Here is a 56,208-nt window from a genome sequence, read left to right as displayed (position 1 = left end):
CGAACCGCCCGGACCCTCGCGCCGAGGCGGTCGCCCGCGTCGGCGCGGTGATCGACGAGCTGGTGGCCCGCCGGGTACGACAACGAGCCGTCGGGCGGCGCGGATGAGCGCCCCCGATCCGGCGCCGCCGCGGGTCCTCTTCGTCGGCGGCCTCGGCCGCAGCGGTTCCACGCTGCTGGAACTGCTGCTGGCGCAGAGCGCCGACGTGTGTGCCGTCGGTGAGGTGGTGCACCTGTGGGAGCGGGCGCTCGGCGCCGACGAGCGGTGCGGCTGCGGTGAGCGGTTCACCGCCTGCCCGTTCTGGCGGCAGGTCGGCGACCAGGCGTTCGGCGGCTGGGCCGCTGTCGACCGGGACGACGTGCTGGCGCTCAAGGACCGGGTCGACCGGACCCGGCACATCCCCCGGCTCGCGAAGGACACGCTCCCGCCGGAGCAGCTGGCCGACGTACGCCGCTACGCCGACCTGTACACCCGGATCTACCGGGCCGCGCTGTCGGTGACCGGCGCCCAGGTGGTGGTGGACTCCAGCAAGCACGCCTCGCTCGCCTTCGCGTTGCGCTGGGCCGAAGGGCTGGACCTGCGGGTGCTGCACCTGGTCCGGGACAGCCGGGCGGTGGCGTACTCGTGGGGCAAGCAGGTGCGCCGCCCCGAGGTGGTCGACGGCGAGGACTTCATGCCGACCTTCTCGCCGTTCGAGGTGAGCAAGCTGTGGACCGCGCAGAACGCCGCGTTCCACCTGCTCGCCTCCCGGGCGAAGGTGCTGCGGCTGCGGTACGAGGACTTCACCGCCGACCCGGCCGGCACCGTCAGCCGGGTACGGGACTTCGCCGGCCTGCCGGACGACCCGGCCGCGCTGCGCATCCTGTCCGGGGCCGACGAGGCCGGCGCGGCGCCCGAGCCGGCCGCGCCGTTCCGGGCGCACAGCGTCGCCGGCAACCCGCTGCGGTTCAGCGGCGGGCCGCTGACGGTGCGCCGGGACGAGGCGTGGCGGGACCGCCTGCCGCGCCGCAGCCGTGCCGTGGTCAGCCTGGCCACGCTTCCCCTGCGGGTCCGCTACGGCTATCTGGGCCAGCGGGGATCCGACGAGTCCGTGGAGAGAGCATGAGTGGGCCGAGCATCTCGGTCGTCGTACCGACGCGGGACCGTCCGGAGCTGCTGCGTGCGGCGCTCGACGCGATCCTCAGCCAGGCGCATCCGGGCCTGATCGAGGCGATCGTCGTCTACGACCAGTCCGAGCCGGACCGGACGCTGGAGACCGACCGGGGTGACCGCCGGATCCGGGTGATCACGAATACCCGTACCGCAGGGCTGGCCGGCGCGCGCAACACCGGCATCGAGGCGGCCGTCGGCGACTGGGTGGCGTTCTGCGACGACGACGACGAGTGGCTGCCCGGCAAGCTGGCCGCCCAGTTCGGGGCGCTCGACGCGCATCCGGACGGCGCGCTGGTGAGCTGCGGCATCCGGGTCAGCTACGACGACCGTACGGTGGACCGTTCGCTGGACCGCGCCCGGATCTCGCTGGAGGCGCTGCTGCGTGACCGGCTCACCGAGCTGCACCCGTCCACGTTCCTGATCCGGCGGGCCGCGCTGCTCGATGCGATCGGCCTGGTGGACGAGCAGATCCCGGGCAGCTACGCGGAGGACTACGAGTTCCTGCTCCGCGCCGCCCGCTACGCCCCGCTGGTGAACGTGGAGAGCCCGTACGTGCTGGTCCGCTGGCACAAGCGGTCCTACTTCGCGCAGCGGTGGGAGACCATCTCGACCGCGTTGCAGTGGCTGCTGCGCCGCTACCCGGAGTTCGCCACCGTGCCGCACGGCGAGGCGCGGGTGGCCGGGCAGATCGCCTTCGCGCAGGCGGCCATGGGCAACCGGCGGGACGCGGTCCGCTGGGCCCGGCGCACGCTGGCCCGCAACCCGAAGGAGCCGCGCGCCTACCTGGCGCTGGCGGTGGCGAGCCGGGCGGTGCAGGCCGACCGGGTGCTGCGCACGCTGCACAAGCGCGGCCGGGGCATCTGAGCCGTACGCGAAACGGGCGGGCGACCGAGGTCGCCCGCCCGTTGCCGTCCGCTCGCCGGGGTCACGCCGTGCAGAAGGACTTCCACGCCTGGATGCTCGGCTGGTCGAGCAGCCGGAAGTCGCCCTGGCTGACCGTCTGGTTGTAGTACGCCACGAACTCCGGCCGCTGGCCGTTGAGGAAGCCGGTCATCGACCGGATCCAGTTCGCCCGGCCGGTGCCCGGGTCACCCGGGACCAGGTCACTGCCGGTCTCCGCGACGCCCCACGGCTTGCCGAGCGCCTTGGACTTGCTGATCTACGCGCCGTAGATCTCCTGCGGCGGGGCGTACCGCTTCCACTTGGCACCCCAGTTGTAGCAGTCCCAGCCGAGCGCCTCGATCACGTCGCCGCCCGGGTAGAAGGCGTCGAAGCTGCGCCCGGACTTCGGGTCGAGCGTCCAGCACATCAGGATCAGCGTGTTGATCAGCTTGGGGTTGCCGGTCCGGTCGGCCAGGCCGGCGATCCGCTTCCACGCCGTCCGGTACGCCGTCGTGCTGAACGCGCCGCGCTCGACGTCGTCCTCCGGCTCGTGGAAGTACGACCAGTAGACGTTGTGCTCGCGCGGGATCGAGGCGAACCAGGAGGTCAGGCGGGAGTCGAACTTGCCGGTGTTGACCTCCTGCGGCGACGCCTTGAACGACACCACCACTGTCCGGTCCACCACGTCGGCCCGGCTGCCGGACCAGGCCGGCGGCAGGCCGGGGAAGAAGATCCGGGCCATCCGCAGCTTGCCGAAGGTGCGGTCGGACCGGGCCAGCGCCTGGCCGAACGTCTCCCCGTTCTGCACACCGATCGAGGCGCCTGGCAGCGTCAGTCGCGTACCGGTGAAGCCCGGCACGGCCTCCGCGGAGGCCGACGGACGCGCCGAGGGTTTGCTGCCGAGGCCCTGGTCTGCGCCCGGGGACGCGCCGGGGGTGGCCGGCGTGCCCGGGCCCATCGAGGTCGCCGGCCCGACCGAGCCCGGCGTTCCGCCCGCCTGCCGGTCGGTCGAGTCGGGCCGCAGCGTGGCCACCGCGACCCCGCTGCCGGCCACGGCCAGGACCACGGCCGCGGCGATGGCGACGCGCCAGCGCCGCCGGGAGCCGCCGGGTGGCGGCGCGGGCTCCGGGGCGAGCGGCGGCGCTGGTGGCCGGCCGGGCCCACCGGTGGCCGGTCCGTGGGGAACGTCCACCGGGGGCGGTCCGGTCAGGGTGGCGGTCGCCGTGGTGCCCGCACCCCAGCCCGCCTCGCCGCCCGGCCCGGCCGCGCCGGGCTCGTCGTGCGTCGTCCAGCCGGTGTGGCCGTCCGCCGCCGGGCCGGCCTGCGTCGTCCAGCTGGTGTGGCCGTCCGCCGCCGGGCCGGCCTGCGTGGCCCAGGCGTCGTCGTGCGGCTCGGCCTGCGGCCGGGCGGCGTCGCCGTGGCCCGCCGGCCCGTGCGGCGGCCAGGCGCCGTCCTGCTGCGGCGCCCAGCCGTTCGTCGTGCCGGTCGCGGCGTCCCAGCCGGCCGGGTCGTGCCCGTCGTGGTGACCGGCGTCGTGCCGGTCGTGCTCGGGCCAGGGCAGGTCACCGCCCGGCCGGGCCGGTGGTGGCGGTGGCGCGCTCTCGGCCTCCGGCCAGGGCAGCGAAGGGCTGCCCACCTGGCGCGGAATGTCCTGACCCGGCCACAGGCCGGTCGGCTGCCCGAAGGCATTGTGCGGCTCTCGGTCGGCCGGCATGACCCTCCCTGGCTGTCGGCGGCCCGTGGTCGGGGCTCAGATCGCCACGCATACCTGCCCGACGATAACCCTCATCCACCTGGCCGTACGTACCGTGACACTCAGCCGAACGCCTCACCCTGGTCACCGGTGACGGTCGAAGCGGGCATCTCGACCCCGGTCCGGGCGATCGCGTCGAGCAACTGGTCGGCCAGTTCGGGCCGGCAGACCAGCAGATCGGGCAGTCGCGGGTCGGCCCGGTTGTAGCGCAGCGGCGAACCGTCGATCCGGGACGCGTGCATGCCCGCGCCCAGCGCCACGGCGACCGGGGCGGCACTGTCCCACTCGTACTGACCGCCCGCGTGGACGTACGCGTCGACCTCGCCGGTCACCACCGCACAGACCTTCACACCGGCCGAGCCCATCGGCACCGCCTTGGCGCCGAGCATCTCGACCAGCTCGCCCACGAACGCGGGCGGGCGGCTGCGGCTCACCGCGATCCGGATCGGGCCGTCGGACGCCTTCGGCTGCGGGCAGGTGGTGCCGAGCACGAGCGGCGTACCGTCCACCGTGGTCCGGGCCGGCATGCCGACCGCGCCGGCGACCAGGGCACCGTCGGGGGCGGCGGATCGCTGCCAGAGCGCCACGTGCACCGCCCAGTCGTCCCGCCCCTCCTCGGAGAACTCGCGCGTGCCGTCCAGTGGGTCGATGATCCAGACCCGGTCGGCCTCGTGCCGGGGCGCGCGCTCGCCGTCCGCCCACGCGCGGCGCGCGTCGGCCTCCTCCTCGGAGAGCACCACGTCGGCCGGCCGCAGCCGGGCCAGCGCCGCCGTCATCAGCTCGTGCGACGCGCGGTCGCCGGCGTCCTTGAGCGCCTTCGGGTCGGCGAAGCCCTGCCGGTCCCGCAGCGCGGTGAGCGCCCTGCCGGCCTCGGTCGCCAGCCACTGCGCGAACCGCTGGTCGTCGAGCCGTCCCGCCTCGTCCTCGGTCACGAGCCCCATCCCTTGTTCTCCCGGGTCTGCCGCGACCCGTCATCCTTCGGCGTCCGGTCGGACCGGCGCCAGCGTCCGTCGGATCGTAGACAGTCGCGACGCGGTCTCGGATCCCCCGGACGCACCGGTGACCCGGCCGCCCGCCCGCATGTTGAACTTCGCGTGTATCGCGGTCGGACCCGCGGGGCCAGGCCCTAGGCTCTGCGCATGACCGCCGAGCAGCTGATCTCGTTTGCCCGTGGCGCGCCCTCGCTGGACATCGTCGATGTCGAGGGGCTCAAGGCCGCCGCCGTCCGCGCCTTCGACGCCGACCCCGCCGGGGTCACCGCGTACGGCACCTCCGTCGGCTACCCGCCCCTGCGGAAGTGGATCGCCGAGAAGCACGGTGTCGAGGCCGACCAGGTGCTGATCACCAACGGCTCGTTGCAGGCCGACGCGTTCCTCTTCGACCACCTGGTCCGCCGGGGCGACGCGGTGGTGGTCGAGCGCCCGACGTACGACCGCACGCTGCTCAACCTGAAGCAGATGGGCGGCGAGGTGCACGGCGTGACGATCCAGCCGGACGGCCTGGACACCGCCGAGCTGCGCAAGCTGCTGGAGTCCGGGGTGCGGCCGCGGCTGGCGCACGTGATCCCGAACTACCAGAACCCGGCCGGGGTGACCCTCTCCCTGGAGAAGCGCCGTGAGCTGCTGGACCTGGCCGCCGAGTACGAGTTCACGATCTTCGAGGACGACCCGTACGCGGACATCCGGTTCCGGGGCGAGCCGTTGCCCTCGATGCTGTCGATGGACACCCGGGGCGTGGTCGTGCACGCCTCCAGCTTCACCAAGACGGTCTGCCCGGGCGTACGGGTCGGCTATCTGGTCGGGCCGGCCGAGCTGATCGCGGCGATCGCGAAGCGGGCCACCAACCTCTACATCTCGCCCGGCATGGTGGCCCAGGCGATCGTGCACCAGTTCTGCGTCTCCGGCGCGATCGACGAGTCGATCCGGACGGTCCGGTCGGCGCTCGGCGAGCGGTCGGCCGTGCTGGCCGAGTCGCTGCGCCGGCACATTCCGGAGGCCCGGTTCGTGGAGCCGGACGGCGGTTACTTCCTCTGGGTGGAGCTGCCGGAGGACGTCGACGTCGACCGGCTCGCTCCGGCCGCCGCCGAGCGGGGCGTGGCGGTGGTGAAGGGCAGCGACTTCATGGTCGACGGCGGCCGGCACGCGCTGCGCCTGGCGTACTCGGCGGTGACCGCGGACCGGATCGACGAGGGCGTGCGGCGTCTCGCCGAGGCGATGGCCGCCGTACGTGGCTGATTTTCTGTCGGGTTTCTGACAAAAAGGCCCCGCTGGCCGGTTCGGCTCTCCCGCTGGACCGGCCGGCAGCCCACAATGCTGCGAGTGCCGCTCACCTTCTGCCGGTGACCTGCCCGCACGCCGGAAGACCGGCCGGGCCGGCGGCACGCCCAGCATCACTCCCGCCCCCAAGGGGTGCCGGGTGGGCCGTGTCGCCCCTCACCCCCCTGACGCGGCCCGGCCCGCCCGGCGCCGCCGCGTGACGCCCGTCGCAACCGTCCGTCCCCCGCGCCCGCGCCCGCGCTGCGCTTCCCGCCGGTCGGCGTAACCTGCAAGCCGCAGCTCTAGGGGAAGGGGGCGAGAAATGACGGACCGGGTGGCACGCGACCGAACCGCCGGCACCGACGGCAGCCGGGCACTGCGCCCCCGCGCCTGGTCGGCCCCGGTACGCGCGATGTCCCGCATCCTCAACGCCGACGGCTCCCCGCGTACGCCCCAGCCGGCCGGCCCGGAGCGCAGCGGCATCGTCGACTGCGGGCTGTACGTCGACGGCGAGCGCCGCCCCGGCCACCCCCAGTACGCCGAGGCCCTGGCCGCCGCCCGGCAGGAGCAGGACGGCTTCGTCTGGCTCGGCCTGCACGAGCCGGACCTGGGCGAGATGACCGAGATCGCCGCCACGTTCGGCCTGCACGAGCTGGCCGTGGAGGACGCGGTCAAGGCGCAGCAGCGCCCGAAGCTGGAGCATTTCGGCGAGATCGTCTTCCTGGTGCTGCGCACCGCCCGCTACTGCGAGCACGCCGAGCTGACCGAGAACTCCGAGGTGGTGGAGACCGGCCAGGTGATGCTCTTCATCGGGCCGCACTTCGTGATCAGCGTCCGGCACGGTGACGCCTGCCGGCTGGCGCCGGTGCGCGCCGACCTGGAGGCGAAGCGGGACCTGCTCCGGCAGGGCCCCTGGGCGGTCGCGTACGCGATCACCGACCGCGTCGTGGACCTCTACCTGGAGGTGGCCGACCGGCTGGAGGACGACCTCGACGTGCTGGAGGCGGACGTCTTCGACCGGCAGAGCAGCGGCCGGATCCAGCGGATCTACCAGATGAAGCGGGAGCTGGTCGAGTTCAAGCGGGCGGTGGCGCCGTTGCAGCGCCCGCTGATGACGCTCACCTCGCAGGTCAACCGCGCGGTGCCGCAGGAGGTGCGGCGCTACTTCCGCGACGTGCAGGATCACCTGAGCCGCACGGTCGAGCAGGTCAACTCCTACGACGACCTGCTCAACTCGATCCTCCAGGCCCGGCTGGCCCAGGTCACCGTCGACCAGAACAACGACATGCGCAAGATCGCCGCCTGGGCCGCGATCGGTGCCGTGTGGACGGCGATCGCCGGCATCTACGGCATGAACTTCGACAACATGCCCGAGCTGAAGTGGACGTACGGCTATCCGGGCGTCTGGGCGCTGATGCTCGCGGCGTCCTTCACGCTCTACCGCCTGTTCCGCCGCAACGGCTGGCTGTAACCGTCACGGCACGGGGAGTCGCCGCGGACCCGCGCCTCCCCGTACATGCGGAAGCGCCGGCCACGCGGGGTGTCCCGCGTGCCGGCGCTGATCCGACGGTACGAGGTCAGCGGCGACCGCCGGCCTTCGCGGCGTTCTTGCCGGCCTGCACGGCCTTGGTGATGTCGTCGGCCGGGCGGCCGGAGACGTCCCGGGCGCCCTCGGCGACGGAGGGGACCTGGTCGTTCGGGTGGATCACCGGCTGGCTGCCGGAGGTGGCGGTCGACGCGCTGCTGCCCTTGGCCACCGCCGAGGAACCGGCGCCGGTCGGGCCGGCCTGCGTCACCTTCGCGCTCGCGTCCGGGGTCTCCACCACGATCGTGTCCACGTCCTCCCGCATCGGCTCCAGCTTGTCCCGACCCGTCGCGCCGAGCGTGTCCGTCGCGCCGAGCGTGCCGGTCGGGTCGTACTCGGCCCACTCCTGCTGCTCGCGGCGGCGGCGCACGGCCATCGCACCGGCCAGGCCGGCGACGGTGCCGGCCACCAGCAGGCCCGCGGTCATGCCCCGCGACCTGCGCTGCTTCTTCTTTCCGGCCTTCATGTTCTTCGCCTTCTTCGTCATCGCGGACTGCTTCGCGGCCATCACCTTGCGGCCGCTCGACGCCTTGCCGGCGGCCTCGACCCGGGCGTTGCGCACGGCCAGCAGCACCGGCGCGAGCGCCGCGGCGGTCGACGCGAACCCGCTGGAGGCCCGGTCCCGGACCAGGACCGCGGTCGGCGCGACGGCGACCCGGGCTGCCTGGACCCGCGGGCCGACAGTGGCGCCGGCACCCTTCGCCGCGTGCGTCGCGGCCTGCCTCAGGTGACCGATGCCCTGGTTCAGCTCGACCTTGGCGAGCTGGCCCTGGGTCTTTCGCCGCCCGATTCCAAACACGGTCCCACCTCCTGGGAGTTGTTCCTTCGTCATCCTCCACCTTCGAATGCCTCCGCATGGCCAGATCGGGCACATGGGAGGATCCGCAAGGAACTGAACTACGAGTGAGGAGTACCCGTGGCCGAGGCTGTCTACGCCACCTTGCACACCAACGCCGGCCCGATCCGGCTGGAGCTCTTCCCGAACCACGCGCCGAAGACCGTCCGCAACTTCGTGGAGCTGGCCGAGGGCACCCGGGAGTACATCGACCCGCGTACCGGTCAGCCGGGCAGCGGGCCGTACTACGACGGCACCGTCTCGCACCGCGTGATCAGCGGTTTCATGATTCAGATGGGCGACCCGACCGGCACCGGCCGCGGTGGCCCGGGCTACAAGTTCGCCGACGAGTTCCACCCCGAGCTGCGCTTCGACCGGCCGTACCTGCTGGCGATGGCGAACGCCGGGCCGGGCACCAACGGCTCGCAGTTCTTCATCACGGTGTCGCCCACGCCACACCTGAACAACCGGCACACCATCTTCGGTCAGGTGGCCGACGAGCAGTCCGCGAAGGTGGTCGACTCGATCGCCAACACCCCGACCGGCCCGAGCGACCGGCCGATCCAGGACGTGGTGATCGAGCGGGTCGAGATCGAGCACAAGCAGTCCTGAGCGGCACGCGGGTACCTTTGCTCGCATGACTGAGCGCTCCGGCCAGCCAGGCGACGCCACCGGGGGTCCGGTGCCGACCACTCCGGTCTGCTACCGGCACCCCGGCCGGGAGACGTACATCCGGTGCACCCGGTGCGACCGGCCGATCTGCACCGAGTGCATGCGGGACGCCTCCGTCGGCCACCAGTGCCCGGAGTGCGTCGCCGAGGGCCGCCGCAGCGTGCGGCCGGCGCGTACCGCCTTCGGTGGCGGTGCCGCCGGCCGCCAGGGCAACGTCACCAAGGCGCTGATCGCGCTGAACGTGGTGATGATGCTGCTGTCCATCCTCTCGGCCCGCAGCGGGACCGCCGTGGCCGGCGGCGGCCTGGGCGGCCTGATGGGCAACGGCACGCCGCTCACCGAGTGGGGAGCGGTGCTCGGCCTGGCGCGCTTCCCCGACGGGCACGTCGGCGGGGTGGCCGACGGCGAGTGGTACCGGCTGGTCACCGCCATGTTCCTGCACTACGGCGTGCTGCACCTGCTGCTGAACATGTGGGCGCTCTGGGTGCTCGGCCGGACGCTGGAGGCGGTGCTCGGGCCGCTGCGCTTCCTGGCGCTCTATCTGCTCGCCGGGCTGGGCGGCAACGTCGCCGCGTACGTCTTCACCGAGCCGAACCGGTTCACGGCCGGCGCCTCCACCGCCGTCTTCGGCCTGTTCGCCGCCGTCTTCGTGATCATGCGGCGGCTCGGCCGGGACACCTCGGCGATCGTGCCGATCCTGGTGATCAACCTGATCTTCACGTTCACCGTGCCGAGCATCTCGGTGGCCGGGCACCTCGGCGGGCTGGTCGCCGGCGCCCTGGTGGCGCTGGTCCTGGCGTACGCCCCACGGTCGCGGCGGACCGTGTTCCAGGTGGCGGGCTGCGCGATCGTGCTGGTCGCGCTGATCGGCCTGACGCTCGTCCGGACCGCCGCCCTGCTCGGCTGAGCCGAGCGGTCTCAGCGCGCGGGGCGGGCCTCGGTCAGCGCCGCGGCCACCTCGTCCAGCGGTGCGTCCAGGTCGCGACGGCCGAACAGGTGCAGCGACTCCCCGGCGTCGATCTCCAGCGTCTCGGCGGTGATCCCGCGCCGGCTGCGCCGATCCAGGCGGATCGCCTCCACCGCGTCCCACGGCAGCCGGCGCCGCCCGGCGAACCCGCGCAGCACGGTGAGCCCGTCCGGGTCGACGGCGAGGCGGACCGGTGCGACCACGTCGCGCAGCGCCCAGCCGAGCAGACCGGCGGCGGCCAGCCCGGCGAGCGCCGGACGGACCGGATCACCGGCGGCGAAGACCAGACCCAGGGCGACGAGCGCGAGCGCGCCGAGCGCCTTGATCACCGGCACCTCCCGCGGCACCCGCCACTGCCGGACCGGCGGCGACTGTGGATCCATCCGCCCAGCATGCCAGCCGCGACTGCCGCACGCCGGGGGAGGACGACCGGTCCGGTCAGCACGTAGGATCGGGGCAAGCGAGGTTACCGGGGAGTAGACATGAGTGACGCGGTCATCGTCGGCGCGGTACGGACCCCGGTCGGGCGGCGCAAGGGCAGCCTCGCCGGAGTGCACCCGGTCGACCTCTCGGCGCACGTGCTGCGCGCGCTCGCCGAGCGCACCGGCATCGACCCGGGCCAGGTCGACGACGTGGTGTGGGGCTGCGTGTCGCAGGTCGGCGAGCAGTCCTGGAACGTGGCCCGCAACGCCGTGCTCGCGGCCGGCTGGCCGGAGTCGGTCCCGGGCACCACGCTCGACCGCCAGTGCGGGTCGAGCCAGCAGGCGCTGCACTTCGCCGCCGCGACGGTCCTCTCCGGCCAGGCCGACCTGGTCGTGGCCGGTGGCGTCGAGTCGATGACCCGGGTGCCGATGGGTTCCAGCGTCGCCGGTGGCATGCCGTTCAGCACGGCGATCCTGGAGCGCTACCGCGGCGTCGAGGGCGTCGCGGAGGATTCGCCACTGCCGTTCAACCAGGGCGTCGGGGCCGAGCTGATCGCGCAGCGGTGGCGCTTCTCGCGTACTCAGCTCGACGAGTTCGCGCTGGCCAGCCACGAGAAGGCGGCCGCCGCACAGGACGCGGGCGCGTTCGAGGCCGAGCTGGCGCCGGTGGCGCTCGCCGACGGCGGCAAGTTCTCCGCCGACGAGGGCATCCGCCGCGACACCTCGCTGGCCAAGCTCGGCGAGCTGGCCACCCCGTTCCGCGCCGACGGCGTGGTCACCGCCGGGTCCGCGTCGCAGATCTCCGACGGCGCCGCCGCGCTCGCGGTCACCACAGCCGAGTGGGCCAGCCGGCACGGCCTGCGCCCGCTGGCCCGGGTGCACACCGCGGTGGTCGCCGCCGACGACCCGGTCACCATGCTCACCGCGCCGATCCCGGCCACGGCGAAGGCGCTGCGCCGCGCGGGGCTGGGCATCGAGGAGATCGGGGTGTACGAGGTGAACGAGGCGTTCGCGCCGGTGCCGCTGGCGTGGCTGGCCGAGACCGAGGCGGACCCGGAGCGGCTCAACCCGCGGGGCGGGGCGATCGCGCTCGGTCATCCGCTCGGCGGGTCCGGCGCGCGGATCATGACCACGATGCTCCAGCACATGCGGGACAACGGCATCCGCTACGGCCTCCAGACCATGTGCGAGGGCGGCGGAATGGCCAACGCCACGATCGTCGAGCTGCTCTGACCCGACGGCCACCCGGTGTCGCACCGGTGGTGCGACTTGCACGTGTGGAAGTTCCAGAAATCGGGCGTGACCCATATCACTCCTGGTCATTGGCTCGTTGGACCGGGCATGGACGTGTTCTCACGAACGTTCCTCCCGGCCGCCGCCGAGACCGGCCTGGCGACCCAGACCGTCACCCGGCACATGCCGGTGTTCCGCCGGTGCGTCGGCTCCGGCGACGCGACCATCCTGGTCACCCGGTGCAGCCGCCCGGACGACCCGGTGGGCGGCGACTACCTGATGCTCCTCACCCACCGGCGGCTGGTGGTCACCCGGCAGACCCGGGTGCTGCACCGGCTGCGCCTGCACCTCAACACCGAACTGCGCGAGCTGAGCAACGTGACGTGGAGCCCCGACCCCCGCGCGCACAGCGTGGAGTTGGCGGCCACCGCGATCGACGGGGCACGCGAGCGCTTCGTGCTGCGTACCCACCACCCGAAGCAGGTGTGGCAGCTCGACGCGCTGCTCAACCACGCCTTCCGGACCCGCCTGCGTACGCCGGCCGAGCGGGTGGTGGCGACCATCGGCGAGTCGGCGGCGGCCGTCCGCCCGACGGTGCTGCGGCCCGCCCCGGCCCGCTGACCTCCTCCTTACCTGATCCGAACATTTCCTGACCGGCTCGGCGGTCGCCGGTCGGTCATCATGAGCCGGTGACCACCGCCGCCCCGCCCGGGCTCGTCCTCGTGGTGGAGGACGAGCCGGCCATCGCCGACCTGGTCCGGCTCTACCTGACCCGGGACGGGTTCGGCGTACACCTGGAACGTGACGGCGAGGCCGGGCTGGCCGCCGCGCGGCGCCTGCGCCCGGTCGCCTGCGTGCTCGACATCGCGCTGCCCGGCCTGGCCGGCACCGAGATCTGCCGCCGCCTGCGCGCGGCCGGCGACTGGACGCCTGTCATCTTCCTCACCGCCCGCGACGACGAGGTGGACCGCGTCGTCGGCCTGGAACTGGGCGCCGACGACTACGTCACCAAGCCGTTCAGCCCTCGCGAGCTGCTCGCCCGGCTGCGGGCGGTGCTGCGCCGCACCGCCGGAACGCCCGCCGAGCAGCCCCGCACGCTCGGCGCCGTCACACTCGACCCGGCCCGCCGGACGGTGACCGCCGGAGGTACGCCGGTGCAGCTCACCTCCACCGAGTTCGACCTGCTCGCCCACCTGATGGCGCGTCCCGGCCGGGTGTTCACGCGAGAGGAGTTGCTGGCGGGGGTGTGGGGGTACGCGGCGCACGCCGGCACCCGGACCGTCGACGTGCACGTGGCGCAGGTGCGGGCAAAGCTCGGCGCGGACAGCGTGATCCGCACCCATCGTGGCGTCGGGTACGCCGCCGATGCCTGAGCAGCCCACAGTGCCGACGCCGCCCACAGTGCCGACGCCGCCCACGGTACCGATCCCGCGCACCGGTCCGGCCCGGCCCGGCCGACGACCCGGGCGGACGCTCACCGCCCGCGCCGTGCTCGCCACCTGCGCGGTGGCGCTGGTGTCGGTGCTCGTCACCGCGCTGGTCGCGGTGCCCCTGGCGGTACGCGGCGCGGAGCGCCGGGACCAGGAGGCGCTCGCCGCCCAGGCCCGGCTCGCCGCCGACGTGCTCCGGGTGCGGCCGGTACGCCAGCGCGACGGCGCCGGGGACCGGCTCATCCGGCAACTGCGCCGGCAGCAGATCGAGGTTTACGTGATCCGGGACGGGCGGGCCGATCGGCCGGGCCTGCCCGGACCGCTGGTGACGCGGGTGGCCGGCGGCGAGAACGTCTCCGGCCGGCGGCTGGTCGAGGGGGAACGCCGGCTGGTCGAGGCGCGGGCGCTGCCCGGCGGGGACGGTGTGGTGCTGACCCGGGCCCGGAGCGCCGCGCCCTGGCGGCAGGTGCTTCGCGGGCTCTGGCTGCCGCTGCTCGCCGGGCTCGCCGCCGGGGCGGCCGCCGGACTGCTGCTCGCCCGCAGGCTGGCCCGGCCGATCCGTACCGCCGCGACCGCCGCCGCCCGGCTGCGCGCCGGGGACCGGGCGGTCCGGGTGCCGGTCGAGCCGCCCGACGAGGTGGCCGACCTGGCGCACGCGCTCAACGGGCTGGCCGCCGCGCTCGCCACGAGCGAGGGGCGGCAGCGGGAGTTCCTGCTCTCCGTCTCGCACGAGTTGCGGACCCCGCTGACCGCGATCCGCGGCTACGCCGAGGCGCTGGCCGACGGGGTGATCGAGGCCGACGCGGTGCTGGCCACCGGCCGGACCGTGCTCGCCGAGGCCGAACACCTGGACCGGCTGGTCCGCGACCTGCTGACGCTGGCCCGGTTGGAGGCGGTCGACTTCCCGCTGGAACCGGTGCCGGTCGACCTGACCGGGCTGGCCGCCGACGCGGAGCGCGCCTGGTCCGGCCGGTGCGCGGCGCTCGGGGTGCCGTTCCGGCTGGAGACGCCGGGTGTGCCGGTGCCGGCGTACACCGATCCGGGCCGGATCCGGCAGGTCCTGGACGGGCTGCTGGAGAACGCGCTGCGGGTCGTACCGCCGGGGGCGCCGGTGGTGCTCGCGGTCCGGGCCGACGGCCCGGCGGGCGGCGGGGTGCTGGAGGTCCGGGACGGCGGACCCGGCTTCACCGACGACGACCTGCGGGTGGCGTTCGAGCGGGGCGCGCTGCACGAGCGGTACCGGGGGGTGCGCAAGGTGGGCAGCGGGCTGGGCCTGGCGCTCGCCGCCGGGCTGGTCCGCCGGCTCGGCGGGGACATCGCCGCCGGGCACGCTCCGGAGGGCGGGGCCGCCTTCACCGTCCGGGTGCCGGCGGATCCTTACGCGGCTCGAACATCGGCTTGACCGTCCCCTCGTGTCGGTGCGGAACGCTCGGATCGTCACCGCGAGGAGAGGACCACAGATGAGACGTCAGCGAATCGTCACCGGCGCCACCGCACTGCTCGCCGCTGCGGCGCTCGCGCTCGCCGGGTGCGGCGCGGCGCGGCCCGGCCCGGACGACGGGGTCGAGGTGAGCGCCGCCCTGGGCGTGGACGGCCAGGCGCTCGCCGCGCTCGGCGTCGACGCCGGGGAACTGGACGTGGATCCGGTCGCCGCGCCGGCACCCTCCGGTACGCCGCAGGCGGGGCCGGACGGCAAGGGCGAGCGGGCGACGGAGGGGCACAAGCGGCACCGCGCCCGGGTGCTGCTGCGGCGCAACACGCTGCACGGCGAGGCGGTGGTGAAGACCAGGGACGGCGGTACGAAGACCGTGGCGGTCCAGCGAGGCGAAGTGACCGCGATCGACGACAGGTCGATGACCGTGAAGTCCACCGACGGGTTCACGGTGACCTGGACGTTCGGTGAGAAACTGCGGGTGGTCGAGCGGCGGACCACGATCCGATCGACCGATATCAAGATCGGTACGACGGTCGGGGTGGCCGGCGCGAAGGACGGCGACCGGAGCGTGGCCCGGCTCGTGGTGGTGCCACTTCGTCAGGAATAGGGTGCCCGGGCTGTCGTGACCTGAGCAATGTGCCAGGCTACGCTATGCCCCGACCTGCCATCGCCTCCGTGGAGATTCCGTGAAGCTCTCGATCCTCATGCCGGTCTACAACGAGGAAGAACGAATCGCGGATGCCCTGAAGCAGGCATTGGCGGTCGACTACCCGTGCGAGATCGAGCTCGTCGTCGTGGACGACGGCAGCCGGGACGGCACCGGTGAGATCCTCGGCCGCGTGGACGACGCCCGCCTGCGGGTGATCACCCACCAGCGCAACGCCGGTAAGGGCGCGGCCATCAAGACCGCCGTCGACAGCGCCGAGGGTGAGTACATGGTCATCCTCGACGCCGACCTGGAGTACGACCCGCAGGACATCCCGCGCCTGCTGGAGCCGGTGCTCGACGGCCGGGCGACTGTCGTCTACGGCAACCGGACCTTCGGCAGCCACAGCTCGTACAGCTTCTGGTACGTGATGGGCAACAAGGGCGTCACGCTCGCCGCGAACGTCCTCTACAACTCCTACATCGGCGACCTGGAGACCTGCTTCAAGCTGATGCCGCTGGAGCTGTACCGCTCGCTGCAGGTCCGCTCCCGTGGCTTCGGCATGGAGGCCGAGGTCACCGGCAAGCTGCTGCGCCGCCGCATCCGCCCCTACGAGGTGCCGATCAGCTACCGCGCCCGGGGCCGCGAGGAGGGCAAGAAGATCACCTGGAAGGACGGCGTCGAGGCGATCTGGATCCTGGCCCGCGAGCGTGCCCGCCGCCGCCCGGCCGGTCCCGCCGCCGCGCGCTGAGCCCGAACCGGCGGAACCCCGCGCTCCGGCACCAGCCGAGGTCGCGGGGTTCCGCCGTGTCCGGGCCGCTCAGGTGAGGAACGCGTCGACCGAGCGGCGCAGCCCGGCGGCGTCCAGGCCGTGCCAGCGTTCGTGGTCCTCGGCGCTGCCGTAGCGGCGCAGGTCCTTGCGGCCCACCCCGAGCGCCAGCAGCCGGTGCGGCCGGTCGGCCAGCGCCTCCGACACCATCCGCGCCGAGGTGCCCGCCAGGTACGGCTCGACCAGGATCACCTCGGTCCCGGCGAGCGCCCGCAGCCCGGCCGTGTCGAACGGTCGCGGCCGGTGGGTGTAGGCCACGGTGACCGGCCGGTCGGCCGTCGCCGCCACCGCAGCGTCCAGCACCGGGCCGACCGCCACCAGCAGCGGCGCGCCCGGCCCGGCGTCCCGGACCACGTGCAGGTCACCCGCCTGCGGGTACGCCTGAGCGTTGGCCTGGATGGACAACCGCAGGTACGCCGGGTCCTGCCCGCACACGGCGTCGCGCAGCAGCGGCCGGACCTCGTCCGGGTGCCCCGGCACGTGCACGGTCCAGCCGTGGAGTGTGTCCAGCAGCGCCACGTCCGCCGGCCCGAGGTGGGTGCGTCCCGCCGACGCCCGGTCGTACGAGCCGCCGATGCCGACGAGCACCGCGCCGACGTCCTGGTGGTCGAGGTCCAGCTTGATCTGCTCGTACGCCCGCTCGACCAGGAACGGTGCGTAGCTGTGCACGATCGGCCGCTGCCCGGTCAGCGCCAGCCCACCGGCCACCCCGATCATCAACTGCTCCCGGATGCCCACGTTGATCACCCGGTCCGGGTACCGGGCGGCGGCCGGCTCGAACGCGGCGGCGGAGATGTCGGCGAGCACGACTGTCGTCCGCGGATCGGCGAGCACCTCCTCGGTGCCGGTCACGAACGCGTCCCGCATGGTGCTGCTCATCGTCACTCCCCGTCCGTGACGACCGCGACGACGACGTGCGGCCGGTGATCGTCGTGCCCGGTGAGGGCGGCGTGCAGGGCGTCGTGGTCGCGCCCGTCGACGGTGGCGGCGCTCCATCCGTTCACCGTGAACCGGCTCGCCGCGCCGCCCGGCCAGCCGTACGTGGCCGAGCGGTTGTCCAGCACGATCGCGGTGAGGTTGCCCAGCCCGGTCGCGCCCGCGTACGCGATCGCCTCGTGGTTGGAGCCCTCGTCCAGTTCGGCGTCGCCGAGCAGCACGTACACCCGGGGTGCGGTGCGGCCCTGGGCCCGCAGCCCCAGCGCGGTGCCCACGCCCAGCCCGAGCCCGTGGCCCAGCGAACCGGAACCGATCTCCACGCCCGGCACCAGCGTGCGGTCCGGGTGGTCGCCGAGCCGGCTCGCCGGGCCGCCCTGGTCGTCCAGCCACTCGGCCGGCAGGAAGCCGCGGGCGGCGAGCAGCGCGTAGTACCCGGCGACCGCGTGGCCCTTGGAGAGCAGGAAGCGGTCCCGGTCCGGGTCGGCCACGGTGGCCGGGGTGATCCGGAGCACCCGGTCGTAGAGCACCTGGAGCACGTCGAGCGTCGAGTACACGTTGGCGCCGAACTCGCGGCCGGCGCGCACCCGGTCCAGGAGCGCGCCCAGGTCGGTGGCGGTGGTCGTCGTCATACCGATAGCCTCGGACTTGAAGCAAACTTCAACTCAAGGCCGTGTGATGCACGAAGCAACACTGACCATCGGGCAGCTCGCCGACCGCAGTGGCGTCGCCCCCTCGGCGCTGCGCTACTACGAGCGGCTCGGCCTGATCCACGCCGCGCGCACCGGCGGCAACCAGCGCCGCTACGCCCGCACCGAGCTGCGCCGGGTCGCCTTCATCCGGATCTCCCAGCAGGTCGGTGTCTCACTGGAGGAGATCCGCGAGGCGCTCGACTCGCTGCCGTCGGGGCGTACCCCCACGCCCGACGACTGGGCCGCGCTGTCCCGCGCCTGGCGGGACCGGCTGGACGAGCGGATCCGGCTGCTCGGCAAGCTCCGCGACGACCTGGACGGCTGCATCGGCTGCGGCTGCCTGTCGTTGCAGCGCTGCACGCTCTACAACCCGGAGGACTCGCTCGCCGCCGAGGGCCCCGGCCCGCGCCTCATGCTCCCGCGCCCCGGCCAGGGCTGACCCTCACCGGACCAGCAGCACCTTGCCCAGGTGGTCGTTGGTCTCCACCAGGCGGTGCGCGGCGGCGGCGTCGGCCATGTCCACCCGGGCGTGCACCACCGGCCGGACCCGGCCCGCCTCCACCAGGGGCCACACCTGCTCGCGTACGCCCCGGACGATCGCCGCCTTGCCGTCCACCGGGCGGGAACGCAACGCGGTCGCGTGCACCGCCGCCCGCTTCGCCAGCAGCATCCCCAGGTCGAGTTCGCCCTTGCGGCCGCCCTGCATGCCGATCACCACGAGCCGCCCGCCGGTCGCCAGCGCGGCCACGTTCCGGGGCAGGTAGGACGCGCCCATGATGTCGAGGATCACGTCCGCGCCCCGGCCGTCGGTGACCCGGCGTACCTCGTCGACGAAGTCCTGCTCGCGGTAGTCGATCGTGTGCGCGGCGCCCAGCTCGCGCAGCCGCTCGTGCTTGGCCGAGCGGGCGGTCACCACCACTGTCGCGCCGAGCGCCACGCCGAGCTGGATCGCGAACGTGCCGATCCCGCTGCCGCCGCCGTGCACCAGCAGCGTGTCCCCCTCGGCCAGCCGGGCCAGGTCCACCACGTTCGACCAGACCGTGCAGGCCACCTCCGGCAGCGCCGCCGCGTCGACCAGATCCACCCCGGCCGGCACCGGCAGCAACTGCCCGGCCGGCACCGCGACCTGCTCGGCGTAGCCGCCGCCCGCCAGCAGCGCGCAGACCTCCTGGCCCACCGACCAGCCGGTCACGCCGGGACCGAGCGCACGCACCGTCCCCGAACACTCCAGACCGGGGTACGCGGACGCACCCGGCGGCGGCGGGTAGTGCCCCTGCCGCTGCAACAGGTCGGCCCGGTTCACCGCGCTCGCCTGCACCTCCACGATCACCTCGCCGGGACCGGGCTCCGGGTCCGGCACGTGGGTCCAGACGAGCGCCTCGGGTCCGCCGGGTTCCGTGATCGTGATCGCGCGCATGACTCAGTCTTACCCGATCTGCCCGCCGGTCCACGCGCGGGCGGGGATCTCCGTCACCGTCTCCTCCGGGGTCTGGTCGGAAGTGTCCAGCCGGAGCCCGATCCGGGGGTGGCACCGCCCGGGGCAGCCGCCGGGTCAGTCCCCTGGCCACTGTGGACCTGCCGCACACGTTCTCGCAGCGAGGGTGGGACGGCGGCTTGCCCGGTACGGCGTTCGTGGCAGACTGGTGCCGGTCGCGCACCCCTCGGGGGCGTGCCGGGAGGGTTCGCCTAGTGGCCGATGGCGCTGGTCTTGAAAACCGGTAAGGCAGCGATGTCTTCGTGGGTTCGAATCCCACACCCTCCGCCAGTAGTCGAGCACCCTCACGATCCGAGCGTCAGCCCGGCATCGCGACCAGCGCGACGGATCTGGGATGCCGTGATGTGGCGCCTGCACGGCACGGCAGGGCGGCCGGGTGAGGAACGGCGGGGCGGCGGAACAGCGGGAGCCTCGGGCCGGTCGTAGGCTGCGGGGTGCGGCGACGGGCGGGAGGGCCTGGTGGCGGAGACGACGACGGTGGCCGGGGTGACGGCCGAGCTGGCCGCGCTCGACGACCCGAAGATCCGCGCGGTCAACGAGCGGCACGGCGACGACCACGGGGTCAACCTGGGCAAGCTGCGGGCGATCGCGAAGCGGCTGAAGACGCAGCAGGAGCTGGCCCGCGAGCTGTGGGCGACCGGGGACAGCGCGGCCCGGTTGCTGGCGCTGCTGATCTGCCGGCCGAAGGCGTACGGGCGGGACGAGCTGGACGCCATGCTGCGCGAGGCGCGGACACCGAAGGTGCACGACTGGCTCGTCAACTACGTGGTGAAGAAGAGCCCGCACGCGGAGCCGTTGCGCCTGGCCTGGTCGGCCGATCCGGATCCGGTGGTGGCGAGCGCCGGCTGGGCGCTGACCACCGAGCGGGTGGCGCGGAATCCGGACGGGCTGGACCTGGCCGGCCTGCTCGACGTGATCGAGGCGGAGATGGCGGACGCGCCGGAGCGCCTCCAGTGGGCGATGAACCACTGCCTGGCGCAGATCGGGATCGAGCACGCCGCCTACCGGGAGCGCGCGATCGGGATCGGCGAGCGGCTCGGGGTGCTCAAGGACTATCCGACGCCACCGGGCTGCACGTCCCCGTACGCGCCGGTCTGGATCAACGAGATGGTGCGGCGGCAGCACGCCGGCGCGGACAACGGGGTATGAAGGGGCGCAGGACATTCGCGTACCCGGAAGGACCGTTTCGATGACCCTGGAACGACCGATCGCGCCGGACCCGTACGAGCTGCTGCCGACGGTGCCGTCGTTCGACCTGACCAGCGACGACGTGCACAACGGCGAGCCGATGGACGCGCGGTACGCGCACGGCAGCACCGGCGGCGAGAACGTCTCACCGCAGCTGTCCTGGTCGGGCTTCCCGGCCGAGACCAGGAGCTTCGTGGTCACCTGCTTCGACCCGGACGCCCCGACCGGCAGCGGCTTCTGGCACTGGGTGCTGGTGAACGTGCCGGTGTCCGTCACCGAGCTGCCCACCGGCGTGCGTGAGGCCGACCTGGACGGCGCGTTCAGCGTCCGCAACGACTACGGCGACACCGGCTACGGGGGCGCGGCGCCGCCGGCCGGGGACCGCCCGCACCGGTACGTGTTCGCGGTGCACGCGGTGGACGTGGACCGCCTCGACATCCCCGCCGGGGCCAGCCCGGCTTTCGTCGGCTTCAACCTGGCGTTCCACACGCTGGCCCGGGCGGTCATCCGCCCGACGTACCAGATCAAGGAGTGACCGGCGGCCGGGGGCCGTCGCGGCCCCCGGCCTCAGGCCGGTACGCGGGCGACAGCGAAGACGGACTGGCCGAACGGCGGCCGGACGCGCTGCTCGGCGGCCTTGGTGACCGGTAGCACGAGGGTGTCGTAGACCTTCACCATCGGGCCCTCCTTCGGCATCAGCCGGAAGACCTTGGTGGCCATGAAGTAGCCGATCAGGCCGAGCGCGTTGGCGTAGTGGATCCGCTCGACGGTGAGGCCCGCCTCGGTCATCGCCGCGGCGAGCGTCTTCTTCGTGTAGCGGCGGACGTGGCCGGTGGCGATGTCGGCGGGGCTCATGGCGAACTGGAACGCCGGCACGATGATGACCACGGCGCCGCCGGGGCGGACCAGGTCCCGCATGCTGCGCAGCGCGCCCACGTGGTCGTCGATGTGCTCCAGCACGTTGTAGGAGACGGCCGCGCTGTAGTCGCCGCGCTCGTGGTGCGGGAGCAGCATCTGCCGGACCTCGACGCCCGGGAGGTCGGACAGCCGCTCCTTGAGCTGGACCAGCCGGTCCGGGTCGGCCTCGGTGGCGGTGATCCGGGGTACGTGGGCGGCCCAGGCCGAGGCGTAGTCGCCCAGGCCGCTGCCGATCTCGATCGGGTTGTCACCGAGGTAGGGCACCGCCAGCTCGACGAACCACTGCCGGTGGTTGACAGCCGTCGCCAGGCCTTCGAGCACCTCGGACTGGACGCGCTGATCCCCAGTGATTTCTGCCATGCGTCGATTCCTCACGATATGACTGACCCGCGCCTGGACCGTCAGAGTCAACCATCTGGATGGCTGAGGGGGAAATCGGGGGACGGAGGGGGGCCGAATTGTGATCCGGAGGGGTGCCTGTTCGGCGGTCGGCGAACTCGGCACATAGTACGTGATTCCCCGGAACATTGCACCTGCCCGTCATAACCTGACTACGCTCTGAAATGTCATGACTACTCCGGAAAGCGGCGCGAGTGCGGCGAAATCGGGGCAGGGTGGGCGGATCGACGCGCTCGCCGTGCTCAGCTTCGTGCTGCTCGCGTTCTGGGTGACCGCCCGGCTGTGGGCTGATCCGCGCAATGGGGTCCGCGACAATCGTACCGATCAGGCGCAGTTCGAATGGATGATGGCGCACGGTGCGCGGGTCGTCACCGATTTCGCCTATCCGTTCACCTCGGACCGGATGAATGTGCCGGATGTCGTCAATCTCGTGGCTAATACGTCCGTATTATCCGTTTCATTGCCGCTGACCCCGATAACGCTCTGGGCAGGTCCGCGCTGGTCCTTTCTGATTTTCCTCACTCTCGGGCTCGCCGCCACCGGCGTGTCCTGGTATTTCCTGCTCTCCCGAGTTGTCGTGAGGTCCCGCGGTCCGGCCTGGCTGGGTGCCGCCTTCTGCGCGTTCGCGCCCGCGATGATCTCGCACGCCAACTCGCACCCCAACATCGTCAGCCAGTACGTGGTGCCGCTGATCATCTGGCGGACGCTGCGCCTGGCCGAACCCGGCCGGTGGCTGCGCAACGGCGTCCTGCTCGGCCTGGTGATCGTCTGGCAGGCGTTCCTCAACCTGGAGATCCTGCTGATGACCGCCATCGGGCTCGGCGTGGTGGTACTCGCGCTGGCGCTCGGGCGGCCCGCCCTGCGGTCGGCGGCGCGCCCGTTCGCCGCCGGACTCGGGGTGGCCGCGGTGCTCGCCGGCGTGCTGCTCGCGTACCCGCTCTGGGTCCAGTTCTTCGGCCCCGGCGCGTACAGCGGGCTCTCCACGCTGATCCGGGGCTACTCCACCGACCTCGCCGCGTACGTGGCCTGGTCGCGGGAGTCGGTCGCGGGCGACGCCCGGGGCAGCGAACCGCTCGTCAAGAACGCCACCGAGGAGAACGCGTTCTTCGGCTGGCCGCTGGTGATCCTGGTGGTCGCGCTGGTCTGGTGGCTGCGCCGCAACGCGGTGGTGCTCGGGCTGGCGGCGGTCGGCCTCGTGTTCGCCCTCTTCTCGCTCGGCCGGGAGATCCGGTACGACGGGCGGGACACCGGCATCCCCGGCCCCTGGGCCGCGCTGGAGAACCTGCCGGTCCTGCACTCGGTGGTGCCCACCCGCTGGTCGCTCGCGCTCACCCCGATCATCGGTGTGCTGCTCGCGTTCGGCGCCGACCGGGCGCGGCGGCTCGCCGTACGGCACCCGGACGCGCGCGGCCAGATCCGGTTCGCCACCGCCACCGTGCTCGCGATGGCGCTCGTGCCGATCCTGCCCACCCCGCTGCCCGCCAAGCGTCTCGACCCGACCCCGGCGTTCGTCACCTCCGGCGCCTGGCGTCCCTACGTCGCCGGCGGGCGGAGCATCGTCACGCTGCCGCTGCCCGACACCACGTACGCCGTCCCGCTGCGCTGGTCCGCCGAGACCCGGCTGGACATGCCGCTGGCCCGCGGCTACTTCCTCTATCCGGACACCCGCCCCGGCGGGGACCGGATCGCCCTCTTCACCGCGCCGCCGCGTCCCACCAGCACGTTCTTCGAGACGGTACGGCGTACCGACGCGGTCCCGCCGATCACCCCGCAGGACCGGGTGGCCGCCGTGGACGACCTGCGCTACTGGCGGGCCGGTGCGGTGATCCTCGACCCCCGGCTGCCGCAGGCCGAGGCGCTGCGGCGGGCGATGACGGAGTTGAGCGGGATCACGCCGAGGCGTACCGGCGGGGTGTGGTTGTGGGACGTCCGGCCGCTGGCCGACTGAGCGGTCAGCCCTGGCGGACGCAGCAGCCCTGGCACACCTTGGGCCGGGGCAGCGTGAACGCCAGGCAGCAGGTACGCCGCTGCACGGTCGGCTCGCCGGCCGGGCCGGGCACCAGCTCGACCAGGTCGCTCAGGTCGAGCGCGTCGAGCAGCGTGCCGACGGCCGCCGTGGACGGGCCGGGCAGCGCGTCCGAGGCGCGCAGGATGCCGTGCGCGATGCCGGAGGCCACCGAGCCGAGCAGCGTACGGGTGCCGATCCGGACCTCGCCCTGGATGGCGCCGATCAGCGGCGCGAAGTGGGCGTCGAGCAGGGACGCGCGCAGCGCGCCGAGCAGCGCCGTCTCGTCCGGGACCACCCGCACTCCCGGGGCGCCGGCCAGCGCCAGCGGGTCGCCGGGCAGCACCGCCACCGCAGTCGAGGCGCGCAGCCCCAGCGTGAGGAGCTGGTGGTGGTCCTCGAAGTGCACGAGCACGTCGGCCGGGTCGAGCAGCGGCACCCGGCGGGCCGACGCCCAGCCGAGCACCGCTGGGAGCGCGGTCCAGTAGCTGTAGGACTTCCACGCCAGCGCGGCGCAGGCGTGCGGGGTGCCGCCCCAGCGACGGCCCGCGGCGGTCAGGAATTCGGACAGCAGCGTGCCGTCGATCAGGCGGGTGGCCGGGGACCAGCGGTCCAGCTCGTCGCGGACCAGCAGGCCGGGTGCGAGCCCGGGCAGGTCGTCGGTGCCGAACATGGCGCGCAGGGTCGCGGTCACCGGGGCGAGCGGGGTGGCGGCGTCGCGCCCCGGCATCACCGCAGTCACCTGGCCGTCCCCTGTCCTGTCGCCATGCGGTCGGCGCCTGCCGTCGACCCAAGCTAAGGCTAGCCTAACCACCCTCCCGGCGGGAGGGGAAGAGGTACCGCGGCATCGCGGGGGAGGCCCCCGTCACTGGCGCGCCGTCGCGTACTACCCGGCCCGGGAGACGGAAAACGCCGCCGGAGAACCGGCGGCGGACGGCGTAAGGATCGACGTACGCCGCTGAAAAGTCAAGGTTAGTGTCGAATACGAGGCAGTTTCCGTACACGTTCGGCCACCCAACGTGAAAATGGTCTTCCCGCGTACGAGGAAGCTGATGACGACCTCACCGATCGAGCGTGCCGCGGACTCGTTCGCGGCGGAACTCGCCCGGCACCGGACCGGCCGAGGGCTGTCCAAGAAGCAGCTGGCGACACTGATGGGCTTCGACCCGTCCTACGTCAGCCACGTCGAAGGGCGCCGGCACCGGCCCACCGAGGACTTCGCCCGCCGGGCCGAGGCCGTCCTGGAGGCCAGCGGCGCGATCTGGCAGCGCTTCCGGGAGTACGACGAGCTGCGGCACGGCCGGACCGGCACCGCGCACCGCGACCCGCCCGTCCCCGGTCAGTGGCTGCCACCCGGCACCGGCCTCGTGGTCGAGCGGGAGGTGGCCACGCTCACCCACACCGGTGACGGCTACCACTGCGCGATCCGGCGGGAGCTGTACAACGCGGGCACCGAACCGGTCACGCGCTACCTGGTCCGGGTCGCCGTCGACCGCTACCCCAACGACCCGGGCCGCTCCAACCGGCACCACCGGGAACACCCGCTCACCTTCGCCGAGCTGCAACTCACCGCGTACCGGGACGACGGCAACGGACGCGAGCCGATGCACTGGCGGGCCAAGCACGACCGGGACGCGTTCAAGGAGATCTGGCTGCTGTTCGAGAACGACGAGGGGCGCTTCCCGCTCTACCCCGGCGACCGGGTCACCATCGAGTACGCGTACCGCGTCGGCCGGGACAAGTGGGGCCCCTGGTTCCAGCGGGCCGTACGCCTGCCCACCCGGCACCTGGCGGTGCGGCTCGACCTGCCCGCGGACCTCGACCCCAAGGTGTGGGGGGCGGAGACCTCGCTGTCGGCGGAGGAGGGGCCGCTGCGTACCCCGATCCAGCGTTCGGTGGACGGCGGCCGGGTGGTCTTCGACTGGGGGACCGACGACCCGCCGCTGAACGCCCGCTACCGGATGCAGTGGCGGTTCCGCAGCCCCGAGCCGGACGCCGAACCGGACAGCGCGCCCAACGGTGGTGCCCGGGTGCGGGCCAGCGACCGGATGCGGGCCGTGGGCATCGTGCAGCGCGGCGACGACCTGCTGCGGCAGCGGGCCCGCCAGTTCGACCTGCCGGCCGACGAACCGCACGCCCGGGAGGTGATCGACCGGCTCGCCGCGATGCTGGTCCGCCTGGACGAGCTGCACCCGTTCAGCAAGGGCGTCGGCCTCGCCGCGCCCCAGCTCGGCATCGGCTGGTCGGCCGCGCTCGTGCGCCCGGCCGACCGGGCGGCCGACCCGGTGGTGCTGCTCAACCCCCGGGTGGTGGACGCCGCGACCGAGACCGACGAGCAGTACGAGGGCTGCCTCTCCTTCTTCGACCACCGTGGCCTGGTGCCCCGGCCGCTGCGGATCGACGTGGAACACGCGCTGTGGGACGGCAGCCGGGTCATCACGTCCTACGAGTACGCGATGGCGCGGCTGGTCTCGCACGAGATCGACCACCTGGAGGGGCGGCTCTACGTGGACCGGATGGCACCCGGCGTGCCGCTCGTGCCGGTGGAGGAGTACCGCGAGACCGGCACCCCCTGGCGCTACTGAGAAACGGGGGGCCGGGTCGCGTGCCCCAGGGGGCGGGGGCACGCGACCCGGCTCGGGGGGAGCAAGGTTCAGAGGTTGCCGAACGTGTCGTACCGGATGTGGTCCGGCGGGACGTCGTCGGCGGCGAGCGCCCGCAGCGTGGCCCGGACCATCGCGGCCGAACCGGAGACGTAGCAGTCGTGCGTGGTCCACGGGCCGTACCGGGTGACCACCTCGGAGACGTCGCCGAGTTCGCCGCCGAAGTCCGGGTCCTCGCTGCACGCCGGCGTCACCGACAACCACGGGTGGGACGCCACCAGCTCCTCCAGGCCCGGCAGCCCGTACAGCTCGTCCGGGCGGCGCGCGCCGTAGAAGACGTGCACCCAGCGGGTCCGGTTGACCCGGGTCAGCTCCTCCACCAGTGCCTTGATCGGCGCCAGGCCGACACCGCCGGCCACGCAGAGCACGTCCCGGGTCGACTCCGGGTCCAGCGTCATCGACCCCATCGGCGCGGCCACCCGCAGCAGGTCACCCGGCTTGGTGCGGCGCACCAGCGCGCCGGACACCCAACCCGCCGCACCGGGCGGCGTGCGGACGTGGAACTCCAGCACGTTCTCCTCGTTAGGGGCGTTCGCCACCGAGTACGTCCGCCACACCCGCGGGTGGTAGCGCGGCACCTCCACGCTCACGTACTGCCCGGCCCGCCAGGGCAGCGGATCCTGGAGCGCGCGTACGGTCAGCACCGCCGTGTCCGGGCCGTGCCGCTCGTGCGTGAGCACCTCGGCGTGCCAGAACGGCGGGTTCTCGTCCGCCTCCGCGCCGGCCAGCATCCGCTCGCTGATGCTCGCGTACGCCTCTCGCCACGCCTGGTCGTACTCCAGGTTCCAGCCGTCCCCGGCGGTGCTGCGCAGCGCGTCGAGCAGCGCGACGCCCATCGTCGCGTAGTGCTCGGCCGCCACGTGGTACTTGCGATGGTCCCGGCCCAGCGCCCGCAGGTACTCGTCGAAGCTCTCCGGGTCGCCCACCGTCTGGGTGGCGGTGACGATCGCCTCCAGGATGCGGTCACCCTGGCCGTTCATCTGCACCGGGAAGAGTTTGCGCAGCTCCGGGTCGAGGAGGAACAACCGGGCGTAAAAGTGACCGCTGAGCCGCTCCCGGTGCTCCTCGACCAGGGTCCAGCTCTCCTTCAGCAGCCGCGCGAAGTTCTCCACAGGGGCACGCTCCTTCTCCGTACGGGCGGATCGGCCCCCATAGAATGTCCACGGAGCGTGTACGCCGGTCGCACAGGTTGTGCGACCGTCCGGCCCGGTCGGCGAAGTGCTTTCATGGTCCGGTGACGGTTGACGAGCTGGCCCGCCCGGTCTCCCGCCGGACGCTGGGCACCGAGACGCTGCTCGTGCTCGGCCTGTCCCTCGGCCAGTCGGCCGTGTACGCCCTCGTCTCACTGATCGCCAAGCTGACCGCGACCGGTGGACTGTCCAAGCAGACAGCCGCCCTGAACACCTCCGCGTCGGCCCGGCCGTACCTCGACCTCACGTACCAGCTGCTCGGCATCGTCTTCGCGCTGCTGCCGGTGCTGCTCGCCGTACACCTGCTGGCGCGCGACCCCGGCGACCCGGCGCGGACGCTCGGCGTCGACCTCCGCCGGCCTGGCTCGGACCTGGCCCGGGGCGCGGGCCTGACCGCGCTCATCGGCCTGCCCGGGCTGGCGCTGTTCTGGGCGGCGGCGCAGCTCGGCCTCAACGCCACGCTGGTTCCCGCCGCGCTGCCGGACCTCTGGTGGACCGTTCCGGTGCTGATCCTCGCCGCCGTGCAGAACGCCGTGCTGGAGGAGGTGATCGTGGTCGGCTACCTGATCATCCGGCTGCGGCAGCTCAACTGGCGGATCGGCGCGGTGCTCGCCACGAGCGCGCTGCTGCGCGGCTCGTACCACCTCTACCAGGGCTTCGGCGCGTTCCTCGGCAACGCCGTCATGGGCGTGATCTTCGGGCTGTTCTACCTGCGCACCCGACGGGTCGCCCCGCTGATCGTGGCGCACACGCTGCTCGACATCTTCGCGTTCGTCGGCTACGCGATGCTGCCGAAGTCCTGGTTCGACTGGCTCTAGGTCGTCGCCTCCTCGCCGTGGTGCGCCGGTCGGGCGCGGTGGGCTCGGTGCCGGTGCGGGTCAGGCGCGGCGTGGCCGGTACCGGGCGACCGCCCGCGCGGCCACCCGCTCCGCCGTCGCCGTACCGCCCGTCGCGGCCGCCAGCGCCGCCGCCCCCGGCAGCAGCCGGGCGGCCAACCGCAGCCCGAGCCAGCCGCCCGCCTGCGCCGCCACCGGCGTGGCCAGCCGCCAGGCCGCCTCCGCCACCCGCCCCCACGGCCCGTCCGCCGGACCGTCGGCCGCCCGGGCCGCCGCCAGCGCCGCCCGCGCGGTGCCGTCGTCCGGGTGCACCAACGTGAGCACCAGCAGTTCGGCCGCCCGATCCGGATGCGCCGGATCCCGCCCGTACGCCGCCGCCAGATGCAGCACCAGGTTCGCCTGCGTCCACAGCACCGCCGCCAGCTCCGCGACCGGCGCGAACAGCCCGGCACCCGCAGCCAGCGCCCCACCCGTACCGGCCATCCGCACGAACCGCCGCGTCGCCAGCCGGGCCACCCCGTCGGCGTCCGCCTCCGGGTAGGCCCGCCGGACCTGCTCCACCCAGTCCCGGGCGCGCGGCCCGAGCGCGTCCACCGCCGCCAGGGCCAGCAGCTCCGGCGCGAACCCGGGGTGGTCGCGCAGCTGCGGCCCCACCGCCCGCCAGCCCTCCACCGGGGTACGCGCGATGCCGGGTCGTCCGGGGGTTCGCTCGGCGACGGCCGGCTCTGCCTCGGGGGTTCGCTCGGCGCCGGCCGGCTCTGCCTGGGGCGCCTGGTCGGCGGCCGTGGGTTCGGACTCGGAAGCGGCAGGCTCCGGGGCGGCGGGCTCGGTCGCCGACACGGTGGTGGTCTGGGAGGCCGGCGCGCCGGCGGCCGGTGCCGCGCGCTTCGCACGCTTCGCCGGGCTCACCTTCTCCGCCGCAGGCGCGGCCTTGACGAACCGACGGGTCCGGCCGGGTCGAGGTGCGGTGGCCGGTTCCTCCGCCGCGACCGGCTGGGTGCCGTCGGGCTCCCGCTCGGCGGGTGGCGGCTCCGACGCGGTGAACGTGGGTTCGACCGGCGCCTCCGGCTCGCGGGACGATGCCTCCGGCTTGGGGGAGGATGCCTTCCGAGCGGTCTTCTTGACCGCCGGGGCGGCCTTCTTCGCGACCGGGGTGGCCTTCTTCGCCGCAGATGCGCGGCGCGTCCGCTTCGGCGTCTCCGCCCCGGTCGATGGCGCGTCCGAAGCGGTCGGCGGCTCGGTGACCGACGGACCTCCAGCCGGCCGCCGCCGCTCCGCTGTGGCGGACACCTCATCCGCCGTCGATGCGGCCTCCCCGCCTCCTGTCCGACGTGCCGCCGCTGCGGGGTCGCGTTCTCCGGCTCCCGTAGCGGGCTCCCCTGGTGCCGGCGGCGGCTCAACCGTCCCCCGCGCTTCCGCACGGGTGCCGGGCGTGGCAGGTTCCGCCGCCTTCTGCTCTGCGGCAGACGTACCCGGAGCGGTTGTGGAAGAGGCAGGGGTGGCTTGCTCTGCGGGCCGCGTACCGGGATCGGTTGCCGAGGGATCGCCGGCCGGACGCGGGCGCGGGGGCGGCGCTGCGGCGTCGGCCGGCGTCGGCGGCTGGAAGACGACAGTGGGCGCCGACCGGCGCGGACGCCGGGGGGCCGGGGTGTCGCTCGTCGCGTTCTCCGCGGCGGGATCCGGCGTCGGTGGGTTGAACGTCGGTCGTGGGGAGCGGCTCCGCCGGGCCTTGGCTGCGGGCTCGCGACGGGGCGGATCGCTCGGCGGCTGCTCCTGCATATCGATGGAGCGTAGCCGTGGACGTGAGCTGGCACACGACGGAAACGCGGTGGCGAGGGCCGGTCCGGGTATCCGCTTTGCCCCGGGCGGGTGCGGGCCTGTATCCTCGGGCGCGGTGACCTCGGGGTCACCAGGGAGACTTCGCCTAGTCTGGTCTATGGCGCCGCACTGCTAATGCGGTTGGGGTCTTAAAGCCCCTCCCGGGTTCGAATCCCGGAGTCTCCGCGCGAAAGCCGGTTGTGTAGACTGGCCGAGCACCAGGCGCCCGTAGCTCAACGGATAGAGCATCTGACTACGGATCAGAAGGTTAGGGGTTCGAGTCCCTTCGGGCGCACTTCACGATCAGGGCCGTGACCAGCGGAAACGCGGGTCACGGCCCTGATCGTTTCTGCGAGTTGGCGCTGACCGGTGCGTCTACGTGTCGGCTGGTGAACGCGCCCGCCGTGCTCAGCCGGCCCCAAGGTGCGGGGGCGGCGTCGACACCGTCGAACGCGTGTCAGCCGGGGGCGGTCGCGGGCGACCAGTCGTTCCTTTCCGGAAAACTTCCGGAAAATCGTTGACGTGTTCGAAACGCCGCTGCAATACTCCGAACGCGTCGACATCAATCTCGGTCGATTGAATCCATGCGTCGTCAGGTGTCACCCGTCCCAAGGAGGACCTGCGCATGTACGCCAGCATCGGCGGCTCCCGCCGTCCGTCCGTCCCCCGAACATCGCGTCTCACCCGGTTGGCCGTGCTCGCCTCCACAGTGGTGCTGAGTGCCGCCGGCCTCGCGGTCGCCGCCACTCCGTCCAGCGCCGCCACCTGCAACGGGTACGTCGGCCTCACCTTCGATGACGGGCCGACCGGCAGCACCAGCGCACTGCTGTCCGTGCTGCGCGCGAACGGCGTACGGGCGACCATGTTCAACGTCGGGCAGAACGTGCAGAGCAACCAGTCCGCCGCGCGGGCCCAGGTCGACGCGGGCATGTGGGTGGCCAACCACAGTTGGAACCACGCGCACATGACCTCGATGAGCCAGAGTCAGATGCAGTCGGACCTCTCCCAGACCAACTCGGCGATCCAGTCGGCGACCGGCGTCCGGCCGCAGTTGTTCCGCCCGCCCTACGGGGAGACCAACTCGACCCTCCAGTCGGTCGCCGCGTCGCTCGGCCTGCGCCAGGTGATCTGGGACGTCGACTCCCAGGACTGGAACGGCGCCAGCGTCAGCCAGATCGTCTCCAACGCCAGCCGCCTCCAGGCCGGCCAGGTGATCCTGATGCACGACGGCATCCAGAACACCCGCGACGCGATTCCCCAGATCATGGCCAACCTGAGCAGCCGCAACCTCTGTCCGGGCATGATCTCACCGAGCACCGGCCGAGCGGTGGCCCCGGACGGCACTCCGCCGCCGACCGGCACGCCGACCACTCCACCTCCCACCGGCGGGTGCACGGCGACGGCGACGACCCCCAACGTCTGGGGTGACCGGTACAACACCTCGGTGACGGTCCAGGGGGCCAGCAACTGGACCGTGGTCGTGGCGGTGACCGCGCCGCAGCGGATCGTCACCACCTGGAACGGCTCCCCCAGTTGGGACAGCACCGGTTACGTGATGACGATGCGGTCCAACGGCAGCGGCAACACCTTCGGCTTCACCACGATGATGAACGGCAACAGCGGCGCCAGGGCCCAGGTCCGTTCCTGCACCGCGGGCTGATCCCGGTGGCCCGCCCAGGCCACCGAAACGGCTCAGGCGGGCGTGGTCGACCGGGTGCCCCTACGGTGAGCTCCAGCTGACCCTGGACCGTAGGGGCACCCGGCCGAGGCTGATCTCGATTCCCTTTCTGCTCGACCGGGTTTCCGCAGCCTTCTGGTCACGGGTCATTCCGCCGGATCGTGGCCTCGACTCCCCATCAGGTCGGCCGACCGGCCCCGTGCGGATCCGATGCCCTTGCAAAGCAGAATCATGATGTACGCGTGGCGTGGCGTGCGCGAGAGGCACCGGACCGCCGGCGCGGGCGGAGACCCGGGAATTCAGCACGGATTGGTTGGTCCTTCGCGCTCCTTGCCGGCTATGCGCTGTGGAGCTGGGCCGTGCACGGCTGGGCCGCTGCCCACGGCTGTGGCGCCTTGCTCGACGGATGGCGTCCCTGGTATCTCGCCGTCGCCGCTGTGACCTACTGGCCACCCGCGTACCTCCTGTGGTGGTGGATCTACCCCGGGGCAGGAGTCGTTCCATGGATGCGCGAATGACGACGATGTGATGTGCGTCGAGCGGGAAGGCGTTCACTGCGTGATCGCGGTCGCCTCCAGTTCCACCAGCACGTCGGGCTCGAACAGGTGGTCGACCCCGATCAGTGAGGCCGGCGGAAGCGGCCAGGGCAGGCCGAGTTCCTCGACGACCGACTCGACACCGGCCATGAACGGCCCGATCTTGTCGGGCGTCCAGTCCGTGACGTAGAAGGTCAGCCGGACCACGTCCTCGAACGAGGCATCGGCACCGGCGAGAGCCCGGCCGGTGTTGCGCAGCACCTGCGCGACCTGCCCGGCCAGGTCCCCGGGTGCGACAGGTGAGCCGTCGCCCAGTCGCGCGACCTGGCCGCTGACGTGGATGTGACGGGTGCCCGTGCCCACCGCCACGTGGTGGTACGGCGTGTTCGGCTGAAGACCCTCAGGGCTGAACCGGGTGACAGGCATCGTTTCTCCTCCGCAGGAAAACATAGGTTTACCATTGATACCTAGTTGACGGAGGACACTTCAAGGAGACCTGGTTTCATGGGCGATACCGCCACCCCCGGTGCTGCCGAGCTGCGCATCGACGCACCGCACCGCGAGCTGCTCGATCAGGTGCTGGACAAGTGGTCGCTGAGCGTCCTGAACGAGCTGTGCGAGCGTCCGTGCCGCTTCAACGAGCTGCGCCGCGCGATCCCGGCGGTGACGCAGAAGTCCCTGACGGCGACCCTGCGGCGACTCGAACGCAACGGCATCGTGGAACGGCACGTCGTGGCGACGCGCCCGGTCGCGGTCGAGTATCGGATCACCCCGCTGGGCAAGACCCTGCGTGCGCCGATCGACGTCCTGCTCGAATGGGCCGACGCGCACATGGTGCGGATCGAGCAGGCCCGTCGGGCATTCGACGAGATGGAGTGACACCGGGGCGGCACCGTACGGTCCGCCCCGGTGCCAGGTGTCACTCGCAGACCGTGCCGTCGTTGTCCCGGTCGATGTACCAGTAGTACTCGGGATCCTTGCCCTGCCGGTACGGGCCGTACCCGTTGGCGTTGGCCTCCTTGCAGGTGCTGAAGCGCGGGTCGTTGCCGCTGCCGCCCGAGTTCCCGCCACCGCCCGTGCTGCCACCGCCGGTGCTGCCGTTGCCGCCACCCGGCTCACATGCCTCGCCGTCGAGGTCGCGATCCAGTCCGGTCCGGTACCCCGGCTGGCCGCGCAGCAGCGGTGCCTTGCCGGCTGCGCGTACGGCATCGCAGTTCTTGTAGTAGACGGCGGGTTTCGTGGTCCTGCGCGGGCTCGGCTTCGACGCGGGCTTCGCGGTGGTCGGTGCGGCCGTGGTGGGTGACGGCGACGGCTCCGGCGACACCGTGCCGGCCTCGGGTGCGGGGGCCGTGGTGGTGGGCACCGCCACGGTCGGCACCTCCTGGGCCGCCGCCCTCTCGGGCGATCCGCTCGGCTCGGAAGCGGAGCACCCGGTCATGCCCAGCAGCGCGCCGCAGCAGGCGAGGCCGAGGAACGCCTTGATCGCAGCCGACCGGCGGCTCCACCACAGTCGTGTCGGTCGCGCGAACGGGATGCCGGCTTCATCGGGCAGCAGCGCCTGTTCGCGCCGCGGATTCTGGGGAGGGAGTTCGGTCACAGCGGGCAGTGTGGAGCGACGTGTCCGCCGGGGAGTGTCGCTGAGCCGACAGACCGGCCCTTACCGGTGCCATGAGTGACGAAGCGGTCGGTGCCGGCCGGAGCATCGGCATCGACGCCGCGGATGATCGGATCCGGCGCCTCGCCGAACGGCCGACGGCGAGGCACCGCGAGCGGGATACCCGCCGATCAGGGGGTGAGCGGGGTGAACAGCTTGTTGGCGGACCGGCCGACCGCGCCGGTGAGTGTCGCGTCGATGCCGCCGCCGACGACTCCGCCGACGAGCGGTACGGCCTTCGCCAGCGTGATCACCGCCCGCTTCGTGCCGTACTTGGCGAGCAGCATGAACCCGAGCTTTTGATTGATCTTGCGGATCAGGTCGATGGAGACCTTCCTGATCGCCTGCTCGGTGAGCTTGACGCCGATCTGGGCCCCGAGCGCGCTGAGCGTCGACTGGATGTTCGAGCCCACCGCGACGAGCGGGATCATCGCCTGCGTGTGCGGGTCGTCGAGGTCGTAGCCACGCAGGTAGGCGATCGCTCCCGCCAGGCGGACGTTGATGACGAGCGCCCCCGCGACGTTCGCGGGCAGCGTGATCGGCAGGGTGAGGAAGCCACCCAGACCGGTGACGAACCCGGCCGACCCGGCGGCCATGACCGACTCCTTGATGAGCCGTCCGATCACCTTGTCGACGTCCTCTGCGGGGGTGCCGCCGCGATTGCCGAGCAGGGAACTGTCGTACCTGTCGCCCTGCACCGCCCGCAGCCGGGACTCGGCCCAGGCCGCCGAGCCGGTCACCGGGCCGATGCCGTTGCGCACCACCTTGTTGACGGTGTTGACCAGCGCCAACGCGGTACGGCTCGTCTTGTCGTCGTCGTTGTCCCCGGGGGCGGGCTGCTCACTGTCGAGCCGCGATTCGGCGGTGTCGTCCATGGCGAATCACTCCAGCCGTATCGATCACCGCTGTCAACACGACTGTCGTCCGTCGGTCACGGCCGTCCGTCGACAGTGGATCAAGCGTACGGCCGGCCCGTGAGCCGTCCCGCCGCCGCCAGCCGCTCGACCGCCGCCCGGTGAGGAACCGCGTGACTGGTACGGCCGCCCACGCCGGTCGTGGTGACGGCGGTGAACAGCGAGTTGAGCAGCGCCTCCTCCACCGCGTCCAGTACGGCGGCGAACACCGGATCGATCGCGGCGTCCGGGATCGGCTGCTGATCCGACGTGGTGAACGCGATCGCGTAGTCCCCGCTGGTGTTGCTGAAGGACGCACCCACCCGGGCCATGGCGAACACCGCCCGGCGGGCGAGCCGCCGGAGCTGTCGCGCGTCCAGCGGTACGTCGGTCGCCACCACGATCATGCACGAGTTGCCCGGTGGCTCGGTCCGGTCGGCGGCCGGGACCAGCTCGTCCACCGGTAGCGGTACGCCGAGCGCGGTGAGGACGCCGCCGAAGTTGGACTGGACCAGCGCGCCGACCGTCTGCGTGCGGCCGGCGGCTCGGACCGTGCGGGACGAGGTGCCGATGCCCGCCTTGTAGCCCAGGGCGGTGGTGCCTGCGCCGGCCCCGACACAGCCCTCGACGGGGGGCCCGCCGGTCGCTCCCGCGACGGCGGCCAGCACGTGGGCGTCGGTGATCGGGCGGCGGCGGATGTCCGACAGGTGCCCGTCGTTGGTCTCACCGACCAGCGGGTTGAACGACAGCCCGTCCGGCCGGCGCTCCATCAGGTGCCCGAGCAGCGCGTCCGCCGCCCGGAACACCGACAGCGTGGCGGTCAGCACGACCGGGGATTCGAGTACGCCGAGCTCGTCCACCTGGGTCGAGCCGACGAGCTTCCCGTGGCCGTTGCCGGCGTACACCGCGGCGGGCAGCGTCCACCGTCCGGGGCCGAGCTGTTCCGGCACGATCGCGGTGACGCCGGTGTGCAGGTCGGCGCGGTCGTCGACGGTGGCGTGGCCCACCAGGACGCCGGGGACGTCGGTCATCGCGTTGTGCGGCCCGGTGGGCAGCGACCCGACGACGATCCCGAGGTCCCGGGAGCGGCGGCCGGCCTGGGTCACGCGTCTGGCAGCGACGCCCGGATCGCCTGCGCCAATCCGGTCGGGGAGTAGTCGTCGGGGACGCCCTCGACCAGGATGATGTCGCCCTCGATGTGCCGCGAGCGCAGCGGCGCGATCTCCTGGTAGGCGGGCGAGTCCCACCAGGCCCGCGCCTCGGCGATCCCCGGGAAGCCGAGCATCACGACCGCGCCGGGCCAGGCGCCCTCCTTCACCTCGTGCGGCGTGGCGTGCACGAGGAAGCGACCGCCGTACGGGGCGAGGGTGGCCGGGAGTCGCTCGACGTACTCGGCGATGTCCCGGTGTGGGGCGGCGTCCTGGAGGTGGGCGATGACGTACGCGGGCATGGCGTCCTTCCGGCCGTCGGGCTCCAAACGTTGATCTTCGCACGGCGGTGAGCATCCGCGCTCGCCCGCGACGGCCGGCCGGTCAACCGCCGGCCGCGACGGCCGCGACGGCGGCGTGCGGGCGGTGGGCGTCGTCGTCCAGGCGCGTCAGGCGCTCGACCTCGGCGAACCCGGCCTGCCGCAGCCGCGCGGAGAACTCGTCCAACGGCCAGCGGTACGCGGTGGCGACCTTGTGGTCGAAGGCGCCCACCTCGTCGCCGACGAAGATGCCGGCCACGAGCCGTCCACCCGGGACGATCGCGCGGCGGAACCCGGCCAGCACCGCGTCGAGGTCCGGCGGCGGGAGGTGGATCAGCGAGTACCAGGCGAGGATGCCCGCGACGGAGTGGTCGGGGACGGCGAGGTCGTCCAGCGACCCGAGCCGGTACGCGCCGTCCGGATGCGTCGTCCGCGCGTGCGCGACGAACTCGGGAACCATGTCGATCCCGGTGGCGTCGACGCCCAGCGAACGGAGGTGGTCGGTGAGGTGGCCCGGTCCGCATCCGAGGTCGAGCACCGGGCCGGTCCGGCCGGTCAGGTGGCGGCCGATGAGGGCGAGGTCGTCCGCGTGGACGTGGCCGGTGGTGCCGAACAGTTCGATGTAGAGCGGCGCGACCGCGCCGTACGCCTGCCGTACCCGTGTGTTGTCCACCCGTCGACCATAGCGGCCGGGGCGCCGTGGCCGCATTTACCGGATGAATGAGATGAATGAATGGAAAAGTCGTCGCAAAGCTTCCGCCCGGTGAGGAATCGATAGCTTTCCGTCACTGAAGTTTCTATCCTTGAAGAATCCCGATCGCCAGCAGCGGAAGGGGCGGCATGCCGCGCCGTTCGAGCCTCAGCTATCGAGATGCGTTACGACTGCTGGCCCCCGGCAGCGCGCGCATCACCGAGACCGACAAGGTCGTCAGCGCGGGCATCCTGGGCGCCGGCGCCCTCTCCAAGGGCACGGCGCTCGCGCTGCTCGGCCCGAAGAACGCGCTGATGCAGCTCGTCCGGGACGCCACCGGAAACCAGGCCGGGCGTATCCGGGCGACCGGCGGGAAATCGTATTACGAGCTGCTGGAGGCCAGCCACACCGTGCTGGCCCTCTCCGCGTTCTTCGACGGTTTCCGCGACGAGGTCGGGCCGGGTTTCGACAGGCTGGAACTGACCGACGAGGAAAAGGTCGGCATGGTGCCGGCCGAGCGGCGGCACCACACGCTTCCGCAGGAGATCGACGGCGGCTACTTCCCGCTGCCCTCCTCCGTGCACGGCATGGACGACACCCGGCGGGACGTCGAGGCCGCCTACGTAAAGCTGTACGACGCCACGATCGCGTTCTGCGAGGGCCTCGCCGCCTGGCCGTCGGTGCGGCGCGGGCTCGACCTCACGTCGATGCGCTCCCGCGTCGTGGGCCGGGCCATGTGGCACTACGAGGACCGCTTCGACCGGCTCGCCGCCGACCTCCCCGAGTTCGGGTTCCGGATGCTCCGGCAGGCGATCGAGCACAACCTGATCGACAACCGGACGCTGACCACCGAGGTCTCGGCCCGGCTGGACGCGCTGGCGCAGCTCTACCGCAACCTCGCCGAGCTGTCCGGCCCGGTGGCCCCCGACCGGCCCGACCTGCTCCGCGAGTCCCTCGACCGGCTCACCGGCTCGCTGGCGGCGGTGTTCCGGCAGCCGCTGCTGCGGATCAAGGACGTCGACTTCCACCTGCGGCTGCCGGATGTGGACAGCGGCTTCATCAGCCCTGACTTCCGGGCCGCCGAATACGGCAAGCACACGTCACCGGAGCGGGAGCGCTGGTGGGAGGACCAGCCGCGCCGGGGCGACCTCGTCGGGTTCCTCTCCGAGTACCTGACCGACCCGGCGAGCCTGCACCGTCCGCTGCTGCTCCTCGGCCAGCCGGGCGCCGGCAAGACCTTGCTGACCAAGGTCATCGCGGCCCGGCTGCCGGCGAGCCGGTTCACCGCGATAGTGGTGCCGTTGCGCCGGATGTCCGGGGACTCGTCGCCGACCGAGCAGATCGAGGCCGCGATCGAGCAGGTGATGGACGAGCGCATCCGCTGGGCGGACCTGCGCCGGGCCACCGAGCACACCACTGTCGTGGTGATCTTCGACGGCTTCGACGAACTCGTCCAGGTCACCGGTACGGCGCACTCGCAGTACATCGACCGGGTGGCCGAGTTCCAGGAGGCCCAGTGGGACCTGGGCTACTCGGTCATCCCGATCATCACCTCCAGGATCCTGGTGATGGACCGCGCCACTGTGCCGCAGGGCACCGTGCTGGTCCGGCTGGAGGATCTGACCGACGCCCAGGTGACGGCCTGGCTGGCCGCCGTCAACGCGGCGAACGAGGACCGGCCCGGCTACCGCCGCCTGTCCGCCCGGGAACTGCTGTCGCACGGCGAGCTGGCCCGCCAGCCGCTGCTGCTCACGCTGCTGGCGATCTACTACAACGAGCACTGGGCCGACCGCCGTCCCGGCGCAGCCATCTCCCGGTCCGACCTGTTCACCGGCCTGCTCACCGCGTTCATCAGGCGGCAGGTGAGCGAGAAGGCGCCGCGTGCCCTGCCGCACCACGAACGGGAGGCCCGCGAGCACCAGTTGCGGCGCGACCTGGCGATCACCGCGTTCGCCATGTTCAACCGCAACCGGGAGCTGGTGAACCGGGCCGCGCTCCGCGCCGACCTGGGCTGCTTCGGTTCCGGGGCCGGCGACGGCGCCCGGTTCGAACTCGGCGACGTGCTCGGCCCGGAGCAGCTGGTCACCGCCGCCTTCTTCGTCGTGTACGGCCCGGACGACGTGCAGGGCGAGGACGCCCGCCGCACGTACGAGTTCCTGCACACCACCATCGGCGACTTCCTGATCGCCGAGTACGTGATCGGCGCGCTGCGGAGCCTGGCCGAGCTGCGGCGGCACACCCGCAGCCCGGCCGGCTTCGGCTACCAGCTGGACACCGGTCAGTTCCGGGCACTGCTCTCCCACCAGCCGCTGGTCAAGCGGGAGGCGCTGGTCGAGTTCGCGCGGGATCTCAGCTCCCGCCACCCGGAGGAGCGGGACGCGATCGTGGAGACCATCGCCGGCCTGCTGGCCGAGGCCCGGCAGCGGACCGACCTGGCCGGCGTCGACGGCTACCGGCCCGCCCCGTACGACCCGGTGCGGCTGCTCGCCGCGTACACCGCGAACCTGGTCGCGCTCGCCGCGCTCGTGTCACCCGACGGCGTACGCCACACCGACCTGATGGACGAGGCGACCTGGATGTCCACCGTGCGGCTGTGGCGGGCGGGGCTGGACGAGAAGGGCCAGCTCGCGATGATCAGCTGGCTCAACCGGGACGCCGACGGCCGGATCATCGCCGAACGGCGGCGCGAAGGCCGGGGGGAGACGGTGAACGTGGCCGCCGAGGAGGCGCGGCTGCTCGGCGACATCACCACCTACGGGCAGTTGCAGGCGGGCGCGCGGACGTGGCGCGGCCAGCAGCCGGACAGCTTCGAGGCCGGCCGGTTCCACGCCGACCTGGTGTCACTCGCCACCCGCCGCTGGCCGGTGCCGTCCCTGCACCAGCTCATCCTGTACGACGAGCGCAGTTACCGGCGGCTGTGGGCGCGCGCCGTCGAGTCACCGGAGGCGGTGTCCAGCACGAGCGCCACGGTCCTGCTGGAGTGCCTCGCCGAGGACGGCGCGCAGTTGCCCCGCGAGGTGGTGTGCGGGCTGACCCGGGTGGCGCTGAGCCGCCTGCCCGACTCGCCGACCGCGCCGCCCGAGCTGATCATCTCGTGCCCGTACCTGATCGACGAGTTCCCGGAACTGGTCGACTCGCTCGGCACGACCGACGACCACGCGGTGCTGCACGCGCTCATCCTGCGGCACGGGCTCCATCGGCTTCCCCAGCGGTACGTGCCCCGGGTCCGCCGGGTGCTCGCCGACATCGAGGACCGGCTCGCGGAACTGCCGCTGGAGGACGGCGTGGTGTCGGCCGAGATGGCCGAGCAGTTCGCCGCCGCGCGGGTCGACAACCGCACCGCGCTGTGGCTGCTGATGGCGCTGAACGAGTACGCCGAGCTGGCCTGGCCGAAGATCCCGCCGAGGACGATGCACGCCCTGCTCGCGCACCGGCTGCCGGACGAGTTCCTCGACGAGGCGAGCCTGTGCCGGCTGCTCCTGGACTACCTGCGGGCCTACGACCGGGTGCCGGCCGAGGTCTCGCTGGCGTCAGCCCTCGACACGCTGCGCGTCCTCGCCGCGTCCGACCCGTCCGCCGGCCGGTCCAACCGAACCGGTCAGGCCGGCCCGTCCGATCACACCGGCCAGATCCCGGCCGCCGAGGCGGTCTGACCACGCCGCCCGTGCCGTCACCACCCGTTCGGAGGCCCCGATTGGCACACTCGCCCCGGCACCGAGAGCACATCGTCCGAACGGGAAGGAGGAACCTGGCGGTCGACATCGCCGGGGCGGAACGCGGCTGGCCCGTGTTCCTGATGCACGGCACGCCCGGCAGCCGCAACGGTCCACGACCACGGTCCATCGTGCTGCACCGGCTGGGCGTACGGCTGATCTCGTACGACCGGCCGGGTTACGGCGGTTCCAGCCGGCTGCCCGGCCGCCGGGTCGCGGACGCCGCCGCGGACGTCGCGGCCATCGCCGACGACCTGGGCCTGGACGGGTTCTCGGTGGTGGGGCGCTCCGGCGGCGGCCCGCACGCCCTGGCCTGCGCCGCGCTGCTGCCCGACCGGGTACGGCGGACCGCCGTCCTGGTCGGTCTCGCACCGGCCGGAGCGGCCGGGCTGGACTGGTTCGGCGGCATGACCGACGCCAACGTCCGCGACTACGGCGCCGCCGAGCGCGACGTGCCGGTGCTCGCCGAGCAGTTGCGGCTGCGGGCCGAGCGGACCATGGACGATCCGGGCTCGCTGCTGGCGCTGCTGGTCGAGCAGATGACCGAGGCCGACCGCCGGGTGGTGGCCGGGGTGCCGATCCGCCGGCAGCTCACCGACGCCTACGCCGAGGCGCTGCGCCAGGGGCCGCACGGCTGGATCGACGACGTCCTCGCGTTGCGCGCCGACTGGGGCATCACGCTCGCGGACATCCGGATGCCGGTCCGGCTGTGGCACGGCGCCGACGACAACTTCGCCCCGGCCAGCCACACCCGTTGGCTGGCCGAGCAGATCCCCGGCGCGCAACTGCACGTGCAGCCGCGCAGCGCGCACTTCGGCGCGGTGGAGGTGCTGCCGGAGATCCTCGCCTGGCTGGCCGACCCGGTGGAGCGCGCCGCGGTCAGATCGGATGCGGGTCGATGATGCGCCGCTGCAACCGGCTCTCCCGGGCGGCCTCGACCGCCGGGTGGTTCTCGCCCAGCCGGTAGGTCAGCTCGCGGGTGACCGCCTCCAGCTCCGCGCGCCGGCCGCTCTCCACCCGCTCCTGCATCACCACCAGGTTCGCCCGGCAGCGCAGCGTGTTCGTGTGGTCGCGGCCGAGGATCCGGACCAGCCCGTCGTGCGCGCGCCGCAGCAGGCTCAGCGCCTCCAGGTCCGCGGCCTCCCGGCCGTCCGGGGGGTCCGGCTGTTCGGCGATGCAGATGCCCTGGTTCATCCAGCCGGAGAGCGGGTACGGGTGCCCGCTGCCCAGCACACCGGCCAGCGCGTCGGCGGACCGGCCGGCGAGCTGCCGGGCCTCGGCGAAGTCCCCGGCGCGGCGGGCCACCATGGCGAGGTTGACCATGCAGACCAGGGTCAGCGGGTGCATCGGGCCGAGGTTGCGCTGGTAGATGCGGTGCACCTCGGTGAGTTCCCGGCTGGCGCGCTGGAACAGGTCGACGGTGAGCAGGTTGATCGACAGGCTCAGCCGGCAGGTGAGCGTCTCCGGGTTGTCCGGACCGAACCGTTCGTTCAGCAGCTCGTACGCGGCTTCGAGGAGCTTGCCCGCCTCCACCGCGTGCCCGGCCGCACGCAGCGACACCGCCAGGTTCGTCTGCGTCCGCAGGGTGATCAGGTGTTCGGCTCCGGCGGTGTGCAGCAGGTCCCGGTGGACGCTGCGCAGGCGGGTGACGGACTGCTCGAAGTCGCCCGCGTCGCGCATGTCGATGCCGACGTACGCGGAGGACGCGAGCGTGTCCGGGTGATTCTCCCCGAGGATCGCGCGGCGCCCGGCCAGCACCATCTCGTCGTTCTTGCGGGCCTCCCGGAAGTCGCCCATCAGGCGCTGGGTGCTGGCGAGGTTGTTGAGCGCGGCGAGGGTACGCGGGTGCTCCTCGGTGAAGTTCCGCTTCCAGGCGTTGAACGTGATCTCGTCCAGGCGCAGCGCCTCGTTGTACATGCCCATGCCGCGCAGGTCGCGGGCGAGCCCGCCGGCGGTCATCAGCGTGTGCGGGTGGTCCTCGCCGAGCAGTTCCCGCTGGGCCGCCAGCACCTCCTCGTCCAGCGCCCGGGACTCGGTGAACTGCCCGAGGAAGGCGAGGATGTTGGCGAGGTTGAACTGGAGGTGCAGCAGTTGCCGGCGCAGGTCGTCGCGTGCCCGCGGGTCGGTCTCCTCCGCCAGCATCTGCTCCCAGGTCTGCGCGACCTCCTGCCCGAGCCGCCGGCCGGTCTCCAGGTCGCCGCGCAACTGGAGGTAGCGGACCCGGTCGATCATCAGCGCCCGCACCTCCACCTTGCGGCTCAGCGGCGCCTTGGACGCCTCCAGGTGCGGCCAGATGACCCGGAACCGCGGCCACCCGTCGGGGTCGTCGACCTCGCCCTCGGGCCGGGCGGCGGCGAGCACCAGGTGGACCTGCTGGCGCGCCTCGTCGAGTTCCGCCTCCGTCATCCGGGACCGGACGGCGTGCTGGAGCAGGCGGTGCATGAGCACCAGGCCGCCCCGGCCCCGCTCGCCGCCGGACGGGTTCTCGGCCCGCAGGTCGACCCGAACCAGGGCGAGCCGGTTGGCCTGCTGCACCAGTTGCTGGCGGACCAGCCTTTCCTTCGCCTGCGGGTGGAACGGCACGAGCGCCTCGGCGAACTCGTCACTGTAGACCAGGTCGGCGGAGATCTCCGGCGCGAACACCGAGCAGAGTTGCAGCACCCGGTAGGCGGCCGGGTTGCGGGTCCGCAGGTGGTTGAGGGACAGCTCCCAGGTGGCCTCCACGGAGACGTTGCTGTTCGGTTCCATCACCGCGCCCGGACCGAACTTGGCGATCTCGGTGAGGTAGCTGTCGACCGAGTGGCCGGTGTCGGCGAGCCAGGCCGCGGCGGCGGTCACCGCGATCGGCAGGTCGCCCAGCAGGGCGGCGATCCGGTCGGCCTGGTCGACGCGCATGTTCGGCACCCGCTCGGTGAGGTGCTGGATGCTCTCCGCGCGCTTGAACACGTCGACCTGGACGGTGGTGGCCCGCTCGACCCACTGGAGGTTCCGGGACGTGATCAGGACGTGGCCCTTGCCGTCCGGCACGTACGGCAGGACGCCCTCGATCTCGTCCGCGTTGTCCATGATCAGCAGCCAGCGGAGGTCGGTGCGGCGCAGCGCCTGGAGCACCAGCCGGGCGTTCTCCCGGTTCGATTCCGACGAGGGTACGCCCAGGTAGGGCGCGAGGTCGCCGATCGCCGACTCGATGAACGGCACCTGGTCGGCGTCGATCCACCACACCATGTCGTACGCGGCGCGGTAGCGGTGGGCGTACTCCAGCGCGAGCTGGCTCTTGCCGATGCCGCCCATGCCCTGCAACGCCACCGGCCCGGTGCCGGAGAGCACGACCTTCGGGCTGCTGCGCAGCAGCGTCCGAAGCTCGCGAAGGTCCGCCTCCCGGCCGGTGAAGCGCTTGTTGCGGCCCGGCACCTCGAACACCGTGTTGTCGCGGCCGGGGAACCGGGGACCGGTGGGCAGTTCGAGGTCGGCCGGGACGCCCTCGCGGCCGACCAGGCGCAGGATCCGCGCGGCGGCGGTCCGCGCCTCCAGCCCGGCCACCGAGACGGTGTGCGCGGCGGGCACGTTCGCCAGGCGCCGCACGTCCGCCACGTAGACCACGAGCGGCACCTGGTCGGGCGAGCGGTCCGGCGCGGCGAGCACCGCCTCCTCGTTGGCGTTCGCCTCGGAGACGATGATCAGCTCCCGGGCCGTCCGGGGCGCCTCGTCGTCGGTGAACCACGGGTCGGTCACCCGGACGTCGGCCGAGACCAGCAGGTGACCGATCCACTCCGCCCACACCCGGTCGTACGGGGCGTGCCGGAGCAGGATCTCGTTCTCCACCGAGTTGGAGGTACGGGTGAACCGGGCGTTGACCCGCTCGCGTACCGCGCTGCTCATCGGCGGCAGCGACTCCACCTCGCCCCGGGTGATCTCCCGGGCCAGCACCTCGTACGCGGACAGCAGCGACCCGTTGACGCCGGGCTGGTCGGCGAACGTGGCGAGCAGTTCCTCGTACGCGTAGAACGCCTGGTAGGGCACCTGCATCCGGGCCCAGTACCGGTCCCGGTCGGCCTCGCTCATCCCGCTCGGCAGTCCGCTGAAGCGTTGCCGGGCCACCGCCCGCCCGGTGTCCGCCTTGACCTTCTCCGCCGGGTCGATGCGCATCGGCACGGGCAGCACCCGGATCCGCCGCGACCCGTAGCGGTGCTCGACCAGCCGCGCCACCTTGGCCGCGCCGGTGATGCCCTGCTCGCTGAGGGTGAAGCAGGTGACCAGCACGTCCGGCAGCTGGATGGTGCAGATGTCGGCGACGTCGGAGAACCCGGTACGGCTGTCGATCAGCACGTAGTCGTAGTTGCGTTTCATGTCGGCGCGCAGCGCGTCGAAGAAGTAGCCGCCGCCCTGCCGCTCGTAGAACTCGTCCCAGTTCATCCCGGCGAGCGCGCCCGCGTAGTCGTTGTTCTGCTGGCCGGCGCCGAGGAAGTCGAGCGTGCCGTCACCGGGGAAGTTGGACCAGTTCAGCGAGAACGAGTATTTGTGCACCCGGGCGTACTGCTCGTGCCAGCGGTCGTCGCCCTTGTCCTGCTTGGTGGTGGTCGCCCACTCGTACTCCCGGATCAGGTCGATCACCCCGCCGGTGCTCTCCAGCGCGTCCCGGTCGATGAACGGCGCGAAGAAGCGCGACAGGCCGGGGGACTCCAGGTCCCAGTCGACGGCGAGGACCCGCTTGCCGTTGGCGGCGAGGATCCAGGCGACGTTCGCCAGCGCCATCGTCCGGCCGGTGCCGCCCTTGTAGGAGTAGAAGGTGACGACCTGTCCCTCGCGTCGGGTCATGTGTCCACTCCCTCGTCGGGCGGCGGGTTCTCCCAGAGCCGGGGTTTGCTGATCGGCCGTCCCGGCGGCGGGTAGGCCGGTCTCGCCTCCAGGTAGCGGCGGCGCATCCGGTCGACCAGGCCGTGGATCCCGGCCCGCCAGTCGTCGTACGTGGTGACGGCCAGCGGGCGTGCCGCGGCCGGGATGATCGCGATGGCCCGGTCGAGCAGCACCGCCGCGTGGGAGCGGCGGCCGGGCGACGAGTCCTCGATGATCACCACGACGCCCACCCAGCGGTGTAGCGAGGCGACGGCCGCGCGGACGGCCTCCGCACCGTCCGGCGTCTCGACCACCCGAGGATCGATCATGAGTACGCCCGGGCAGCCCCGGAACAGTCCGGCGTCGGGGACGAAGTCGCGGACGTCGATCGGCATCCGCAGCCGCTGCACCGCGTCGGTCACGTCGTCGACCACCGGCGGCCGGTCGCGGAACGGGCGCCATCGGCCGGCGTGCGTGTCGGACCGCCCGTTGAGCCGGCCCGGGTCGGCCGGTTCCTCGGGCGCGATCACCACCGCCCGGAACGGCACCTCGCTGGTCGGGGACGACGGCAGGTCGGTCGGGCCGGTCGGCGGCTCGGCCGGTTGCAGCGGCGTCTGCTCGGCGGTGTCGACGATGTGCTGGGCGAGCCGGCCCAGCACCTCCTTGTAGGCGTGCTGGAACTTCTGGAGCCGGCAGAGCGCGCTCATCCCGTTCGCGGCGTACGCGTCCACGTCGGAGGCCATCGCCACCGCCCGGGCCTGGTCGGGCGCGTGGACGGCGGCGGGCGACGGGATCCACAGGACCGGCAGGATGTTGTCGCCGTCGGGCGGTCGGCCGGCCCGGATCAGCCGTTGCCGGAACCACTCCCGTTCCCGGCGCGAGTCGTCCCGGTTGAGGTAGTCCGGTGAGTACAACGGCACGAACACCTCGGCCTCGGCCAGTGCGCTGCGTTTTCGTTCCGTCCGGTCGTCCGGCGGCCGCACCATGAAGTCGGCGAAACCCTGCCGGCGTAACCGGTCGCCGGGCCGGCCGTCGATCGCCAGGTTGAGATCGTGGTAGAAGCGGCGGACCCAGTGGTCGCCCGGGGTGCGGTCGTTGTGCGTCGGCGGAGGGACATAGCTGAGGAAGAAGTAGGGCGGGCCCGGGAGCGCGGGCCGCTCAGAGGTCACGACGACACGACCGTTCCACGGGAAGAGCGCCTGACCCCCCACCATCAATGATCACGCGTTGCTCCCCAGTCGACACGACACGGCGTCTATCGATCAGGGTAGAGAGGTTGCGCTCGGGTTACCAGGCCCTCACCGTCCGATGTGGGCGTCCATCCACGCCACGGCGGCGCGTACCGCGTCGGATATCGGCAGCAGCCGGGCCGGCGCGTCACCGACCGTGCCGTGCCGGGTGAACGCCGCCCGGTCCAGGTCCGCGCCGATCTCGCTGAACAGGGCCGCGTCGAGGTGCGGCGCCTCGAAGTCGAGCCGTTCCCGGCGGCCGTCGCGCACCACGTAGCACCGGTACGGACGCCGCCGCGGCGGGCGGCGCAACCGGTACTCGGCGAGGTGCAGCGCGGTGCATGTCGCATAACCGACACCGAGCAGAAGCGTCCGGGCGCCGGCCGCCTCCAGGGCGGCCAGCGGGGACCGCTCCCCGAGATGGGAGTCCAGGTCGTGGACGCGCATCAGCTCCTCCGCCCGGGGCCCCCACGCGCTGAACGACGTCTGCGGGTGCCGGCTGCGGACCGCGCCGGGCAGCCGGCGTACGTGCTCGGCGAACGCGCCGACCCCGAACGACGGCGTGACGGCCGGGTCGAAGCCGGGCATCCGGTCCTCGTACGCCAGGCGCTCCTCGTCGGTCAGCCCGGCGGTGGCGGCGCGGTACGCGGCGCTGCTCACCGAGTTGTCCGGCGTCTGCGCCGGGACCACGACGGTGCCGGCCGGACCCACGGCCGTGCGCAGCGCCGCGGCCACGGCGCCCGCCCCACCGTCGACCGGTCCGAGGGCGCGCAGGGAACAGTGCACGAGCACCACGTCACCGGGGCCGAGCCCGAGCGCGCGCAGGTCGGCGGCGAGCGTGCCGGCCCGGTACGCGGCCCGGGCGGCGGTCACGACGGCCACCCGGACATCGAGCGGGCGACCTGCCGGACCAGCCGCGAACCGGCCGGGGTGAGCGCGTCCGCCCGTTGCAGCGCGCCGATCGCCTCGGCCGTCCAGTCGCGGTACCGGCGGTAGACGGCCTGCGCGCCGTCGACCTGACGGTCGGCCCGGATCCGCCAGATGCCGGCCACCGCCGCGTGCGCGTAGATGCCGTGCAGGACGGCCTCCGCGGGACGCGGATCGGGCCGCCAGCCCACTGTGATGTCGATCGGCCGGGTGCCGTCGACCAGGTCGCAGACGTCCAGCAGGGCGTTCATCTTGCTGTGCTGGAACTCGTGCACGAGCAGCACCGCGAGCGATCCGGCATCGGTCTCCGTGGCCGCGACACCGCCGAACGCCTGCCGCGCGGTCGACGCCTCGCTGACACCGGCGCCGCTGCGCCGCAGCGGCACCACGGCCCGCAGCCCGGTACGCAGTTCCTCGGCGTGGCCCGGAACCTCGTCCCGGATCACCTGCCACGCCGCCGCGAACGTCTCGGCCCAGCGGGCGGCGCCGGCGTCGTCGAGCCGGTCGCCGGCGGGCAGCCGGTGGCAGTCCCGGTGCGGGTCGCCGTCCTCCAGCAGGACGCTCACGTCCGGCGCGGCGAGTACGCGGGTCGGCCACCACCTCGGCGCGTCCCCGGGCGCTCCGGGGCGGACCGTGACCGTCACGTCCCCGGCGGTCACCCGCAGCGAACCCGGGCCGGTCTCGACCCGGGCGGCGCCGTCGCCCACCTCGGGCAGCAGGACCGTGCCCACTGTGGGCAGGTGCAGGCGGCCGGACCGCACCGGCACGTCGAGGCGTACCGCACTGCCGGCGTCGAGCGCGGCGGCGACGGCGATCGCGGTCAGGTAGTCCGGTCCCTGCCGGGCGCCGGTGCCGCTGCCGGCGAGGCAGTCGACAGCCCACGCCCGCACGTACGGATGGGCCGCGATCCGGGCGACGGAGTCCGGCGCGCTGCGGTCGAGGGCGGTCAGCGCCGCCCAGCCGTCGGCTCCGGCCCCGTCGGCCGGCAGCCGGTCGGCCACCTCGGCGAGCAGCGCGCGGACGATGGCGATCTGTGCCTCCACGAGCCGGCCGATGGCGACCCGGTCGCCGGTCAGGGCCGCGAGGCGGTCGATGAAGTCGTCGGGCAGGCCGGCGTCGAGCCGGACGGGTGCTGGTGGGTTCTCGTTCACGTGCACGATCAGCTCTTTCAGATCGGCGCAGTAGACACTCGGATGGTCGAAGTGCCCGGCGCCGTACCGGTGGGCGAAGAGACCGCCGCCGCACTGGTCGACCACCGGGCACCGCCGGCACTCGTCGCTGAGCCCGGCCCGGCCGGAGCGGCGGCGGGCCAGGAGCGGGCTGGCCGCCACGTCGTCGGCCGGGTGCGAGAAGACGGTCATGCCGGTGGCCGGCGCGCCGTCGTACGCGGTCTTGAGCGAGTCCGCCTGCTCCCACTCGCCGTCCGTCTCGATCACCGCCAGGTCGACCGGGTCGAGGCCGAGCCACTCCGTGCCGCTGGGTCCGCCCGCGGCGGTGGACAGCAGCGAGTCGAAGAGGCGGACGGAGACCGGCCGGCCGTCCGCCCGCCAGCGGTCGTAGACGGCGCGCAGCCAGTCCGCGTACGCGGTGCCGCCGCCCGCCGGCCGCCACGGCGGGTCGTCCCAGGTGGCGTGCGGGAGCAGGAAGTCGATCCGCGGAGGCTCCTGGGCGAGCAGCGACTCGTACACCGCGATCGGGTCGTTGCGCACGTCCACGGTGCACAGCAGGCCGGAGTAGATCCGCCGGTACGCCGGGCGGCGCAGCAGGGCGAGCGCGCGGAGCACCTGGTCGTAGCTGCCGGCACCGGACCGGAAGCGCCGGTGCCGGTCGTTGGCGGCCCGGTCGCCGTCGAGCGACACGCCCACCGCGACGTCGTGGCCGGCGAGCAGGTCGCAGAACCGCTCGGAGAGCAGGACGCCGTTGGTCTGCATGCCGAGCCGGAGCCGGGTGACCGGGTCGATGACACGCCGGAGGTCGGTGAGCACCTCGCCCAGCCGCTCGGCGCCGAGCAGCAGCGGTTCCCCGCCGTGCAGGATGACAGTGACGTCCGGCAGGTCGTGGGCCGCGGCGTGTTCGGCGATCCGCCCGGCCGCGGCCCGGAGCACGTCCGGCGTCATCCGTACCGGGCGGCGCCGCCAGCTCTGGTCGGCGTGTTCGTAGACGTAGCAGTGGTCGCACGCCAGGTCACACCTGGCGTGCACCTTGAGGACGAACTCGGTGAGCGCCGCGCGGGCGGGCCCCGGGGCCATCGCGGATCAGATGAACGACGAGAACTTCGCCGCCGCGATCCGGGTCTGATCGAGGTGAGCCGCCATCACCCGGCGCACGATGGGGGAGATGTCCGCGGCGGAGAGCCGGTCGAGCGGCTCCGCGCGGACCCTGCCCAGCGAGACCGGGGGCTCATCCTGGCGCAAGGGTGCGGTTGTCATGAGTCTTCCTTAGGTTCGTGTACGCGCCGGCCGAGCACAGCGGCGACGGCCAACCTAGTGGCTTCAGGGATCCAGCGCCATCGACCCACCGGTGGGGAGACGGTTCTTTTTGGACGGTTCGCCGGCCGGCGTCGTCGTCGCCCGGGGGAGCGACCGTAAGGGATCAATTATGCGCCTTTTTGCCCATCTGGACCACGAATCGAAAGTTCAGACTTTGCCAGAAATCGTCCACCCCGATCCCCTGGTCAGCCGAGGGACCGGGGTGGACGAGCGGCTCAGACGGCCGGGCCGCTCCCGGACGGCGTACCGAGGTGGATGCCGACGTCGGCCGGCTCGGTCATCTGGTCGTACGCCCTGGTCCGGAGCCGGTTGGTCTGCACCTCGCCGTCGAGCAGCGCCGCCCGCAGCGCCTCCGCGTCGCTGATCTCCTTGGCGGTCACCGCGTCGGCCGCTGTCGTGGCCCCCTGCACCACCTCCAGGTGGGTGCCGTCGGTGGGCATCAACTCGGTCCACCTCGCCAGGCAGTACACCCGCTCCGGCACGTCCTGGCACTCGGTGGTCAGCTCGGGCATCTCGTCGCCGGTGCCGAGGTGGCCGGTCCGGTACGTCGTCAGCTCGTCCACGAACGCCGCCAGCTCGCGCTCCACCTGCGGCGCCAGGCTGGTCGCCACCACCTTGCCGAAGATCCACCGCAGCGCGGTCAGCTCCATGCCGGCCCGCACCGGCAGGTAGAGCTTCGCCCAGCTCGCGTTGACGAAGTCACCGGGGTCGCGCTCCGGGGCGCGGGCGTCACCCCCGGACCACCAGCCGGGGTACGCCACGAACGACGCGCGCTCCCAGTCGAAGACACGGTGCCAGAAGTCGATCTCCCACGCCTCGTCCCGCACGCTGGCCGGGAAGTGCGCCTCCACGATCTGCGAGACCATCTCGTTCACCGGGGAGAAGCCGGCCCGCAACCGCGCCTCGAACTCGTCCCCGGCCGTCTCCGCCGCCGCCATCGCCTCGTCGCGCCGGTCCTGCCACTCCTGGAGATCGGTCAGGTAGCCGGCGACGAGCGCGTTGTACGCCGCGTCGTCGGCGGTCTGGTCCACCACCGTCGGGGTACGCCGGAACCCGGCGGCGAGCTGCACGTCGGCACCCGGACCGGCCAGCCAGCTCCGGGCGCCGACGTGCACGCGTACGCGCAGCACCGCCCGGCCGTCCGCCTCGGTGACCACCGGCACGCCCACCACCCGGGCGGCGATCGCGTCCGGCGGGCGGCGGGTGATCAGCGTGAGGTTCCGCCGGATCGTGTCGATGTCGCCGTCCCACTCCCAGCCGGCGTCGAACGCGACGTCGACGTCGTAGTCCGCGCTCATGTCCCCGGTGAATCCCCACTTGTCGAGCGTGACCACGGGGGAGTACACGACCCGCGTCTCCACAGCGGCGGGCGCGCCACGCGGCGGGCGCTCCGGCTTCACCGGCATCGGGGGCAGCGCGGCGACCGCGTTGTCGCGGATCCGCCGGCGCCCGTCGGTGATCTTCTGGGCGAAGGCGAACGCCGGATCCTTGATCGTGGGAGCCCAGCAGACCCGTGCCCCGTACCGCTCGTGGGCCAGCTCCAGCCGTTGCAGCACCTTGAAGTAGTGCAGCGTGATGGGCGTGGCCCGGTTCGGGTTGCGGACGGTGCGCTTCGAGGAGGATTCCGTACCGGTCTCGCTGACCAGCTTGAAGTCGGTCTTGTGCTGGGTGCGGTAGCGCGCCGCGACCTTCGAGGTGGCGGTCCGGCTGTCCTTGACCGCGCGGCGGCTCGTCTCCTGGCTCGCCGCGGTGACGCTGGTGGCGAAGCCGATGGTGTGGCTGGCGTTGAAGGTGCCCCAGACGCCGGTCGGGCTGGTGTACTGGCCGGTGTGGCTCGCGTTGAGCCCCCAGGTGTCGGTGAGCGACTTCTGCCGTTCGAAGCCCTCCTGGAGTTCGGTGGTGAGCGCGCTGGTCAGCTCGACGTCGGTCTGCTGCTCCGACTCGTTCTGCTCCTCCAGGGTCAGCTCGCGCTTGGTGTAGGTGCGCTGCTCCAGCACCGCCTCCTCGCCGGGGGCGAGCGCCAGCGCGTAGACGTGCTCGCCGAGCGCGAAGCCCACCGGCCGGATCCGGGTACGGTCGAGGAACGCGATGCCCACGTCGGACTGGAGCAGGCCGGCGAGGAACTCCGCCTGCTGGTCGCCGAGGAGCGTCTGGCGTCGCGCCGGCGGCTCCCGGTACGACATGCCCGAGTCGGCGCCGGGCAGCGCCTCGGTGGCGGCGTCCAGCTCGTTGGCCTTCCACAGGTCGGCCAGGCCGAGTTCCTTGAGCAGGTGCGGCAGCCGGTCGCCGTCGAGCCCGCCGTAGCGGATCGCCTCGATCAGCGCCTGCTTGACGTAGAACGGCAGGATGGGCGTCTCGCCACCGCCGAAGGTGAGCCGGACCGGTACGAAGTAGTTGGAGTAGACGTACCGGTCGGAATGCGCGGTGCTGAAACCAAGCGTCGCCGGATCGGCGTCGGCGACGACGACTCTGCCCATCGGTGCTCCTCTACAGCGGCAGTTCGAACAGGGCGTGCAGCCCCCGGTACGTCATCTCGTGCGAGGTGACGAAGAACCCGGGGAACAACTGGCTGAGGGCGGCCTGGCGGACGACCGTCTCGCGTACGGCGTGCGCGGTCAGCTCGTCGAGGCCGGCGACGACCTCGGCCGGCACACCGCCCTTCGCGGCTCGCCGGTACGCCTCCGCGATCGCCTCCCAGCGACCGTCGAACGTCTCCCCGAGGTCGTCGGCGACAGTTCCCCAGGTCTTCTCGAAGCGCTCCAGCTTCGTCGAGGAGGTCCAGTCGACGTTCGTGACGCGGGCCACCTCGGGGTCGACGAGCAGCAGGTCGGAGCGGAGTTCGCCGACCGTGGTGGACGCCTTCCACCGGAACCGTTCGGCGAGGTGGGTGGCGAGCGCCTTCTCCGCCCCGGTCGCGGCCGGGTTGCCGGTGAACCCGACGAGCCGCAGCAGCAGATCCCGGTCCGGGTGGCCGAGCAGCATCTGGGCGACCGTCCGGCGCAGCACCGCCTCGGATCCGCGCAGGGCGGGCGCCAGCTCCGGGTGGCCCGCGCGGACCGCCTCGACCACTGTCGCCAGCGACTTCTCCGCGAACGGTTCCAGACCCGGTGACCGGCCGACGAGCTGCGCGACCTCGGCCGCCATCCGCCGGTGCACCTGCTGGCCGAGCCGCCACGGTTGCGCCTGCCCGGCCTTGCGCAACGCGCGGAACTCCTCGTACGCGGCGGTCTGGAGCGCCCGGTTGAACGCGGTGGTCAGCCGCTGTTCCAGTTGCCGGGCGATGGCCGCGCGCACAACGGTGGCCTGGATGTCCCGGGGTGTCTTCGGCGGCTTCAGCTCGCGCAGGTCCTCGACCCGCTTGATGATCTCGTCGAGCGCCTCGGTCAGCTCGGCCCGGGTCGCCGCCCGGCCGGCCGACGACACCGTCTCCGACATGCTCGCCATCAGTACCGGCCGGCCGTCGAGGCTCACCAGCGCGCCGAGCCGGGTGCCCGCCCCGGCACCCGCGAACGCCTCGGCGTGCGCCGCCTGGTTGAACACGGTCAGGGTGAGTTCGGCGTCGACGAGCAGCGCCCGGCCCTGCCGGAACAACGCGTCGAGCACCTTCGGTGGGAAGAGCGTCCGCAGCACCGCCAGGCCCACCCGGGGTGTGGCGGCGATCGCCGCCCGGCCGATCGCCACCAGCAGCGCGGCCGTCTGGGCGGTCATCAGGCGCGCCTCCCGGGCGCCGGCGAGCAGCAGCGGCACGTACCGGACGGCGGCGCGCACCGCGACGCCGCCGAGCAGCCGGGCGAGCTGCACCAGGCCGGTGAGCACCTGGTACAGGTCGCCGGCGACGCGGCCGAGCAGGCGCCCGGCGGCGAACGGGTCGAGGTCGTCCAGGTGCCGGGCGAACTGGGCCGCCCAGCCGCGCCACAGCGCCAGCAACCGTTCCGGGATCGTTGCCGGGTCCAGCGCGGCGACGACCCCGGCCAGCGTCTGGCGTACGACAGTGGCCTGGTCTGCGAGACGCCGGACACCGGCGCGCGGGTCGACTGTGAGCACGATGAGCGTGGTGAACTGCTCCTGCTGGAGACGGCCGATCAACTGCACGAGCTTGCCGAGGTCGACCACCACCGTCGCGACTGACTCCCCGACGCCGACGGCGAAGCCGTCCAGGAACAGCTTCGGGTTGATCCCGTTCCAGGCCGCGTAGTGCCGCATCGCGTCGAGCAGCGCGGGGTCGAGACCGAGCAGGTGGCGGCGGAACGCGCCGTCGGAGTCGACGTCGGAGGCGGCCAGGTCGAAGAACGCCTCGGCCAGCCGCAGTCGCGCGAGCATCGAGACCAGATCCCAGACGTTGTCCGGGGTGATGCGGCCGGTCATCGCGGCCAGCACCCGCTCGCGGGTCATCGAGCGCGTGGCGTGCGCGTCCGTCCAGTACCGGATGGTCAGCGCGACGAACTCGACCCGTGGATCCTGGGTCCGTACGCCGAAGACCGCGGCCCGGTCCTCGACGGACACCCGCGGCACGAAGAACCAGTCCCGGATCATGACGGATTCGTCCGCCGGCTGCCCCAACTCCCCCACCACCCTCCAGCCGTGTGCACTGTCGGGCCGTGGTGCGGGCGGCGGTAGTGCTGGGTCGAGAAGCTGACATGGCCCCGTGGCGTCACGCGTCCGTCAGCCATCGACTGTTACGACTTGACGAACGACGTGTTATCGCTCACAGTCGATGGCACAGGGCGGCGGCTTGGGCGGCTCACCGGGCGGGCGCGACTGGCCGCGTGGCAGGCCGGGTGTGGGATCAGTGCGCTTCGACGGATTGTTAGCGCTCACAACGTGTCTGATCTGAGGGAGGAACATGTTTGCTTTCGGTAGGTCCCCATCGACTGTGTCGCCGCCACGACGGCGCGGATGGCTGCCGCGCGTCGTCGCCACCGGCGCGGCAGCGGTACTCGTCGGCGCCGGCGCCGTGGCGGTCGTGTCCGCGCCCGCCGCCGCCGCGAGCGTCGACACGAACGCCTGGTACGTCCTGGTCAACCGCAACAGCGGCAAGGCGCTCGACGTCTACAACCTGGCCACCAACGACGGCGCGCGGATCACTCAGTGGACGCGCAACAACGGCAACCAGCAGCAGTGGCAGTTCGTCGACTCCGGCGGCGGCTACTACCGGGTGAAGTCACGGCTGTCCGGCAAGGTGCTCGACGTCTACAACTGGTCGACCGCCAACGGCGGAAGCATCGTGCAGTGGTCCGACCTCAACGGGACCAACCAGCAGTTCCGGCTGGCCGACTCCGACAGCGGCTACGTCCGCCTGATCAACCGCAACAGCAACAAGGTGGTGGAGGTGCAGGGCGCCTCGACCGCCGACGGCGGGAACATCGTCCAGTACGACGACTGGAACGGCGCCAACCAGCAGTGGCAGCTCGTCCGCGTCGACGGGGGCGGAGGCAACCCCACCACGCCGCCGCCGACCACGCCGCCTCCGGGTGGCACCTGCAACCTGCCGTCGTCGTACCGGTGGTCGTCCACGGGTGTGCTGGCGCAGCCGCGCTCGGGTTGGGTGTCGCTGAAGGACTTCACCGTGGTGCCGTACAACGGGCAGCATCTGGTGTACGCCACGACGCACGACACCGGGTCGTCGTGGGGGTCGATGAACTTCGGTCTGTTCTCGAACTGGTCGCAGATGGCCTCCGCCAGCCAGAACGCGATGTCGTCGGGGACCGTGGCGCCGACGTTGTTCTACTTCGCGCCGCGCAACATCTGGGTGCTGGCCTACCAGTGGGGACCGACCGCGTTCTCGTACCGCACCTCGACGAACCCGACGAACCCGAACGGGTGGTCGTCGGCGCAGCCGCTGTTCACCGGCAGCATCTCCGGCT

At 72.7% G+C, this 56,208-nt stretch carries 49 protein-coding genes and 3 tRNA genes (1 of these 52 only partly in view); 27 read left to right on the top strand and 25 right to left on the bottom strand.

Going from position 1 to position 56,208, the window contains the following annotated elements:
• The 3 genes in view from V6U82_RS12080 to V6U82_RS12070 are tightly spaced (each overlapping or abutting the next) and all read left to right on the top strand, a layout consistent with a single transcriptional unit that may run on beyond the window.
• Positions 1-107: the end of a glycosyltransferase gene (locus V6U82_RS12080; protein WP_128138883.1), read on the top strand. Its footprint begins 475 nt before the window's first position; 107 of the gene's 582 nt are visible here — the last part of the coding sequence; its start codon lies off the left edge, out of view; it ends in the stop codon at positions 105-107.
• Positions 104-1,105, top strand: a complete 1,002-nt coding sequence (locus V6U82_RS12075; RefSeq protein ID WP_334460949.1) for a sulfotransferase — start codon at positions 104-106, stop codon at positions 1,103-1,105. The genes V6U82_RS12080 and V6U82_RS12075 overlap by 4 nt, the downstream gene beginning before the upstream one ends.
• The gene (locus V6U82_RS12070; protein WP_334460948.1) at positions 1,102-2,016 is read left to right on the top strand and encodes a glycosyltransferase family 2 protein; all 915 of its coding nucleotides are present in this window, start codon (positions 1,102-1,104) and stop codon (positions 2,014-2,016) included. The genes V6U82_RS12075 and V6U82_RS12070 overlap by 4 nt, the downstream gene beginning before the upstream one ends.
• A 61-nt stretch (positions 2,017-2,077) precedes the next feature.
• Here the strand turns inward: V6U82_RS12070 and V6U82_RS12065 are convergent, their stop codons facing one another.
• From V6U82_RS12065 to V6U82_RS12055, 3 genes are all read right to left on the bottom strand, one after another.
• A complete protein-coding gene (locus tag V6U82_RS12065; RefSeq protein ID WP_334460947.1) occupies positions 2,078-2,206 on the bottom strand; it encodes a hypothetical protein in 129 nt (42 codons plus the stop codon).
• Between the two features lie 105 nt (positions 2,207-2,311).
• Positions 2,312-3,748, bottom strand: coding sequence for a hypothetical protein (locus tag V6U82_RS12060; protein WP_334460946.1), 1,437 nt, complete (start codon positions 3,746-3,748; stop codon positions 2,312-2,314).
• Positions 3,749-3,849: 101 nt separating this feature from the next.
• Positions 3,850-4,728, bottom strand: a complete 879-nt coding sequence (locus tag V6U82_RS12055) for a 3'(2'),5'-bisphosphate nucleotidase CysQ (RefSeq protein ID WP_334460945.1) — start codon at positions 4,726-4,728, stop codon at positions 3,850-3,852.
• A gap of 198 nt (positions 4,729-4,926) precedes the next feature.
• Here V6U82_RS12055 and V6U82_RS12050 point away from each other — a divergent pair, with 198 nt between their 5' ends.
• Together V6U82_RS12050 and corA are read left to right on the top strand one after the other, a co-directional pair.
• Positions 4,927-6,021, top strand: coding sequence for an aminotransferase-like domain-containing protein (locus tag V6U82_RS12050; protein WP_194800376.1), 1,095 nt, complete (start codon positions 4,927-4,929; stop codon positions 6,019-6,021).
• Between the two features lie 343 nt (positions 6,022-6,364).
• Entirely contained in the window at positions 6,365-7,513 is a 1,149-nt protein-coding gene (corA, locus tag V6U82_RS12045; protein ID WP_334460944.1) for a magnesium/cobalt transporter CorA, read from the top strand.
• Positions 7,514-7,619: 106 nt separating this feature from the next.
• Here the strand turns inward: corA and V6U82_RS12040 are convergent, their stop codons facing one another.
• Positions 7,620-8,459: a hypothetical protein gene (locus V6U82_RS12040; RefSeq protein ID WP_128136436.1), complete on the bottom strand. Its 840-nt coding sequence runs from the start codon at positions 8,457-8,459 to the stop codon at positions 7,620-7,622.
• A gap of 84 nt (positions 8,460-8,543) precedes the next feature.
• Here V6U82_RS12040 and V6U82_RS12035 point away from each other — a divergent pair, with 84 nt between their 5' ends.
• Together V6U82_RS12035 and V6U82_RS12030 are read left to right on the top strand one after the other, a co-directional pair.
• Positions 8,544-9,074 carry a peptidylprolyl isomerase gene (locus V6U82_RS12035; RefSeq protein ID WP_013289260.1) on the top strand — a complete coding sequence of 177 codons (531 nt, stop codon included), beginning with the start codon at positions 8,544-8,546 and terminating at the stop codon, positions 9,072-9,074.
• Between the two features lie 25 nt (positions 9,075-9,099).
• Positions 9,100-10,041, top strand: coding sequence for a rhomboid family intramembrane serine protease (locus V6U82_RS12030; RefSeq protein WP_181726503.1), 942 nt, complete (start codon positions 9,100-9,102; stop codon positions 10,039-10,041).
• An 11-nt stretch (positions 10,042-10,052) separates the two neighbouring features.
• Here V6U82_RS12030 and V6U82_RS12025 read toward each other — a convergent pair whose 3' ends face one another.
• Entirely contained in the window at positions 10,053-10,484 is a 432-nt protein-coding gene (locus tag V6U82_RS12025) for a PH domain-containing protein (RefSeq protein ID WP_334460943.1), read from the bottom strand.
• 99 nt (positions 10,485-10,583) lie between these two features.
• On the opposite strand from V6U82_RS12025, the gene V6U82_RS12020 reads away from it, so the two are divergent.
• The 6 genes from V6U82_RS12020 to V6U82_RS11995 all read left to right on the top strand — a co-directional run bounded on the left by V6U82_RS12020 (position 10,584) and on the right by V6U82_RS11995 (position 16,018).
• A complete protein-coding gene (locus tag V6U82_RS12020) occupies positions 10,584-11,756 on the top strand; it encodes a thiolase family protein (protein ID WP_334460942.1) in 1,173 nt (390 codons plus the stop codon).
• A 108-nt stretch (positions 11,757-11,864) separates the two neighbouring features.
• Positions 11,865-12,377, top strand: a complete 513-nt coding sequence (locus V6U82_RS12015) for a hypothetical protein (protein WP_128136437.1) — start codon at positions 11,865-11,867, stop codon at positions 12,375-12,377.
• Between the two features lie 68 nt (positions 12,378-12,445).
• Positions 12,446-13,129: a response regulator transcription factor gene (locus V6U82_RS12010; protein ID WP_334460941.1), complete on the top strand. Its 684-nt coding sequence runs from the start codon at positions 12,446-12,448 to the stop codon at positions 13,127-13,129.
• Positions 13,122-14,588: a sensor histidine kinase gene (locus V6U82_RS12005; protein WP_334460940.1), complete on the top strand. Its 1,467-nt coding sequence runs from the start codon at positions 13,122-13,124 to the stop codon at positions 14,586-14,588. Before V6U82_RS12010 ends, V6U82_RS12005 begins: the two co-directional genes overlap by 8 nt.
• Before the next feature lie 58 nt (positions 14,589-14,646).
• Positions 14,647-15,228, top strand: coding sequence for a hypothetical protein (locus tag V6U82_RS12000; RefSeq protein WP_334460939.1), 582 nt, complete (start codon positions 14,647-14,649; stop codon positions 15,226-15,228).
• 79 nt (positions 15,229-15,307) lie between these two features.
• Positions 15,308-16,018 carry a glycosyltransferase family 2 protein gene (locus tag V6U82_RS11995; RefSeq protein ID WP_128137102.1) on the top strand — a complete coding sequence of 237 codons (711 nt, stop codon included), beginning with the start codon at positions 15,308-15,310 and terminating at the stop codon, positions 16,016-16,018.
• A 69-nt stretch (positions 16,019-16,087) separates the two neighbouring features.
• Here V6U82_RS11995 and V6U82_RS11990 read toward each other — a convergent pair whose 3' ends face one another.
• Positions 16,088-16,963: a transketolase family protein gene (locus V6U82_RS11990; protein ID WP_181726567.1), complete on the bottom strand. Its 876-nt coding sequence runs from the start codon at positions 16,961-16,963 to the stop codon at positions 16,088-16,090.
• 14 nt (positions 16,964-16,977) lie between these two features.
• Positions 16,978-17,661 (bottom strand): transketolase, encoded by a 684-nt coding sequence (locus V6U82_RS11985; protein ID WP_128137104.1) that lies wholly within the window; start codon positions 17,659-17,661, stop codon positions 16,978-16,980.
• 46 nt (positions 17,662-17,707) lie between these two features.
• Here V6U82_RS11985 and soxR point away from each other — a divergent pair, with 46 nt between their 5' ends.
• Positions 17,708-18,160, top strand: coding sequence for a redox-sensitive transcriptional activator SoxR (gene soxR, locus V6U82_RS11980; protein WP_120572617.1), 453 nt, complete (start codon positions 17,708-17,710; stop codon positions 18,158-18,160).
• 3 nt (positions 18,161-18,163) lie between these two features.
• Here the strand turns inward: soxR and V6U82_RS11975 are convergent, their stop codons facing one another.
• Complete coding sequence (locus V6U82_RS11975) at positions 18,164-19,138, bottom strand: NAD(P)H-quinone oxidoreductase (protein ID WP_334460938.1); 975 nt, start codon at positions 19,136-19,138, stop codon at positions 18,164-18,166.
• Positions 19,139-19,396: 258 nt separating this feature from the next.
• Between V6U82_RS11975 and V6U82_RS11970 the strand changes: the two genes are divergently transcribed.
• From V6U82_RS11970 to V6U82_RS11960, 3 genes are all read left to right on the top strand, one after another.
• Positions 19,397-19,486: transfer RNA gene (locus V6U82_RS11970), tRNA-Ser, on the top strand.
• 189 nt (positions 19,487-19,675) lie between these two features.
• Positions 19,676-20,365, top strand: a complete 690-nt coding sequence (locus tag V6U82_RS11965) for a DNA alkylation repair protein (RefSeq protein WP_128137106.1) — start codon at positions 19,676-19,678, stop codon at positions 20,363-20,365.
• 40 nt (positions 20,366-20,405) lie between these two features.
• Positions 20,406-20,939, top strand: a complete 534-nt coding sequence (locus V6U82_RS11960; protein WP_128137107.1) for a YbhB/YbcL family Raf kinase inhibitor-like protein — start codon at positions 20,406-20,408, stop codon at positions 20,937-20,939.
• Between the two features lie 32 nt (positions 20,940-20,971).
• On the opposite strand, the gene V6U82_RS11955 is transcribed toward V6U82_RS11960, so the two are convergent.
• Positions 20,972-21,682, bottom strand: a complete 711-nt coding sequence (locus V6U82_RS11955; protein ID WP_128137108.1) for a class I SAM-dependent methyltransferase — start codon at positions 21,680-21,682, stop codon at positions 20,972-20,974.
• Between the two features lie 208 nt (positions 21,683-21,890).
• On the opposite strand from V6U82_RS11955, the gene V6U82_RS11950 reads away from it, so the two are divergent.
• Positions 21,891-23,669, top strand: coding sequence for a hypothetical protein (locus V6U82_RS11950; RefSeq protein WP_334460937.1), 1,779 nt, complete (start codon positions 21,891-21,893; stop codon positions 23,667-23,669).
• Between the two features lie 4 nt (positions 23,670-23,673).
• Here V6U82_RS11950 and V6U82_RS11945 read toward each other — a convergent pair whose 3' ends face one another.
• The gene (locus V6U82_RS11945) at positions 23,674-24,456 is read right to left on the bottom strand and encodes a hypothetical protein (protein ID WP_334461076.1); all 783 of its coding nucleotides are present in this window, start codon (positions 24,454-24,456) and stop codon (positions 23,674-23,676) included.
• Positions 24,457-24,778: 322 nt separating this feature from the next.
• Between V6U82_RS11945 and V6U82_RS11940 the strand changes: the two genes are divergently transcribed.
• Positions 24,779-26,311 (top strand): peptide deformylase, encoded by a 1,533-nt coding sequence (locus V6U82_RS11940; RefSeq protein WP_128137110.1) that lies wholly within the window; start codon positions 24,779-24,781, stop codon positions 26,309-26,311.
• A gap of 68 nt (positions 26,312-26,379) precedes the next feature.
• On the opposite strand, the gene V6U82_RS11935 is transcribed toward V6U82_RS11940, so the two are convergent.
• Positions 26,380-27,501, bottom strand: a complete 1,122-nt coding sequence (locus V6U82_RS11935) for a globin domain-containing protein (RefSeq protein WP_334460936.1) — start codon at positions 27,499-27,501, stop codon at positions 26,380-26,382.
• Positions 27,502-27,623: 122 nt separating this feature from the next.
• Here V6U82_RS11935 and V6U82_RS11930 point away from each other — a divergent pair, with 122 nt between their 5' ends.
• The gene (locus tag V6U82_RS11930) at positions 27,624-28,397 is read left to right on the top strand and encodes a CPBP family intramembrane glutamic endopeptidase (RefSeq protein ID WP_334460935.1); all 774 of its coding nucleotides are present in this window, start codon (positions 27,624-27,626) and stop codon (positions 28,395-28,397) included.
• Between the two features lie 60 nt (positions 28,398-28,457).
• On the opposite strand, the gene V6U82_RS11925 is transcribed toward V6U82_RS11930, so the two are convergent.
• A complete protein-coding gene (locus V6U82_RS11925; RefSeq protein WP_334460934.1) occupies positions 28,458-29,705 on the bottom strand; it encodes a hypothetical protein in 1,248 nt (415 codons plus the stop codon).
• Positions 29,706-30,328: 623 nt separating this feature from the next.
• Here V6U82_RS11925 and V6U82_RS11920 point away from each other — a divergent pair.
• The 3 genes from V6U82_RS11920 to V6U82_RS11910 all read left to right on the top strand — a co-directional run bounded on the left by V6U82_RS11920 (position 30,329) and on the right by V6U82_RS11910 (position 31,893).
• Positions 30,329-30,419, top strand: a tRNA-Ser gene (locus V6U82_RS11920).
• 36 nt (positions 30,420-30,455) lie between these two features.
• Positions 30,456-30,528 (top strand) — tRNA-Arg (locus V6U82_RS11915).
• 330 nt (positions 30,529-30,858) lie between these two features.
• The gene (locus V6U82_RS11910) at positions 30,859-31,893 is read left to right on the top strand and encodes a polysaccharide deacetylase family protein (protein WP_334460933.1); all 1,035 of its coding nucleotides are present in this window, start codon (positions 30,859-30,861) and stop codon (positions 31,891-31,893) included.
• 569 nt (positions 31,894-32,462) lie between these two features.
• On the opposite strand, the gene V6U82_RS11905 is transcribed toward V6U82_RS11910, so the two are convergent.
• On the bottom strand, positions 32,463-32,873 hold the full coding sequence (locus tag V6U82_RS11905; RefSeq protein WP_128136608.1) for a RidA family protein: 411 nt from the start codon (positions 32,871-32,873) through the stop codon (positions 32,463-32,465).
• A gap of 78 nt (positions 32,874-32,951) precedes the next feature.
• On the opposite strand from V6U82_RS11905, the gene V6U82_RS11900 reads away from it, so the two are divergent.
• Entirely contained in the window at positions 32,952-33,326 is a 375-nt protein-coding gene (locus tag V6U82_RS11900; RefSeq protein WP_128136607.1) for a winged helix-turn-helix transcriptional regulator, read from the top strand.
• 40 nt (positions 33,327-33,366) lie between these two features.
• On the opposite strand, the gene V6U82_RS11895 is transcribed toward V6U82_RS11900, so the two are convergent.
• From V6U82_RS11895 to V6U82_RS11875, 5 genes are all read right to left on the bottom strand, one after another.
• Positions 33,367-34,044, bottom strand: coding sequence for an excalibur calcium-binding domain-containing protein (locus tag V6U82_RS11895; RefSeq protein ID WP_334460932.1), 678 nt, complete (start codon positions 34,042-34,044; stop codon positions 33,367-33,369).
• A gap of 188 nt (positions 34,045-34,232) precedes the next feature.
• Positions 34,233-34,976: an EcsC family protein gene (locus V6U82_RS11890; protein ID WP_128136606.1), complete on the bottom strand. Its 744-nt coding sequence runs from the start codon at positions 34,974-34,976 to the stop codon at positions 34,233-34,235.
• Positions 34,977-35,056: 80 nt separating this feature from the next.
• A complete protein-coding gene (locus tag V6U82_RS11885; protein WP_334460931.1) occupies positions 35,057-36,100 on the bottom strand; it encodes a P1 family peptidase in 1,044 nt (347 codons plus the stop codon).
• Positions 36,097-36,444: a DUF1330 domain-containing protein gene (locus V6U82_RS11880; RefSeq protein ID WP_334460930.1), complete on the bottom strand. Its 348-nt coding sequence runs from the start codon at positions 36,442-36,444 to the stop codon at positions 36,097-36,099. Before V6U82_RS11880 ends, V6U82_RS11885 begins: the two co-directional genes overlap by 4 nt.
• Before the next feature lie 82 nt (positions 36,445-36,526).
• Positions 36,527-37,171, bottom strand: coding sequence for a class I SAM-dependent DNA methyltransferase (locus V6U82_RS11875; protein ID WP_334460929.1), 645 nt, complete (start codon positions 37,169-37,171; stop codon positions 36,527-36,529).
• Between the two features lie 131 nt (positions 37,172-37,302).
• Here V6U82_RS11875 and V6U82_RS11870 point away from each other — a divergent pair, with 131 nt between their 5' ends.
• The gene (locus tag V6U82_RS11870) at positions 37,303-40,806 is read left to right on the top strand and encodes an NACHT domain-containing protein (RefSeq protein ID WP_334460928.1); all 3,504 of its coding nucleotides are present in this window, start codon (positions 37,303-37,305) and stop codon (positions 40,804-40,806) included.
• A 41-nt stretch (positions 40,807-40,847) separates the two neighbouring features.
• Positions 40,848-41,768 (top strand): alpha/beta fold hydrolase, encoded by a 921-nt coding sequence (locus tag V6U82_RS11865; RefSeq protein ID WP_128136602.1) that lies wholly within the window; start codon positions 40,848-40,850, stop codon positions 41,766-41,768.
• Here V6U82_RS11865 and fxsT read toward each other — a convergent pair.
• From fxsT to V6U82_RS11830, 7 genes are all read right to left on the bottom strand, one after another.
• Positions 41,746-45,681, bottom strand: coding sequence for an FxSxx-COOH system tetratricopeptide repeat protein (gene fxsT / locus V6U82_RS11860; protein WP_334460927.1), 3,936 nt, complete (start codon positions 45,679-45,681; stop codon positions 41,746-41,748). The genes V6U82_RS11865 and fxsT overlap by 23 nt on opposite strands.
• Complete coding sequence (locus V6U82_RS11855) at positions 45,678-46,868, bottom strand: TIR-like protein FxsC (protein WP_128136600.1); 1,191 nt, start codon at positions 46,866-46,868, stop codon at positions 45,678-45,680. The genes fxsT and V6U82_RS11855 overlap by 4 nt, the downstream gene beginning before the upstream one ends.
• 129 nt (positions 46,869-46,997) lie before the next feature.
• The gene (locus V6U82_RS11850; protein WP_334460926.1) at positions 46,998-47,810 is read right to left on the bottom strand and encodes an aminoglycoside N(3)-acetyltransferase; all 813 of its coding nucleotides are present in this window, start codon (positions 47,808-47,810) and stop codon (positions 46,998-47,000) included.
• Entirely contained in the window at positions 47,798-50,104 is a 2,307-nt protein-coding gene (locus V6U82_RS11845; protein ID WP_334460925.1) for an FxsB family cyclophane-forming radical SAM/SPASM peptide maturase, read from the bottom strand. Before V6U82_RS11845 ends, V6U82_RS11850 begins: the two co-directional genes overlap by 13 nt.
• A 6-nt stretch (positions 50,105-50,110) precedes the next feature.
• Positions 50,111-50,284, bottom strand: coding sequence for a hypothetical protein (locus tag V6U82_RS11840; protein WP_181726516.1), 174 nt, complete (start codon positions 50,282-50,284; stop codon positions 50,111-50,113).
• Between the two features lie 275 nt (positions 50,285-50,559).
• Positions 50,560-52,821 carry a hypothetical protein gene (locus tag V6U82_RS11835; RefSeq protein ID WP_334460924.1) on the bottom strand — a complete coding sequence of 754 codons (2,262 nt, stop codon included), beginning with the start codon at positions 52,819-52,821 and terminating at the stop codon, positions 50,560-50,562.
• Between the two features lie 10 nt (positions 52,822-52,831).
• Positions 52,832-54,877: a hypothetical protein gene (locus tag V6U82_RS11830; protein WP_334460923.1), complete on the bottom strand. Its 2,046-nt coding sequence runs from the start codon at positions 54,875-54,877 to the stop codon at positions 52,832-52,834.
• Between the two features lie 310 nt (positions 54,878-55,187).
• Here V6U82_RS11830 and V6U82_RS11825 point away from each other — a divergent pair.
• Positions 55,188-56,208, top strand: a 1,021-nt coding sequence (locus V6U82_RS11825; RefSeq protein WP_334460922.1) for a non-reducing end alpha-L-arabinofuranosidase family hydrolase, incomplete at its 3' end; no start/stop codon positions are given.

It is taken from the genome of Micromonospora sp. CPCC 205554 (assembly GCF_036902745.1).
Taxonomy (GTDB): Bacteria; Actinomycetota; Actinomycetes; order Mycobacteriales; family Micromonosporaceae; genus Micromonospora; species Micromonospora tulbaghiae.
The sequence above is the reverse complement of the archived record's forward strand: the minus strand, read 5'-3'. Positions and strand labels throughout refer to the sequence as shown.

Excerpts from the sequence above, each read along its gene's own strand:
- V6U82_RS11845 (WP_334460925.1), bottom strand. The coding sequence starts at position 50,104 with ATGGCCCCGGGGCCCGCCCGCGCGGCGCTCACCGAGTTCGTCCTCAAG.
- V6U82_RS11835 (WP_334460924.1), bottom strand. The coding sequence starts at position 52,821 with ATGGGCAGAGTCGTCGTCGCCGACGCCGATCCGGCGACGCTTGGTTTC.
- V6U82_RS12065 (WP_334460947.1), bottom strand. The coding sequence starts at position 2,206 with ATGACCGGCTTCCTCAACGGCCAGCGGCCGGAGTTCGTGGCGTACTAC.
- V6U82_RS12070 (WP_334460948.1), top strand. The coding sequence starts at position 1,102 with ATGAGTGGGCCGAGCATCTCGGTCGTCGTACCGACGCGGGACCGTCCG.
- V6U82_RS12015 (WP_128136437.1), top strand. The coding sequence starts at position 11,865 with ATGGACGTGTTCTCACGAACGTTCCTCCCGGCCGCCGCCGAGACCGGC.
- V6U82_RS11830 (WP_334460923.1), bottom strand. The coding sequence starts at position 54,877 with ATGATCCGGGACTGGTTCTTCGTGCCGCGGGTGTCCGTCGAGGACCGG.
- V6U82_RS12005 (WP_334460940.1), top strand. The coding sequence starts at position 13,122 with ATGCCTGAGCAGCCCACAGTGCCGACGCCGCCCACAGTGCCGACGCCG.
- V6U82_RS11975 (WP_334460938.1), bottom strand. The coding sequence starts at position 19,138 with ATGCGCGCGATCACGATCACGGAACCCGGCGGACCCGAGGCGCTCGTC.
- V6U82_RS11905 (WP_128136608.1), bottom strand. The coding sequence starts at position 32,873 with ATGCCTGTCACCCGGTTCAGCCCTGAGGGTCTTCAGCCGAACACGCCG.
- fxsT (WP_334460927.1), bottom strand. The coding sequence starts at position 45,681 with ATGACCCGACGCGAGGGACAGGTCGTCACCTTCTACTCCTACAAGGGC.
- V6U82_RS11900 (WP_128136607.1), top strand. The coding sequence starts at position 32,952 with ATGGGCGATACCGCCACCCCCGGTGCTGCCGAGCTGCGCATCGACGCA.
- V6U82_RS12075 (WP_334460949.1), top strand. The coding sequence starts at position 104 with ATGAGCGCCCCCGATCCGGCGCCGCCGCGGGTCCTCTTCGTCGGCGGC.
- V6U82_RS12050 (WP_194800376.1), top strand. The coding sequence starts at position 4,927 with ATGACCGCCGAGCAGCTGATCTCGTTTGCCCGTGGCGCGCCCTCGCTG.
- V6U82_RS11955 (WP_128137108.1), bottom strand. The coding sequence starts at position 21,682 with ATGGCAGAAATCACTGGGGATCAGCGCGTCCAGTCCGAGGTGCTCGAA.
- soxR (WP_120572617.1), top strand. The coding sequence starts at position 17,708 with ATGCACGAAGCAACACTGACCATCGGGCAGCTCGCCGACCGCAGTGGC.
- V6U82_RS11870 (WP_334460928.1), top strand. The coding sequence starts at position 37,303 with ATGCCGCGCCGTTCGAGCCTCAGCTATCGAGATGCGTTACGACTGCTG.
- V6U82_RS11945 (WP_334461076.1), bottom strand. The coding sequence starts at position 24,456 with ATGCCGGGGCGCGACGCCGCCACCCCGCTCGCCCCGGTGACCGCGACC.
- V6U82_RS11990 (WP_181726567.1), bottom strand. The coding sequence starts at position 16,963 with ATGCGGGACGCGTTCGTGACCGGCACCGAGGAGGTGCTCGCCGATCCG.
- V6U82_RS12030 (WP_181726503.1), top strand. The coding sequence starts at position 9,100 with ATGACTGAGCGCTCCGGCCAGCCAGGCGACGCCACCGGGGGTCCGGTG.
- V6U82_RS12025 (WP_334460943.1), bottom strand. The coding sequence starts at position 10,484 with ATGGATCCACAGTCGCCGCCGGTCCGGCAGTGGCGGGTGCCGCGGGAG.
- V6U82_RS11910 (WP_334460933.1), top strand. The coding sequence starts at position 30,859 with ATGTACGCCAGCATCGGCGGCTCCCGCCGTCCGTCCGTCCCCCGAACA.
- V6U82_RS12055 (WP_334460945.1), bottom strand. The coding sequence starts at position 4,728 with ATGGGGCTCGTGACCGAGGACGAGGCGGGACGGCTCGACGACCAGCGG.
- V6U82_RS11880 (WP_334460930.1), bottom strand. The coding sequence starts at position 36,444 with ATGCCCGCGTACGTCATCGCCCACCTCCAGGACGCCGCCCCACACCGG.
- corA (WP_334460944.1), top strand. The coding sequence starts at position 6,365 with ATGACGGACCGGGTGGCACGCGACCGAACCGCCGGCACCGACGGCAGC.
- V6U82_RS11960 (WP_128137107.1), top strand. The coding sequence starts at position 20,406 with ATGACCCTGGAACGACCGATCGCGCCGGACCCGTACGAGCTGCTGCCG.
- V6U82_RS12060 (WP_334460946.1), bottom strand. The coding sequence starts at position 3,748 with ATGCCGGCCGACCGAGAGCCGCACAATGCCTTCGGGCAGCCGACCGGC.
- V6U82_RS11840 (WP_181726516.1), bottom strand. The coding sequence starts at position 50,284 with ATGACAACCGCACCCTTGCGCCAGGATGAGCCCCCGGTCTCGCTGGGC.
- V6U82_RS12000 (WP_334460939.1), top strand. The coding sequence starts at position 14,647 with ATGAGACGTCAGCGAATCGTCACCGGCGCCACCGCACTGCTCGCCGCT.
- V6U82_RS11985 (WP_128137104.1), bottom strand. The coding sequence starts at position 17,661 with ATGACGACGACCACCGCCACCGACCTGGGCGCGCTCCTGGACCGGGTG.
- V6U82_RS11890 (WP_128136606.1), bottom strand. The coding sequence starts at position 34,976 with ATGGACGACACCGCCGAATCGCGGCTCGACAGTGAGCAGCCCGCCCCC.
- V6U82_RS11950 (WP_334460937.1), top strand. The coding sequence starts at position 21,891 with ATGACTACTCCGGAAAGCGGCGCGAGTGCGGCGAAATCGGGGCAGGGT.
- V6U82_RS12040 (WP_128136436.1), bottom strand. The coding sequence starts at position 8,459 with ATGACGAAGGAACAACTCCCAGGAGGTGGGACCGTGTTTGGAATCGGG.
- V6U82_RS11875 (WP_334460929.1), bottom strand. The coding sequence starts at position 37,171 with ATGCGGCCACGGCGCCCCGGCCGCTATGGTCGACGGGTGGACAACACA.
- V6U82_RS12020 (WP_334460942.1), top strand. The coding sequence starts at position 10,584 with ATGAGTGACGCGGTCATCGTCGGCGCGGTACGGACCCCGGTCGGGCGG.
- V6U82_RS11940 (WP_128137110.1), top strand. The coding sequence starts at position 24,779 with ATGACGACCTCACCGATCGAGCGTGCCGCGGACTCGTTCGCGGCGGAA.